The organism is Mycobacterium hippophais (genome assembly GCF_027529605.1).
Classification (GTDB): Bacteria; Actinomycetota; Actinomycetes; order Mycobacteriales; family Mycobacteriaceae; genus Mycobacterium; species Mycobacterium arseniciresistens.
In genome coordinates this window covers 55,936-111,265 of the sequence record NZ_JAPZPY010000009.1, presented here as the reverse complement: position 1 = coordinate 111,265, position 55,330 = coordinate 55,936, and the positions used below count along the sequence as shown (strand labels likewise).

The following is a 55,330-nucleotide window of genomic DNA, read 5'->3' as shown; positions in this document are numbered from 1 at the left end:
GGGCCCGATGCGCACCCCACCCACCGAGACCGCCTCGGCGCCGCTCACCCACAGCGAGTTGACCACCAGCTGCAGGTCGCGGTCGAGGATCACCTGCCTGCTGCCGGCCACGCGCTGCTTCGACACGTCGCTGAGGTCCTCGGCCACGCCCGGATCGGTCACGGTCACCGTCAGCCCCGGACCGGTCACCGCGGTGGCGGCGGCGGCGAACGTGGCACCGTCCAGGTTGTCCAGCAGCCGACGGCCCAGTGCGTCGCCCTCGAGCCGGCTGCGCCTGTCGGCGTCCACCTGTGCGGCGAGCGCGTCGCGCTCGGCCGCGAGGCCGTCGTCGGTGGCCTCGGCCGAACGGACGCTGCCGGCCAGCACCTGCTGGGTCTCCCGTGCGGCCGGCGCAGCGGTCTGGGCCTGCGCCGCCGCGATGGCGAACACCGCCGCCACCGCGGCGGCCGCGAGCACCTGCCAGGTCCATTCCGGCAGCCTGCCGCGCGGTCCTTCGGCGGCCCGGCGCGCGGCGGCCGCCGCATATCCGGGGTCGAGATGGTCTGAGAGCAAGGACCGCAGCAACGAGGGCACCGGGATCAGCGTCGGCGCATCCGCTTCGTGCACGTTGCGCCCGGCCTCCGGGTCGTACCCGCCGAGCGCCCGGCTGCGGTCAGCCACCGGAGTGCACCCTCGGCATCCGGCGCAGCACCATCGCGAACTGGATCAGGTAGAGCACGGCCGACCACAGGTAGAGCGCGAGGCCCCAGATCAGGAACGCCCACCCGATCGCCAGGACCACCCTGCTCCACAGGGCCGGGTCCGGGCCGACCGGCTGCCCGAGCAGCACCAGCGGGAATCCCGACATGAGTGCGAACGTCGCGGCCTTGCCCAGGTAGGTCACCGGCAGCGCGGTCAGCCCGCGGGGACGCAGCAGCGGCAGCGTCGCCGCGAGCACGGCGTCGCGCCCGATCAGGGTGAGCACCACCCACCACGGCACGCTGCCGTGCACCGCCAGCGCGATCGGCACGGTCACCATGTAGATCCGGTCGACCAGTGGATCGAGCAGTTCGCCCAGCCGCGACGACTGGTTGTCCACCAAACGGGCGATCTTGCCGTCGGCCCAGTCGGAGAAGCCGCTGAACATCAACAGCGCGACCGCCCACGCGTTGGCGTGCACCACCAGCAGCAGCCACAGGAACACCGGCACCAGCAGCAACCGCAGCACGGACAGTGCGTTGGGGATCGTCAGCACCCGGTCGCGCGGCGCCGGATTCGCTGCGCCTCTGCCCGCGTCACCCCCGGATGCCTGGGACATGGGCCTAAACCTAGCGGAAAACCCCTGGCAGGCTGAGCGCTGCCATCGTGTCGTCGTTCAGCGGGTTGTCGTGCACCATGTACGTCCACGTCGACGTCGGCCGCGCCAGCTTGGAGAGGTCCACACCTGGTTCGTCCTCGATGGACGGCGCAGTCTCGAAGGTCTGCTGAGCAGCCTCGATCGCGTCGGCGGCCAGCGACGCGAAGGCGTCCACCGCCATCCGGTGGAACTCGTCGAGCGGGTTCTGCCTGCCGAGCGCGCGCAGGTGGATGCTCTCCCTGATGTCCGCGAGGTAAGCCAGGTGCTCACACCAGCCGCGGTCCAGGTGGTACAGCATGATCAGCCGGCAGATCTCCTCGAGGCGCTCCTCGGAGAGTTGCTCCAGCAAGTCCTCGTAGCGCTTGGGCGCCAGCTCGGCGAGCTCGTCGCGCGCGGCGGCGGTGCGCAGCAACGTGTCTCGGCGGTCGACGATGATCGCCCGCTGCTGGGCGATCAGCTGGTTGTAGCGCCAGGTGTTGGCGTGCACGTCGAGCAGCCTGCCCTCGGCGACGCGCTGGGCGTGGTCGAGCAGACCCGCCGCCCTCGGCGACACGATGCGGCCGTCCTCGTCGGTCTCGGTCGGCAGCTTGTTCGGCTCCAGGTGGGAGCCCACCAGGTCGTCCTCCCAGCTGGAGAAGAACACCGACGTGCCGGGGTCGCCCTGGCGCCCCGCCCGGCCGCGGAGCTGGTTGTCCAGCCGTTCGGTGTGGTGGCGGCCGGTGCCGACGACGTGCAGGCCACCGAGTTCGGCGACCTCGTCGTGGCCGGCTTCGTCGGAGCCGCCCAGCCGGATGTCGGTGCCGCGGCCGGCCATCTGGGTCGACACCGTCACCGCGCGCAGCCGGCCCGCCTCGGCGATGACGCGGGCCTCCTCCTCGTCGTTCTTGGCGTTCAGCACCACCGCGGGCACCCCGTGCTTGACCAGCTTCTCGTGCAGCTCCTCGGATTCCGCGACGTCGTGGGTGCCGACGAGCACCGGCTGACCCGTGGCGTGCACCTCGGCGATGTGCTCGACGATCGCGTCGGTCTTGGCGGCCGCGGTGATATACACCCGGTCGGTCTCGTCCTCGCGGACGTTCGGGGTGTTCGGCGGGATCGGTGAGACGCCCAGCTTGTAGAACTGGCGCAGCTGCTCGCCGGCGGCCAGCGCCGTGCCGGTCATCCCGCACACCGTGGGATAGCGGTTGATCAGCGCCTGCACCGTGATCGTGTCGAGCACCTCGCCGGTCTCGGTGGTCTCGATGCCCTCCTTGGCCTCGACCGCCGCCTGCAGGCCGTCCGGCCAGCGCTGCAGCGACGCGATGCGGCCGCGCGAGGCGTTGATCAGGTGCACCGCGTCGTCGCGGACGATGTAGTGCACGTCGCGCTGCAGCAGTATGTGCGCGTGCAGGGCGACGTTCACCTCGGTCAGCGTGGTGCCGACGTGTTCCTCGGAGTACAGGTCGATGCCGCCGAGGCGGGCCTCCAGCCTTCGGGCTCCCTCGTCGGTGAGGTGGACGTTGCGGCTGTCGTTGTCCGTGGAGTAGTACCGCTCGGCGTTGCGGTCGGCGATGAGGTCACCGACCAGGCGGATCACCTCGACCCGCGGTGTCTCGCGGTGGCTGGTGCCTGCGAGCACCAGCGGCACCAGCGCCTCGTCGACGAGCACGGAGTCGGCCTCGTCGATGAGCGCGACGTCGGGCCGCGGCGAGACGAGGTCGTCGACGGTGGTCACCAGCTGGTCGCGCAGCACGTCGAAGCCGACCTCGTTGACCGAGGCGTAGGTGACGTCGCACTGGTAGGCGGCGCGCCGTTCGGCGGCGGTGGAGTCCGCGGTGATCCAGCCGACGGTCAGGCCGAGCGCCTCCAGCAGCGGGCCCATCCACTCGGCGTCACGGCGGGCGAGATAGTCGTTGATGGTGATGACGTGCACGTTGCGCCCGCCGATGGCGTAGCCGGCCGCCGCGATCGCGCCCGAGAGCGTCTTGCCCTCACCGGTGGCCATCTCGACGACGTCGCCGGCCAGCATCCGCAGCGCGCCGAGAAGCTGGACGTCGAAGGGCCGCAGTCCGGTCGCGCGTTCGGCGGCCTCGCGGGCGACGGCGAGGAACTGCGGGATGTCGGCGGACTCGGAGAGGTTCTCGAGTTCGAGCAGTTGTGCGGCCTTGCGCAGCTGGTCGTCATCGAGGTCGGCGGCCTTCTTGTCGAAGTCCGCCGACGTCTCGACCTGGGTGAGGGACCGACTCTGGTCCTTCTCGGTGGTGGCGCCGAGCAGCTTCCAGAACCTGCTGCTCAGGCGGCCTTGACTGCGCGTGGTCGTCTTGGGCACGTGTTCACGGTACGCGTTCGCTTCCCCCGCGAGTGTGCGTGTCCGCACGTCGACACGCCGCCCGCGCCGGCGATGCAGGCATGGGTCAGCCCAGGTTGGAGCGGCGTGGATAGGCGACGCTCGGGTCGGTCAGCGCATTGACCACCGCGGGCAGGCCGGCTGCGAACGCCCGCTCCAGCGCCGGGCGGAGCTGGTCGGGCGTGCTGACCAATTCGCCGTGCCCGCCGAGTACGCGCACCACCTCGTCGTAGCGGGTGCCGGGCCGCAGTTCGGCGACCACCGAGTAGCCGTACAGCGCCTCCATCGGGTGCTTCTCGAGCGCCCACACGCCGTTGTTGCCGATCACCGACACCACGTTGACGCCGTGCCGAACCAGGGTGTCCCACTCCATCCCGGAGAAGCCGAACGCACCGTCGCCCTGCAGCAGCACCACCTGCCGCTCGGGCCGGGCCAGCTTCGCGGCCAGCGCATAACCGGGCCCGGAGCCCAGGCAGCCGAAGGGTCCGCTGTCCAGCCACGCCCCCGGCACGTAGCTCTCGATCATCCGGCCCGCGTACGAGCCGAAGTCGCCGGCGTCGATCACCACGATCGCGTCGCGATCGAGCAGTGGCGCCAGTTCGGCGTACACCCGCATCGGGTGCAGCGGCGTGCGCATGTCGTCGAGGTCGGCCTGTTCCTGCGCCCGCACCGAATTCTCGTTCTCATGCAGATCCGCCACCCAGGCCTCGTGGTCGCGGCCGCCCGCACCGGCCAGCGCGGTCAAGGTGGTGGTGAGGTCGCCGTAGAGCGCCGCGGCGACGGGGCGCGGGTGCGGCCGCGCGGGCGCCGCGCGGTCGGCCACGATCACCGCGGTGTCCTCGCCGAACACCGCGCCGAAGCCGAGGCGGAAGTCCATCGGCACCCCGATCACCAGCGCGACGTCGGCCTCCCGCAAGGCCTTCGACCGCGCGCGGGAGAACGCCAGCGGGTGATCGGCGGGCACCACGCCGCGCGCCATCCCGTTCATCAGCACGGGGATCCGCAACGCCTCGGCCAGCTGCAGCAGCGCCCGTTCGCCGTGGCCCCACCACACGTTGGTGCCCGCCATGACGACCGGCCGCGCCGCCGACGCCAGCAGCGCCACCGCCGTGTCCAGCGCGGCGCCGTCCGGCGGCGTGGCCGCAGGCGGCGCCGTCAGCGCGCCCGGCTCCGCGGTGTCCGGTGCCGCGCCGAAGACGTGATCCATAGGGAAGTCGACGAACGACACCCCCGAGGGCGCGCCGACCGCCGCCCGCAGGGCATCGTCGACCAGACCCGCTGCCGCGCCCGCCGACTGCGCGGTCGCCGCGAATCGGCACAGCGGCGCGACGAACGGCACGTGGTCGATCTCCTGCAGCGAGCCCTGGCCCCAGCGCATCGCCGGTGCCCGCCCGCCGAGGATCACCAGCGGCGACTGGTTCTGCTGCGCGGCGGCCATCGCGCTCATCCCGTTGGTGATTCCCGGACCGGCCGTCAGCGCAGCGACACCCGGCACCCGCGTCACCTTCGACCAGCCCTCGGCGGCGAACGCCGCGGTCTGCTCGTGCCGGGTGTCGATCAGCCGGATCCCTTCGGCCCGACAGCCGTCGTAGATCGGGAAGATGTGTCCGCCCGACAGCGTGAACATCGTGTCGATGCCGCTGGCGCGCAACCGCCGTGCGATCAGATGCCCGGCGTTCACGCCCTGTTCGGCAGGAGCCTCATTGCTCATGGCGGCAGCATATCGGCGGCATACGCTCTGACTGTGCACACCGCGATGGACTCGTGCACGTCGTGGCGGCGCCCACCGCAGATGTCAACTCCACCATGCTGGCGTACCTGGGCAACACCTGCGGCTGACGGTGCGCCACCTCCCCGTTACCGGCGCCGGTCTGCGGTAGCTTCGCGCTGACCGGCCTGCGGCCGAGGGAGGTACCGCCGGATGGACACCGCGACGTTCAGCCCGTCGATCGACTGGAGCGTCGAGCCCGTCCACTCGGCCGTGTGGGTGCTGGCCGTCTTCCTGGTCACCGTGGCGGTGCTGGTCGTGGTTGCCGCCGTGATCGGTCGGACCACGGCGTGGGGGCGTCAGTTCGTCCGCATCACCGGGCGGTACTTCACCGGCAGGCAGAGTCTTCCGGCGTGGGGCCTGCTGGCCGTGCTGCTGCTGCTGACGATCGTGTCCGTCCGCATCAGCATCCTGCTCACCTACTACGCCAGGGACCTGTTCACCGCACTGCAGGTGGCCTTCCAGACCGGTTCGGGAGCCGGCGCGGGCGCCACGGGCGTGCAGGGTTTCTGGTCGACGATGCTGGTGTTCGCGGTGCTGGCGGTCTGCTACGTCATCCGGCTGCTCGCCGATCTGTACGTGACGCAGCGGTTCATCATGCGGTGGCGAATTTGGTTGAGCCGCCGTTTTATTCACCGCTGGCTCGACGGAAATGCCTACTTTCGAATGCAATTCGGGCGTCAACCGGTCGACAATCCCGACCAGCGCATCCAGGCCGACATCGACATCTTCACCACCGGCGCAGGCGCCGAGCCGAACAATCCGGCCTACTCCTCGAGCCACGTGCTGGTCTTCGGTGCAGTGGAGGCGGTGCTGTCGGCGCTGTTCTTCGGGATCATCCTGTGGGAACTGTCCGGGCCGCTGAGCTGGCTGGGCGTCACCGTGCCGAGGGCGCTGTTCTGGATCGTGCTGGCGTACGTGCTGGCGGTGACGGTGGTCGCGTTCGTCATCGGCCGGCCGATGATCCGGTACAGCTACGTCAACGAACTGCGCAACGCCAGCTTCCGCTACGCGCTCGTGCGGATGCGCGACGCCGGCGCGGCCGTGGGCATGTACCGCGGGGAGCACGTCGAACGGCGACTGCTCGACGGACGGCTGTCGGCGGTGATGGACAACTACCGGCACTGGCTCAACCGGATGATGCTGTTCATCGGCTGGAACACCTCAGCCAGCCAGGCGATCAACCCGCTGCCCTACATCGTTCAGGCGCAACGGCTGTTCGCACAGCAGATCACCTTCGGTGAGGTCATCCAGTCGGCCCAGGCGTTCGGCGCCATCCACGACTCGCTGTCGTTCTTCCGCAACGCCTACGACAACTTCGCCAGTTACCGCGCGGCCACCATCCGGCTCGACGGACTGGCCCGGGAGAACCGCAACGCCGCGGCAGGCGGGCGGGTGGAGGTGGCCGCCGCCGGTGACGGCGCGCTCGCGGTCGACGAGGTCGAGGTGCGCACCCCGGAGGGGACGGCGCTGATCCGCGACCTGTCGCTGCAGCTGGCCCCCGGCGACTCACTGCTGGTCAGCGGACCGTCCGGCATCGGGAAGACGGTGCTGCTGCAGAGCCTGGCGGGCATGTGGCCGTTCGCGTCGGGAACGGTCGAGCTTCCGGGCGGCCGCGACGGGGCGATGTTCCTCCCTCAGTTGCCCTACCTCCCCCTCGGCGACCTGCGGGCGGTCGCGTCGTACCCGACCGACGTCGCCGACGACCGCGACATCCAGTCCGCGCTGCTGCGGGTCGCGCTGTCCCACCTCGTGATCCGCCTCAACGAGGTGCGGGACTGGTCCAAGGTGCTCTCCCCGGGAGAGCAGCAGCGCGTCGCCTTCGCCCGGGTGCTGCTGACCCGGCCCCGTGTGGTGTTCCTCGACGAGTCGACCGCGGCCATGGACGAGGGTCTGGAACTGATGCTCTACGACTTGCTGCGCGCGGAGCTACCCGAGGCGATCCTGGTCAGCGTCAGCCACCGCGCCACGGTCGCGCAGATGCATCGCCGGAGGCTGCAGCTGGTCGGCGACGGCCGCTGGCACCTGGGCCCCGCCACGCCCGGTTGACGCGTCCGGGACCACTCCGCACAGCCGCTCGCGGTACCTTGCCCGGATGGACGGAATGTTCGTGCCCAGCCTCGACTGGAGCAGTGAGCTGCTGGAGTCGCTGGAATGGATCGCCAGGGGCTGGCTGTACGCCGCGGTGGCCACTCTGGTCATCCTGGTGTTGATCGCCAAGACCACCACCTGGGGCCGGCAGTTCTGGCGCGTCACCAGCGGCTACTTCACCGGGCCGGACAGCGTCATCGTGTGGGCCTGGTTGGCGGGCCTACTGCTGCTCGTCATGGCGAGCGTGCGGCTGTCGGTGCTGTTCTCGTTCCAGGGCAACGACATGATGACGAGCTTCCAGGTGATCGCCGCCGGGGTCGGTGCGGGCGACGAGGCGGTCAAGCAGTCCGGCGCGGACGGCTTCTGGATGTCGCTGACCATCTTCGCGATCCTCGCCGTGCTGAACATCGTGTTCATCGTGCTCGACCTGTTCGCCGCGCAACGGTTCATGCTGCGCTGGCGCACCTGGCTGACCGATCAGCTCACCGGCGACTGGCTGGACGGCAAGGCGTACTACCGCTCCCGGTTCATCGACGACACCATCGACAACCCGGATCAGCGCATCCAGGCCGACATCGACATCTTCACCACCGGCGTGAATTCGCAGCCCAACACGCCGGGCAACACGTCGACCTCCACCCTGCTCTTCGGCGCCGTCTCCGCCATCGCGTCGATGTTCGCTTTCACCAAGATCCTGTGGGACCTGTCGGGGCCGATCACCCTGCCGGTGATCCAGTACGAGCTGCCCCGGGCGATCTTCTGGATCGGCATCGTCTACATCGTCGTCGCCACCGTCGTCGCGTTCGCGATCGGCCGGCCGATCATCCGGCTGTCGTTCAACAACGAGAAGTTCAACGCCGTCTTCCGCTATGCGCTGGTGCGGCTGCGCGACGCGTCCGAGGCCGTCGCGTTCTACCGCGGTGAGCTCGCCGAGCGCAGCGGTCTGCGACGGCGGTTCGTCCCGATCGTGGAGAACTACAAGAAGTACGTGAACCGGATGGCCGGCTTCCTCGGCTTCAACTTCGCGATCACCCAGAGCCAGGAGGTCATCCCGTACCTGGTGCAGTTCTCCCGGTTCTACAACGGTGAACTCACGCTGGGTCAGCTCACCCAGACCGCGGGCGCGTTCCGCGAACTGCTGACCGGACTGTCCTTCTTCCGCAACGCCTACGACAACTTCGCCGGCTACCGCGCCGCCATCATCCGTCTGCACGGACTGGTGATCGCCAACGAGGAGGGCCGGGCGCTGCCCGAACTCGACCGGTCGGACAGCGGCGACGGCACCGTGCAACTCGACGACGTCGAGGTCCGCACCCCGGACGGCCGGCAGCTGGTCAACCCACTGGACCTGCACCTCGAGCCCGGCGACACACTGGTCGTCACCGGCGAGTCGGGCAGCGGAAAGACCACGCTGCTGCGCAGCCTCGCCCAGCTGTGGCCCTTCGCCTCCGGATCGATCGCATACCCCGACGACGAGAACGCGACGATGTTCCTGTCGCAGCTGCCCTACGTGCCGCTGGGTGACCTGCGGACCGTCGTCTCCTACCCCAGCCAGGCGGGCTCGCTCGACGACGCGGACCTGCGGCGGGTGCTGGCGCAGGTCGCGCTGCCGCACCTGGCCGACCGCCTCGACGAGGTGCAGGACTGGGCCAAGGTGCTCTCACCCGGCGAGCAGCAGCGCATCGCGTTCGCCCGGATCCTGCTGACCGCCCCGAAGGCGGTGTTCCTCGACGAGACAACCTCGGCGCTCGACGAGGGGCTCGAGCTGATGCTCTACCAGCTGGTGCGCCGCGAGCTGCCCGACACGATCGTCGTCAGCGTCAGCCACCGCAGCACGGTCGAACAGCACCACGCCAGGCAACTGCAACTGCTCGGCGAGGGCGAGTGGCGGATCAACGACATCGAGCGGGACCCCGCCCCGGCCTAGTGGCGGGCGGCGTGCTCGCCGGCGCGCCGGCCGAAGAACGAACCCTCGCCCAGCTGCGTGCCGCTGGAGTAGCCCCTGCCGTCCTGGGCGATGTTCGACGCGCACGCCCCGGCGGCGTACAGGCCCGCGACCGGCGAGCCGTCCTCCCGCAGCACCTCTCCGTCGATGGAGACCGCGAGCCCGCCCATGGTGAACCCGGAGTACATGGCCCGGCCGAGCGACAGGTCGAACGCCGCCCACGGTCCCTCGGTCTGCGGCGCGACGTAGTCGGGGTGCTTGTGGAAGTCGGGATCCTCACCGCGCGCGGCGTTCTCGTTGTAGCGCTGCAGCGTCGCGGCGAGGCGGCCGGCCGGGATCTCGAGCGCCTGCTCCATCTCCTCGACGGTCTCCCAGCCGTCGATGAACTTGATCAGCGGCATCGCAGGCATCTCCATGTGCGCCTCGTCGACGATCAGGTAGGCGATCTGCTCGGGCTGCTCGAGGACGTAGGCCGACGTGCGCGAGTGATAGGAGTCCTCGGCGACGAACCGCTCACCGTCCTTGTTGACGATGACGCCGGTGAGCAGGATCTCCGGCGGATAGGCGGCGGCGGTGATGAACAGCTGGTCGAGATTCTCGGCGACTCCCCCGGCGGACACGCCGAGCCGGATGCCGAGGCCGTCGTCGTTGGGGTTGCCCAGGATGTAGGGCTCCACCAGCCCATGGTGCTTGGTCTTGCGCTTGTGGCCCAGCGCCGGAGTGTGCTCGGCGACCATGTCGGGGTTCATCGCGAAGCCACCCGCGGCGATCACCACGGACCTCGCCTTGCTCGCCCCCGTCTCGGTGAAGTGCTTCCACGTCGCGCCGATCACGGCCCCGTCGGCCGTCACGAGGTTCGTCGCCCCGGTCTCGTAACGGATCTCGACGCCGAGTTCGTCCGCGCGCTTGAGCAGCAGGTCGATCACCATCGCGGCGCCGCCGAGCTCACCGGGGACGGGCACCGAGTGGCCCCGCGGGGAGGGCACGGCCTTCTCGGTGAACGGCCACACCTTCTCGTTGCCGGTGTAGGACAGGCCCTCGGTGCCGGGCGGGACGACGACCTTGCCGGGGTAGAAGCTGCGCTCGAATTGGAAGCCCAGGTCCTCGAGCCAGGTGAAGTGCTCGACGCTGCCCTCGCAGTAGGCGCGGATCTTGTCGTGGTCGGGCTCGCGCGACACCGCGACGAGGTACTTGTACATCTCCTCGGCGCTGTCGTCGTGGCCGGTGGCCTGCTGCACCGCGGTGCCGCCGCCGAGGTAGAAGTGACCGCCCGCCATCGACGTGGTGCCGCCGGCCGCGGCGGCCCGCTCGAGCACCAGCACCCTGGCGCCGGCGGCGGCGGCGCTGACCGCCGCGCATCCGCCCGCGATGCCGAAGCCGATCACCAGGACGTCGACGTCGTCGGCCCAGTCCGGCACGTCCGCGGCGTCGACGGTCTGGGGAATCTCGGTTGTCACTGCTGCTCCTGTTTCACTGCTGTTGTTGTCGGACGTAGTCGAAGAATTGGCGGATCTCGTCCGGGATGTGTGCGATCTCGATGTAGGGCACCCCGGACCGCTCGTCGGAGACGTAGGCGAAGCGCATTCCGCCGGGCATGACGCCCTGCGCGGCGACGGTCGCGCCGCCGTCGGCGGCGGCCGCCACCGCGGCGTCGAACGCGGCCTCGTCGGTGACCTCGACGCAGACGTGGTGCAGGCCGGGTCCGGACCGGTCGAGGAACTCGGAGTACACGCTGTCACCGGAGCCGGGGGCGATCAGCTCGAGCTGCAGGTCCCCCGCGTAGCTCAGGGAGATGTCCGCGGTGTAGTCCGCCGGCTGCCCGCGGTGCGTGCAGGTGTCGGGACCGAAGTGCACGCCGGGCATCCGCACCCAGTTCCGCGCGCCGAGCAGCGCCGACAGGCTGCGCTCGGTCGCGGCGAGGTCGTCGGTGACCCACGCGAGCTGGACAGGTGTCTGATTGGGCATCGGGTCGAGAATATCGCCGGTCGCCCCCCGTGGCTAGAACGTGTTCTAGTTTCGTCCGGTCATCTCGTCGACCAGCAGCCCGAACAGCGCGTCGAACAACAGGGCCGGCCGGGTGAACGTGTCGGAACCGTACTGACCGAACACCTCGAGGTTGATCGCCCCGACCAGTCCCGCCCACAGCGCGATGCACCGGACCACCAGCGTGTCGCCGCCGTCGAATCCGAACTCTGCGCGGAGTCCGTCGAAGTCCGACGACAGTGGTTGCCCGGCAACACCTTCCGGCACGCGGATCTCCCCCGCGGCGACGCCCTCGGCGACGGTGTCGAACAGCGCCTGCACCACCCGGGTGCCGGGCAGGACGGTGCGTTCGGCCGGGGCGTGGTAACCGGGCACCGGACTGCCGTAGAGCAGCGCCCACCGCGCCGGCTGGTCGACCGCCCACTGCCGGGCCGCGCCGCCCATGCCGAGCAGGCGGTCGCGGGAGGACGCGACCGGGACGGCGCGTGCCCGGTCGACGGCATCGGCGAGTTCGGAGTACGCATCGACCAGCAGCAGCGTGAGCAACTCGTCGCGGCTCGCGACGTAGCGGTACACGGCGGACGACACCATCCCCAGGTCGCGGGCGATGGCGCGCAATGACAGGCCGGCCGGGCCCTCGGTCTCCAGGTGCTTGCGCCCGAGCGTGACGATCTGCGCCTCGATGCGGTCGCGTGACTCCTGCCGTTTGCCCACGGGGCCAGTGTGACACAAAGCGAGAACACCGCTCTTGCTTTATCACTGATCCGGTGGCACTGTGAAAACGAGAGCGATGCTCTTGTCATCGAGTCGAAGGAGTCCGCGCAATGACCGCACGCTATGACCCACCGGACCGCGCCGCCAGAATCGTCAACCACGTGTTCCGCTGGCTGGCCGAGGCCGGCGTCAGCATCGCAGGCACCCGGGCGCTGCGCGTCCGCGGCCGCAAGTCCGGGGAACTGCGCACCGTGGTGATCAACCTGCTCACCGTCGAGGGCCGCGACTACGTCGTGTCACCACGGGGCAACACGCAGTGGGCCCGCAACGCCCGCGCCGCCGGTGAGGTGGAGACCGGCCCGCGCTGGCGCCGTCGCCGCGTCCGCGTCGTCGAGGTGGCGGACGGTGACAAGCCGAACCTGCTCGAGCGCTACCTCGACCGGTGGTTCTGGGAGGTCAAGGGCCACACCGCGGGTCTGACACCGGATTCCACGATCGAACAGCTGCGGGCGGCGGCGCCGTCGATCCCGGTGTTCGAACTCGTCGGTTAGGGAGGCGGCGGCGGTGCGGTGCCACCGGTGACGGTGAGCACGTCCTCGCGGGCCTGCTGGCTGGCCACCTGCCATGACACCGCTGCCGGGAACCGCCCCCAGGTGCTGTTGAACATCCCGATGATCACCGCCCGGCCGTCCGGCGTCACCGAGTACACCGGTCCCCCGGAGTCGCCCTTCTGGCTGACCACTCCGTTGCCCATGGTGAACCAACCGTTGTAGACCGCCTCGACGGTGCCGCAGCTCTCACCGGTGATCACCCCGAAGTGGCAGATCGGCATACCGGGCTGCGGCACGACGGCCGGGTCGGTCACCAGTTGGCGGCCGCCGGGCAGGATGTTGTTGACCGGGACGTTGACGGCCAGGCCGATCGCCTCCCAGTCGGAGATCTGGTGATTCGTGTCGATGGTCGCGCCGTCGGGGGTGTTGTCCCGGTACAGGGCCTGGGTGCCGATGAAGTTGCCGCCGCGGTCGAACACCGGCCCACTGCCACGGCAGTGCCCCGCGGTGAACGCCACCCTGAGTTGGGGATCGACGAAACCCAGGGTGCACACGTTGGCGTCCTGGTGGATCTCCATGCCGGGATAGACCAGGACACCGGGCTGGGCCTGGGCGGACGGGACAGCCGTTGCGGCGCCGGCGAGGCCGACGGCCATCGCGGCAACCACGCGAAACCAGCGTCGGCGCACGGAGGCCTCCGATCGGTCAGGGTGTGCTGGCGGTCAAGCGTAACCGGCACGGTGGCCGGTACGTCGTGAGAGCGAGCAACCTCCCCCGAGGGCGCCCGGCGTGCGGTCAGAGTTCCCTTCCACCATGGACGGGCTGAGCCTAACGATCTTGACCGTCGCCGTGGCCGGTTCGGCGTCAGGAGTCGAATCCCAGGCCCACCCTGTCGAGCCCGCGCAGCAACATGTTGCGCCGGCCCGCCGCATGGTCGGCCCGGTCCAGTGACCAGCGGGTGGCGTTGATCCCCATGGCCGCCAACGGCTCTGGCGGGAACGGCACGGGGCGGCGCCGGACCATCTCGAGTTCGGTGCGCTCGGTGCGGCGGCCGTCGAGCAGGTCAAGGCAGGTGTCGGCGGCGAACCGGGCCGCGCCGACGCCGAGTCCGGTGAACCCGTTGACGTAGGCGACACGGCCGCGGCGTGCCAGCCCCCAGTGCGCACAGAACCGGGTGTTGGTGTCGATGGCCCCGGCCCAGCGGTGGCTGAACCGGACGTCGTCGAGTTGCGGGAACGTGATGAAGAAATGCGCCGCGAGGCGCCGGTAGCTGCCCGGCCGGTCCTCGTACGCCGGATCGACCCGGCGCCCGAAGTGGTACACCGCGTCGTAGCCGCCCCACACGATGCGGTGATCGGCGGTCAGCCGGTAGTAGTGGAACTGGTTGGCGGAGTCGCCGATGGCCTGCCGGTTGCGCCAGCCGATCCGGTCCAGCTGCTCGTCGGTCAGCGGTTCGGTGGCCAGCACGTAGTCGTAGACCGGAACAGTGTGAAACCGGTTGCGCCGCAATAGGCTCGGGAACACATTGGTTGCCAGCACCGCGCGGGTGGCGGTGACCGTCCCTGCGCCGGCGTCCACACGGAGGCGCGGGCCGCTCGAATCGATCGCCGTGGCCCGGGAGTCCTCGAAGATCTCGACACCGGCGGCCGTGCAGGCGCGGGCCAGTTCGAACGCCAACTTCGCCGGATGGACGATGGCGCAGTCGTCCGCGCTGAACAGGCCGGCCCGGAAGGTCGGCGAGTCCACCTCCGCGGTGACCTCCTGCCGGCACAGCAGACGGCCCGCGCCCTCGGCCGACGCGCGGGCCAGCCAGGCGTCCTGATGCGGCTCGGTGGACACCTGCAGCATCCCGGTCCGCTCCCACTCGACGTCGAGACCGAGCCGCTCGACGTCGGCCTGCATCCCGTCGAGGTTCTCCATCCCGAGCCGCTCGAGATGCTCGTACTCATGCGGCCAGCGCGACTTCCCGTTCTGCACACCGTGAGTGAGGCTGGCGTCGACGAATCCGCCGTTGCGTCCCGACGCCGCCCAGCCCACCCGGTCGGACTCGACCACCACCACCCGCTGTCCAGGCCGGCGTTCCGCGGCGTGCAGCGCCGCCCACAGCCCGGTGTAGCCGGCGCCGACGACCAGCAGGTCGCAGTCGAGCGTCGACGTCAGCCGGGGATGACGCGGCCGGGGGACGTCGAGCCACATCGGCGAGAAGGTACTCGGCGCCAGCGCGCGATCGATCAGCGCCGCATCGACGTGGCCGTCGAACACTGTCCGCATCCTGCGGAGGCTACGGCCGCCGCGCCGGATCAGATGGGTACTTCCGCGGATGGGCCGACCGGCACGCGCCGGTCGGCGGGCTGCCATCCGGGCGGCCCGAAGACGTACCCGAGCCGGTCGCGCCACCGAGTCGCGGTCCGGACGTCGGCGGCGATTGCCACATACTCGCGGGTCTGCAGCTTCCAGATGTTGAAGGTGTCGACCGGTTTCGTGAGGCCGTAGTGCGGGCGGAACAGCTCGGACTGGAACGTGCCGAACATCCGGTCCCACAGGATGAAGATGCCACCGTAGTTCTTGTCGAGGTACTCGGCGTCCATGCCGTGGTGCACCCGGTGGTGTGACGGGGTGTTGAACACGAATTCGAAGGGCCGCCAGAGCTTCCCGATGCGCTCCGTGTGCACCCAGAACTGGTAGATGAGGTTGAGCGAGAAACTCGCGAACACCATCCACGGCGGAACACCCAACAGCGGCAACGGGATCCAGATGAGGATCTCGCCGCTGTTGTTCCATTTCTGCCGCAGTGCGGTCGCGAAGTTGAAGTACTCGCTGGAATGGTGGGCCTGGTGGGTGGCCCAGATCAACCGCACCCGATGTGCGATCCGGTGGTAGGCGTAGAACAGCACGTCGACACCGACGATCGCGATGACCCAGGTGTACCACTGGGTGGACGGCAGGTGCCAGGGTGCGACGTAGGTGTACAGCGCCACATATCCCAGCAGTGCAACGAACTTCCACGCGCCGGTGGTGGCGATCGACACCAGCCCCATCGAAATGCTCGCCCACGCGTCCCGGGAGTGGAACGCCCCGGCGGGCGCGCGCCCGTCCCGCGCATCCTCGAGCTTGCGGGCAGCCGTCCATTCGACGATCAGCAGCAACAGGAAGAACGGGATGGCGAACAGCACCGGATCGCGCATCTGCGGCGGCAGCACGTCGAGCGCCGACCGCACCGCGTCCCAGCTGGGATTCATCGTCACACCTCCCGGCCCAGTTTAGGTCACCGGAAGTTCAGCACCTGGTCACCCCATGCGCTACGGAGGTGCTCGTCCAGGTCGGTGACCAGCCGGTCTTCCTTGTCGATGACCAGGGTGCTGTGGTCACCCCGCCGGTAGGGCCGCCACGCCGGGTCACCCGTCGACGGGTCGCCGTCGACCGCGAAATCCAGCCAGCGCCGCCGCATGCGCCGCGACACCTCGCGCCCGGTCTTGAGCCCACCGAGTTTGAACGTCGGATCCTTCGAGCCGGCGACCAGATTGCCCCAGACGTAGGGCAGTTCGGTGGCGTGCGCGGCGCCAAGGCGCAGCAGCCGCAGCATCGGGGTGGACCAGTCGAACCGGTACACGAACACCGGCGCCACCGCGCTGTGGCCGTCGGCGAACCACAGCGACGGCATCCGGAACCCGATGTCCCGCGCGACACCGAGGCCGCGCGCCTTGCCGCGGGCGCGCGGGTACGCACTGCCGATCTGGGCGTCCGACGGAATCTGCAGACCGGGCTGCTCGGATTCGATCTCGGCGAACATCGCCTTGATGGCCTGCGGGGTGATCGGCATCAGCGGCGAACGCATCCAGCGGAACAGGGCCGCCTCGTCCCGGTTGGTACCGATGATCAGCGGCACCGGGTGCGTCCGCCCGTCGCGCGCCACGTCGATCGGATGCTCGGGCACCAGGTCCCCGTCGACGATCGGCGCGAAGGCCAGGGTGCCCGGGGTGCGCACCGGCACCTCGTCGAACAGCCGTTTCGACGCCGCCAGTACGGCATCGAGGGGAAGGTCGAGCAGCCGGCCGATCTCGCCGGCCTGCAGGCCGAGATGGCCGAGGAACCGCTCGGCGACCCGGCGGCCGCGGCCTGCGTCGTAGACGGAGGTCACCGGCGAACTCTGGGCGATCGCGCGGGCGAACAGCCCCTCGGCGGCTGGACTGGTCATCAGGGTGGTCACGATCCCGCCACCGGCCGACTCGCCGAACAGGGTGACCCGGTCGGGGTCCCCGCCGAACGCGGCGATGTTGTCCCGCACCCAGTGCAGGGCGAACACCACGTCGCGCAGACCGCAATTCGACTCGAAGCGGCTGTCGCCGAACGAGGACAGGTCGAGGAAGCCGAAGGCGCCGAGCCGGTAGTTGATGGTCACGACCACCACGTCGCCGTCGGCGGCAAGCGCCCGGCCGTGATAGAGCGGCTGGTTGGCCGATCCCAGAACGTACGCGCCGCCGTGCACCCACACCATCACCGGCTTGCCGTCTCCCGCAGCGGTGTCGGACGAGGCCCACACGTTGAGGCGCAGGCTGTCCTCGGCCTGCGGCGCACCGAGGTCGATGGGGATGCGGGCGTCGGTGGCCTGCGGACACACCGGCCCCACCCGGGTGGCGTCGGCGACCTCTGACCAGCGCTGCGGCGGTCGCGGCGCCCGCCAGCGCAGCTCGCCGGAGGGGGCGGCGGCGTACCTGACCCCCTTCCACACCTTCACTGTTCCGTCGTCGACGCCGCGCACCGGCCCGTAGCCGGTCTCGACGACCGGTCCGGCTTCCGCCGTGCTGCGGTATTCGTCGGTGGTCATGCGGCTCCTTTGGGCAGACAACTTCTCCAGGGTACTCAGCAACGCCGGCATACCCGCTGATCCGGCCGTTGCACGGCGAGAGGGCGACGACTCCCGTCGCCGCGGGCTCCGCCGGCGAGGCGGGTCGGCCGCGGCCACTAGGTTGGGTGCGTGCGCCCGTTCCCGCTGCTGGCCGCGGCCATCGTCAGCGAGGTGGCCGCCACGCTGGCTTTGCGTGCCTCGCAGGATCATTCGGTCTGGCTCGCGGTGGTGGCCGTGGGCTACCTCGGCGCATTCGTGCTGCTCACACTGGTGCTGCGGACAGGGATGGCGGTCGGCGTCGCGTACGGCATCTGGGGCGCCTGCGGCACTGCGGCGACGGCGGTGCTCGCGGCGGCGGTCTTCGGCGACCCGCTGACGTGGCCGATCGCCGCGGGCATCGGTCTCATCATCGCCGGCGTGCTGCTGATCGAGTTCGGCTCACATCCGCGCGTGGACGGGCCGCCGTCGTGATGTGGCTGACGCTGGCGGTCGCGATCGCCACCGAGGTGGTGGCGACGCTGTCGCTGCGCGCATCGGACGGGTTCCGCCGACGGGTGTGGATCGTGCCCGTCGTGCTGGGCTACGCGGTGTCGTTCACGCTGCTGTGGGTCACCCTGTCGCTGGGCATGCCGGTCGGCATCGCGTACGGGATCTGGACGGCGTGCGGGGTCGCCGCCGTCGCGGTGATCGCGCGGTTCCTGTTCGGCGAGCCGCTGACCGCGACGATGGCGCTCGGCATCGCGCTGATCGTCGGCGGCGTCCTCATGATCGAGACGGTCGGTCTCGCCCACTGAGCGCGCCGGCGAGCAGCACCGTCACTACGCCGGCCAGCGGCACGATGAGCAGACCCACCCGCAGCCCGGCCGCATCGGCGACCAGTCCCACCACCGGCGGCGAGGCCAGGAACCCGATCCGCAGCAGCCAGGTGACCAGCGCAAGGCCGGTGCCCGGGCGCAAGCCGGGCAGCCGGTCGGCGGCGTGCATGGCCGCCGGGATCAGGGTGGCGATCCCCAGCCCCGCGGCGGCGAAGCCGGCGATGGCCGACGGCACGCTGGGGAATGCCAGCGAGGCGCCCATTCCTGCGGCGGCGACGGCGCCGCCGGCCCGCGCGACGGCCGCCTCGCCGAACCGGTCCACCAGCCGGTCGCCGAACAGCCGGCCGACGAACATGCACGCCACCAGCGCGATGTAGCCGAACGGGGCGACCGCCGCCGCCGCGTCCAGGCTGTCGCGCAGATAGAGCGTCGCCCACGTGCTGCCCGCGTCCTCGACCGCGGCGCCGGCGATGGCGATCGTCGCGAGTGCGCCGATCAGGGCGTAGACACGCAGTCCTGCCCGCTGCCCGCCGGTCCAGGCCGCGGCGGGGTGGTCGTCGTGGTCGGAGCCGGTCAGCATGAAGCGGTAGGCGATCAGCACGGTGGCGCTGAACACCACGGCCGAGCAGCTCAGTTGAACCGTGCGAGGCACGGCCAGGGCGATCGCCGCAGCGCCGAGGAGTCCGCCGGTGATGGCGCCGGACGCCCACACCGCGTGGAACGAGTTGATGATCGAACGGCCGTAATTGCGCTGTACCCGCAGCGCGTGTGCGTTCTGGGCCACGTCGGTCACCGCGTCGGAGGCGCCTGCGACGAACAGCGCAGCGGCGAACAGCGCGCCCGAGGGCGCGAGACCGGCGAGGAGCACGAACACGGCGATGCCCAGGGTGCCTGCCACGCCGACGCGGGCCGAGGTGAACCGCCGGATCAGTGCGCCCGCCGCGATTCCGGCGACGAACGCGCCGCCGGAGAACGCCGCCACCGCCAGCCCGAACACGGTGTTGGACAGCGCGAGATCGGCTTTGATCTCCGGGAAGCGCGGCAACAGCGAGGCGAACAGCGCGCCGTTGGTGAAGAACAGGGCCGCCGTCGCGACCCGGGCCCGCCGGTCGCGCACCGCAGCCGCGCCGAGCTCTGCGGACACCATGGCCGCCAACCCTACCGGGCGTTAAATGGCAAGGGTGAGAAGGCGTTCGCTGGTCTCCCAGAGATCGCGGGACCGGTCGGTGTCGTAGCTGTCGGCCGAGGAGCGGATCGGCCGCCGCCCGGAGAAGTACCGCCCGGTGACGTCGTCGAAGCGCGGGTCGGCGGCCAGCGCCGCCAGGTGACGGCCGGAGGTTCGGGTGCTGCGCACCCCCGGGAGCACGCGCAGGGCGGGAAACAGGTGGCGCCACGGGAATCGTTGTGCGGTCGAGTAGTCGCGCGCCAGACCGGAGCCGGGCATCAGGCCGGGGTCGAAGGCGTTCACCGTGACGCCGCGGCGTCCCCGGTCCAGGCGCCGGTCGAGTTCGTAGGCGTACAGCACGTTGCACAGCTTCGACGTGGTGTAGCGACGCCGGCCGTCCGCGGCGCTCGACGCCCCGTCGGCGGGGTGGGCTAGTTCCTCGGCCGAGGTGTACTGCGGTTTCGGCATGCCGGAGAACTTGGCAGGATCGTGGGTTCCGCTGCTGACGATCACGATGCGGGCCGGCGGCGCGAGCTGGTCGAGCAGCCCGTCGACCAACGCGAAATGGCCCAGGTGGTTGACGCCGAACGTCAGTTCCACCCCGGCGGGGGTCCGTTCCAGACCCGAGACGACCTGCAGCCCCGCGTTGCACACCAGCGCCCGCAACGGCGGCAGCTCCCGCTCCGCGAGACGCGTCGGGAAGTCCCGCGCCGAGGTCAGCGACGCGAGGTCGAGGGGCAGCACCGTGCACCGCGCAGCGCCGCCGAGCCGGTTCACCGCCTCGGCTCCGCGGTGTGCGTCGCGCACCGCCAGCACGATGTGCCATGAGGGGTCGGTGTCGAGCAGCGCCCGCGCGCACTCGAGACCGAGTCCGCTGTTGGCGCCGGTGATGACGGCGGTCCGGTCGGTGGTCACTGTTCCTCCAGGAGTACGGGGATGAGCGCGGTGATGGCCTGGTAGAGGCGGCGGTACATGCGTTGGACGTCGGTGTGGCCGGGTTCGAGGTGGTCGGCGAGGAACACGCCGTCGGACTGGGCGACCGCGAATGTGGTCAGCTCGTCGGCGACCCGCGCGGCCACCTCAGGCGCGGTGTCCGGCGGCAACATCGCACCGATGGCCGACCGGAAACCCGCGATCGCGGTGTCGCGCACCCGGCGAACCACCGTGGCCACCGTCGTGTCGTCGTGGCGTTCGAGCGACAGCAGGTAGAACAGCCGCAGGAAATCCGGGTGCTGGGCGAGCAGCCGGGCGGTGGCCTCGAGCTGTTCGGGCGGGGTGGCCGCGCCTGCGTCGGGGATCGCGGCGAAGAAGCGCTCGGCGCCGCGTTCCATGACGGCGGCCAGCACCCCTTCCTTGGACCCGAAGTGCCAGTAGATGGAACTCGGCGGAAGTCCGCAGGCCCGCTGGATGTCGCTGATCGACGTCGCGGCGTAGCCGCGGGTGGCCATCAGGCGCTCGGTGACGTCGAGGATGTGCGCCCGCGAGGTCTGTCCCTGCTGTTGCTTCTTCGTCAGCGTCATCGGACACCTCCTCTGTAGGGATCGCTACAGTCACAACATAGCAGAAGGCGGACCCCGCCGTCCCGGACGGCGGATTAGGTTCGTGCAGAACGGGAATGCCCGGCCCGACAGATTCAGCAGGTCCTGAGGGGAGTCTTCGATCCGCGATGCCGACCGACTACGGGCAAGATTGGCTGCCATGACCGAACTGCCCGCGTCGCTCGTCGAACTCGCCGGGCGCTACGGCGTCGCCACCCGATTCGAGGACTGGACCGGTCGACAGGTGACGGTCGCAGAATCCACCCTGACCGCCGTACTCGCCGCACTCGGCGTGGCCGCGGACACCGAGGACGACCGCGCCGCCGCCCTGGCGGGCCACGAACGGGAGTACTGGCAGCGTCCGCTGCCGCCGATCGTGCTCGCCCGCTCCGGCGCTGTCTCGTCGTTCTGGGTGCACGTCACGCACGGCGAGCCCGTCGAGGTGTCGCTGCGGTTGGAGGACGGCACCGAGCGCACGGGTCTGCGGCAGCTGGAGAACAACCGCGACCCCTATGACGTCGACGGCCGCAGGATCGGTGAGGCGAGCTTCGAGGTGCCCGACGACCTGCCGCTCGGCTATCACCGGGTGCTGATGCACTCGGGCGCCACGCACGCCGACACACCGCTGGTGGTCTCCCCCTCCACGCTGGCACTGCCCGCGCGGCTCGGCGCCCGGCGCAGCTGGGGGCTGGCCACCCAGCTCTACAGCGTCCGGTCGCGGAACTCCTGGGGCATCGGCGACCTCACCGACCTGACCGACCTCGCCGTCTGGTCGGCGGCCCGGCACCAGGCCGGCTTCATCCTGGTCAATCCCCTGCACGCGGCGGCGCCCGCACCTCCGATGGAACCGTCGCCGTACCTGCCCACCTCGCGCCGCTACGTCAATCCGGTGTACCTGCGGGTGGAGGCAATCCCCGAGTTCGCCTACGTCCGCGGCCGCAACCGGATCCGCCGGGCCCGCGCCGGCGTGCAGGACAAGGCCGACAGATCCGACCTGATCGACCGGGACGCGGTGTGGCGGGCCACGCGCGCCGCACTCGCGAAGGTCTACGAGGTGCCGTGGTCGGCCGGCCGCCAGCTGGCCTACGAGGCCTACTGCACCCGCGAAGGCGCCAGCCTCGATGCGTTCGCCACCTGGTGCGCTCTGGCCGAGCGGCACGGCAACGACTGGCATCAATGGCCCGAGGAGTTCCGGCGCCCCGACAGCGCGGCGGTCGCGCAGTTCGCCCGCGACCACGCCGCCACCGTCGACTTCCACCGCTGGTTGCAGTTCGCGCTCGACGAGCAGCTCACGGTCGCCCAGGCGACCGCCCTGCAGGCCGGGATGGACCTCGGCATCATGACCGACCTCGCCGTCGGGGTCGACCCCAACGGCGCCGACGCCTGGGCGCTGCAGGACGTCCTCGCACTCGGGGTGACCGCGGGTGCGCCGCCGGATGAGTTCAATCAGCTCGGCCAGGACTGGTCGCAGCCGCCATGGCGGCCCGACGAACTGGTCGCGCGGGCCTACGAGCCGTTCCGGGCGCTGGTCAACGCGGTGCTGCGGCATGCCGGTGGTGTCCGCATCGACCACATCATCGGCCTGTTCCGGCTGTGGTGGATCCCCCGCGGCGCGCCCCCGACCGAGGGCACCTATGTCCGGTACGACCACGAGGCGATGATCGGCATCGTCGCGCTCGAGGCGCACCGTGCCGGCGCCGTCGTGGTAGGTGAGGATCTCGGCACCGTCGAGCCGTGGGTCCGCGACTACCTGGGCGAACGGGGCGTGTTCGGCACGTCGATCCTGTGGTTCGAGCTGGACCGCGACGGGAACGGCAACGGCGAGGACCGGCCGGGACCACTGCCGGCCGAACGGTGGCGGGAGTGCTGCCTGTCCTCGGTCACCACCCACGACCTGCCGCCGACCGCCGGCTATCTGGCCGGCGAACACGTCCGGCTGCGCGAGGAGCTCGGGTTGCTGACCCGTCCCGCCGCGGAGGAACTCGCCGACGACCGCGCCCAGCAGGCGGCGTGGCGGGCCGAACTGCGCCGCGTCGGGCTCCTCGACGAGGACGCCGGCGTAGAGGAGACGGTGCTCGCACTGCACCGCTATCTCGGGCGCACCCCGTCGAAGCTGCTGGCGCTGTCACTGGTCGACGCCGTCGGCGACGTCCGCACCCAGAATCAGCCCGGGACGTCGGACGAGTATCCGAACTGGCAGATCCCGCTGAGCGGCCCGGACGGTCGCCCGGTGCTGCTCGAAGACGTGTTCACCGACTCCCGGGCCGCTCGGCTGGCAGAGGCGATGGCCCAGCAGGTCAATCCGCCGCTGTAACGCCGCAGGACTCTCCTCCGGTTTCACAATCGTCACAGCTGCGATATGTTCGCACCGCACTCGATCCGACGGAGGCCACGTGAACAAGCTCGTCCTGCTCGGCGCCGGAGTCGTCGCCACCGGCGCGGCCGCCCTGATCACCGCGGGAGCGGCCGGGTCTCAGCCCGCCGACGCCAGCTCGATCAACGTCGTCGGCGAGCCCTACCTGAAGGCGCAGCAGATCCTGAAGAGCCAGGGCATCAAGGCCACCTTCAGCGGTTCGGTCGGCAGCGCGCTGCCGCAGGCGCAGTGCCTCGTGGACTCCCAGAAGGTCAACTCCGTGGGCAAGATGTTGCTCACGCTGGACTGCTCGGCCAAAGCCGAGGAGCAGCTCAAGGCGATGGGCCCCGCGGGCGGACCGAGGGTCGGCAGCAACGGCGTCACGACGGTGACCCCGACCCCGATGGTGCCGATCGCGGGCGCGCCCGGCGCCGGTGCCGGACCCATCCCGGCGCGCTGAGCTCGTCTCAGCTCGCTACACCTAGGTCTCCGACATCGCCTTCAGGTTGTCGAGCGTCCGATTCATGGTTCGGCCGACCTGCCGCGCGGCGACCCGGTCGGCGATCAGTCCGAGCAGGCCGCCGGGAGCCTCGTAGGCCAGCCGGAAATTCACCTTGGTCTTGCCGTCGCCGCAGTCACGCAGCCGGAACCGGCCACGCATGGTGATCCCGGTGATGCCGATCCAGGCCAGATCCCGCCGTTCGTCGAACTCGACCACCTCGATCACCCCACCCACCGGCACCGAACCGATCTTCCAGTGCGCGGTGTAGCGCGCTCCGATGCCGGCGTCGCCCTCGGTCACGGTCTCCCACCGCTCCAGGTTGGCCATGAATTCCGGGTAGCAGTCCGGATCGCTCACGTGCTTCCACACCGCGTCGCGATCGGCGTCGACGACGATGCTCCGTTGTAGCCTCATCAGCCGATCACCGGGAACCGTCGCCGCGCCGCCAGTCGGTCCACGCCGGCCTGCAGGCTGCTCAGCACCTTGTCGTTGATGACGTCGTCGTCGCTGGCCGCGATGTCGTCGGCGCCGATCGGGTCCTGCACCTCGATGGCGATCTTCGTCGGCAGCGGCAGCCGCGGCACCATGTCGGTGACCACCAGTCCCCACGGCGGGGCAAGGGCGATCGGCACGCTCTTGAGCCGCAGCGTCTTGTCGACCCGCAACAGCCGGGCCAGCCACTGACCGCGATCGAGGAACAGTGCGGCCTCCTGTCCGCCGACGCTGGCCACGGGAACGATCGGCACCCCGGCCTCGCGGGCGAGCTTCACGTACCCCTTGCGGCCGCCGAAGTCGACGTCGTGACGTTTCCAGGACGGCCGGAACACCTCGTAGTCGCCGCCCGGGTACACCAGTAGGGCGGCACCGGATTCGAGCGCCATCACCGCGTTGTCGTGATTGGCCGCGACGGTGCCGAACTTGCGCAGCGATCCCAGGCCGGGCATCGACACCACCAGGTTGTGTGCGAGCTGGTAGAACGGCCGCTCGACCCCGAAGTACGAGCAGAACGCCAGCGTGAACACGAAGGTGTCGGGCGGCAGATTTCCGCCGCTGTGATTGCCGACCAGCAGCACTGGGCCGTCGGCGGGAATGCGGTCCAGACCCTTGACGTCTGCGCGGAAGTACAGCGAGGCCAGCAGCCACAGCCCCGGCAATTGCTCCCGGATGTAGTCCGCATCGCGCTGATCGAGGTCGGCGGTGGGCACCCGCGCCGACACCTGCTTCTTGGCCCACTCGAGCGCGTCGCCGATCCCTGCCATGCCCCCTGTTATTGACATCACACAACTAGCCGAAACCTGCGTTCCCACGTACCGGTCGTAGACTGCGGTTGATCGGCACCGCGCCCCGGGAGGTCAGCCATGTTGCGTCCGCGCCGCTTCGAACGGGAGATCGATCCGGGCCCGGTTCAGATCCAGGCCCGCAAAGTGCACTTCGACGTCACCGATGTCCCCCTGCACTGGATCCCCGACCACCCCGTCGCGTCCAATGTGATCAGCTTTCTGAACCTGATCCTGCCCGCGGCCGAGCGGTGGTTCGTCGCCACCTACAACGAGGCGCTGCCGTACGTGAAGGATCCGCGGCTGGCTGAGGACATGCGCGGCTTCATCGGCCAGGAGGGCGCGCACGCCGAGGTGCACGAGCGGTTGCTGCACGACTTCATGGAGCAGCGCGGTATCGACCCGACCCCGATGGTCGATCAGGTGGAGTACGTCTTCACCAGAGTGCTCGCGCCGTCGAAGTCCGATGACCCCAGGCGCCGGATGAACCACCTGTGCGACCGGCTCTGGTTCATCGCGGCGATTGAGCACTACACCGCAGTGATGGGCGACTTCGCACTCAACTGCACATGGGACCATCACGGCGCCGACCCGGTCATGGCCGATGTATTCCGTTGGCACGGCAGCGAAGAGGTCGAGCACCGCAACGTCGCCCACGACGTCGCCATCTACTTCCATGACAGCTACATCGACCGCATCGGCGCCATGGTGATGGCGATGATCGGCATCTACACCTTCTTCCAGCGCGGGGCCACGTTCCTGATGAAGGCCGATCCGCAGGTGGACATGGGTTGGTGGGAAACGCAACGGCTGCGCGCCCGCGACTCCAAGCTGGGTCTGCTGCCCAAGTACCGCAAACTTTTCGGCAGCAATACCCTGGCGTATTTCCGACCCGGGTTCACTCCGGAGCAGATGGGTTCCACAGCCCAGGCGGTCGCCTATCTGGCCCGGTCCTCCGCCGCCCGCGCGGCCCACATGTGATGTTCGATCGGTTCCGCGACGTTCCTCCGAGCGTTTCCGGGCGAGCCCGTCACGACCCGTTCGTCGGCATGCTCGACGGTGTCGTGTCCGGGGTGTGGCGGATGACGGGCAAGGTCCGCAACATGGCGCCGCCGCGCGAGGTCGACCGGGCGATCGGGCTGCGGGTCTCCGGGCGCCGCGTCGTGGCCCAAGACGAAGACGTCATCGCCGTGACATTGACCGCAAGTGACGACGCACCGCTTCCGCGGTGGCATCCGGGCGCTCACATCGATCTCCGACTCCCCAGCGGTCTACTCCGGCAGTACTCGCTGTGCGGCGACCCCGGGGCACCCGACCGCTACCGGATCGCCGTGCGGCGGATCCCCGGCGGTGGCGGCGGCTCCATCGAGGTGCACGAGGCGCTGCGGATCGGCGCGACCGTTCGCACGCTGGGCCCGCGCAACGCCTTCCCGCTCACCGTGCCGGGTTACGGGTCACCGGCGCACCGGTTCCGCTTCGTCGCCGGCGGCATCGGGATCACCCCGATCCTGCCGATGCTCGAGCAGGCACATCGCCTCGGTGTCGACTGGTCGATGCTCTACACCGGCCGCAGCCGCGACAGCCTGCCGTTCCTCGACGAGCTGGTCCGGTTCGGCGACCGCATCACCGTGCGCACCGACGACGTCGACGGACTGCCGACAGCGCGCGACCTGCTCGGCGACGATCCTGCCGGGGCATCGGTCTACGCCTGCGGTCCCGCCCCCATGCTCGACGTGATCCGCACCGCGCTGGCAGGCCGCGGCGACGTCGAGCTGCACTACGAGCGGTTCGCCGCGCCGCCGGTGGTCGACGGCGCCGAGTTCGTCGCCGCCGCGGCGGCCTCCGGCGTGACCGTCCGGGTGGGCGCCGACGAGAGCCTGCTCGCCGCGTTGAGGCGGGCCGGCGTGCAGGCGCCGTACTCCTGCCGCCAGGGTTTCTGCGGCACCTGCCGCACGCGTGTGCTCGACGGCGAGGTCGACCATCGCGACACGCTGCTCACCGGCCCGGAGCGAGCCGCAGGCATGATGCTGACCTGCGTGTCACGGGCGCCCGAGGGTCACGTGCTCACCGTCGACCTGTAGCGGCCTCAGACGTGCTCGGCGAACGGCCACCACACGCCGTCGCTGCCGCGTACCCCGTTCGGCTGGTCCATCGCCGCGGTGAGCGCCTCGATCTCCTTGTGGTCCAACGCCACCGGCGCCACCTTGGCGCCGTCCTCGCCGGAGACGTCGTAGCTGAAGGCCAGCGGGGTGCCCGGGTGCAGCCAGTGACTGGTGGTGACCTCCGCGCCGCCCTCACCCTGGCCCGTCGTGGTCAGGAAGAAACCCTTGCCGGTGGCGAACCGGGCAGCCACCGCGGCCTGCAGATGGGCCACGAAGTGGTTGGTGAACGTGCCGGGTATCGGCTGCCCGCCAGAATGAACCGTTGCCACAGAGGTCGTCCCTTCGGTCGTCGACGCTGAACTGTCACCGTCTACTTTCTCTGACTCGGGACGTCGCTGCCGTACTATTCGCCCATGCCGTTGGCCGATGGGGCGACGTTCGCGGGTTACACCATCGTCCGCTTGCTCGGTTGGGGCGGCATGGGTGAGGTGTATCTGGCCCAGCACCCACGACTCCCGCGCCAGGACGCGCTCAAGGTGCTGCCCGCGACGGTGTCCGCCGACGAGGAGTACCGGCAGCGATTCCACCGCGAGGCCGACATCGCGGCCACCCTGTGGCACCCCCACATCGTGGGCGTGCACGACCGCGGCGAGTACGACGGCCAGATCTGGATCTCGATGGATTACGTCGAGGGCACCGACGCCGGCCGGTTGATGCGCGACCGCCATCCCGACGGTCTGCCCCAGCGCGAGGTGCTCGACATCGTCTCCGCCGTGGCCGACGCCCTCGACTACGCCCATGCGCGCAACCTGCTGCACCGCGACGTCAAACCGGCCAACATCCTGCTCGGGCATCCGGAGTCCGGCGAGCAACGGATCCTGCTCGCGGACTTCGGCATCGCCAGGTGGACCGACGACATCAGCGGGCTGACGGCCACCAACATGACCGTCGGCACCGTGTCCTACGCCGCGCCCGAGCAGCTGATGGGCGAGCGGCTCGACGGTCGCGCCGACCAGTATGCGTTGGCCGCCACCGCCTTTCATCTGCTGACCGGCACACCGCCGTTCCAGCACAGCAACCCGGCGGTGGTGATCAGCCAGCACCTCACCTCGACACCGCCGGCCCTGGCCACCCAGCGTCCCGAGCTCGCGGCACTGGATCCGGTCCTGGCGAAGGCACTGGCCAAGAAACCGGCCGACCGCTACGAGCGGTGCGCCGACTTCGCCCGTGCGCTCGCCCACCAGTTGGGTGTCGGCGCCGCGGGCGACACCCGGCTCGCGACGGCGGCCACGCCCGCCCCGGTCCGCAGGACGGCGCTGCGCCCCGCCGTCGTGGTGCCCGCGGTGCTCGCCGTGCTGCTGATCGTCGCCATCGCCGTGGCCGCACTGGAATTCCGCAGGGCCGACGATCGCCCGTCGGATCCGGTGGCGGCGCCCATGTCGTCGAGCGCTGTCCGGTCCTCGAGCGCGTCGCCCGCGGCACCGCCCGCCCCGCCGCCGCCCAGCCCCACGGACACGGTGACCGGGTCGCCGCCACCGACCACGGCGGCCGCACCCGCGGCAGCGGTGGTCGGCGCCGACTGCTCGCCGGCCGGCAGCACCTCCACCACCGCCGACGGTTCCACCGCCTACTGCGAAACGCTGCAGGGCACCGACTCGACCATCTGGTCGCTGACCCAGGGCGACATCCCGAGCCCCACCGTCACCACGGCGCCGACCGACGAGCCGCTACCCGCGGAGGAGGAGCCGCCAGTGCGGGTCTGCATGCAGCAGACCGACATGACCCGCCGCGAATGCCGCCGGTCCATCCGCGAGAGCAACGGCCTACCGCCGCTGTGAAATTCGCCGTCGTCGCACCGGTAGCCGCCGGGGTCACCGCCGATCCGAAGTGGATGGCGGATTTCGCCCGCCACGTCGAGGACTGCGGGTTCGAGTCCGTCGTCGTCGTCGAGCACACCGTGCTGATGACCGAGTACGACAGCGTCTACCCCTATGACGACTCGGGCCGCGTCGAACTCGCCGCGGACTGCCCGGTGCCCGACCCACTGGACCTGCTGGCGTTCCTTGCGGGACAGACCGAACGCCTGGTGCTGGCCACCGGTGTGCTGGTGCTGCCCAACCACCACCCCGTCGTGCTGGCCAAACGCGCGGCGACCGTGGACGTCCTCTCGGGCGGGCGGCTTCGGCTGGCGGTCGGCACCGGGTGGCTGAAGGAGGAGGTGGAGGCCTGCGGCGCGCCGTTCCACGCCCGTGGCCGGCGCGCCGACGAACAACTCCAGGTGCTGCGCACGCTGTGGGAGCACCGGCCGCAGGGCGCGGACTTCACCGGCGAGTTCTTCACCTTCGCCAACGCGATGAGCTATCCGAAACCGTTGTCGCACATCCCCGTGCACATCGGCGGTCACAGCCGCGCCGCGGCCCGGCGGGCAGGCCGATTCGGGGACGGCTTCCAGCCCCTCGGCGTGGCCGGCGCGGAGCTGACCGGCTTGCTCACCGAAATGCGCGAGAGTGCACAGGCCGCGGGCCGCGACCCGGCCGTGCTTGAGGTGTCGCTGGGGCATCTGGTCACCCGGGTGGACGCGGCCCGTGCGGAGAAGCTCGCGGCACTCGGCGCGGACCGGCTCGTGCTGGCGATGCCGCCCGTCCGGGACATCGCCGACGCACGCGAGCTGCTCTCCGACTGTGCCCGCAGACTGGGGCTGCGGCCGTGACGCTCGACGTGCCCGACCGGCTCGCCATCACCGACCTCGTGCACCTGTACGCCGCGGCGGTCGACGACCGCCGGTTCGATGACGTGGTCGCCCTGTTCACCGACACCGCGGAGCTGTGGCTGCCCGACCCGCCGCGGGCGCTGGAACCGGTGCGCCGCCATCACGGGCAGGACGGGGTGCGGACGGCGCTTTCCGCCGTCGCCGGCGTGCAGCGCACCGAGCACGCGATCCTCGGCGAGGTGTATGCCGAAGGGCCGCATCATGATTACGCCCTCGGACGGATCACCTGCATCGCGCACCACTGGACCGTCGAGGACGGCCGCGTCACCGACGTGGTGTGGCATCTGCGCTACGACGACGAGTACCAGCGCACAGCATCGGGGTGGCGGATCCACGGCCGCGCACTGACCATCAACGCGATCGAGATCCGCCCGGCCCGGGTGGTCAGGCCGCACCCTCCGCGCAGCCGGCCAGATCGGGCTGGCGCATCAGACGGTCCAGCAGGGGCCGCTGGCCCTTCAGCAGCTTCTCCCGGGCCGCCGCCACGGGGAACCAGGCCACCCGGTCGATCTCCGGGAACTCCCTGAGCGTTCCCGACCCTTTCGGCCACTCGATGGTGAACGTGTTGCTCACGCAGCCGCCGAGATCGAGGTCGCCCCGGACCGCGAAGACGGTGACCACCTTGCCGCCGGGTTGTCTGACCGGGTCGAAGCGCGTCGGCGCGCCCGCGGGCGGCTCCTTGCCGAGCTCCTCGCCGAACTCCCGCCGCGCGACCGTCCACGGGTCCTCGCCGTCGGCGTACTCCCCCTTGGGCACCGACCAGGCGCCGTCGTCTCTGCGCGCCCAGAACGGGCCTCCGGGATGACCGAGCAGCACCTCGACGACGTCACCGGTCACCCGGTAGAGAAGCAGGCCCGCACTGAGTTTCGGCACCGCGCCATTCTCCCCTCAGCGGAACAACCGTGCCGCACCGAGTACGGCGTCCGGCAGCATCCGCGCCAGGTCCACGGTGGCGTTCCGCCCGGCACCGAACACGGCTCCCAACGACCGCTCCACCCGCCACCGCACGGCGTCGAGGTCGCGAAGGGGACGCAGCGACTCCGGTTCGTGAAGGGGGTGGATCGTGCAGCGCGCCGCGCCGGAGCCGTCGGCGTCGAGGATGCCGTTCACCGCGGCGCGGGCGGCCTCGTTGGCGGCCTCCATGGTCGCCAGATCGGTGTTGGTACGTACGAAGTCGGCGGCCAGGAACAGGTTGGGGATCGCGGTGGCGGCCGGTGGTCGGTCCGGCAGTGATCCGGCGGTGTTGATCAGCAGCGGTTCGGCGTTGGTCACCACCGCCGGATCGGGGAAGCCGATCGCGGGGTCGAGGAACCAGTCGACGATGTTGGCGCGGTCGAGCGATCCGTCGTCGATGTGGTCGAGGATCTGCCCCCACACCTCTTCTCGGATCTCGCGTTCGGTGCACTGGATCGCCGGTTTGCCGGTGCGCCTGCCGGGCGTGTACCAATCCGACACGTCGACGGACAGGATGCCGCGCACGGTGCCGTCGCCGCGGGCAGACAGGTCGACGTCGGGCCAGAACTGCTTCTGCGAGATCGCGGTCAGCGCCCATTCGGAGTCGACGAACAGCGCATGGCCGTGGGCCAGAGGCACGTCACGGTCGAGGAAGAAGATCACCCCGTTCATCCACCGGGTGATCAGTCGTTTGAGCCCGGCCAGTCTTGGCTCGGCGGCCTTGAGTTCAGGGGTGATCAGGACGTCGAGGCGCTCCACCGGCATCGCCGAGACGAAGTGGTCGGCGGTGATCTCGACGACTCCGCCCGTCGACCCGTCGCCGTCCGCCGCGGTGAGCACGACGGTGGAGACCCGACCGTCCGAGCACCGGATCCCGGTGACCTCGTGCCGCCGGTGGAATCGCACCCCCCGCTGCTCCAGGTGGCGGACCCACGGTTCGATCCACACCTCGCTCGTCGGCCCGTCGAGCACGCGGTCCACCGGTCGGCTGCGGTCGACCATGTCGAACAGGATCTGCCACAGGATCATCCCACCGGTGCGCGCCGACATGTGTCTGGCCTGCGCGGCGACGAGCGAGCGGGTCAGGCCGTCGACGAGGAACCTGCGGTACTTCTCCGACCGCGCGTCGGCGTCGGTGAAGGCCCACCAGCTCATGTGCTCCCACTGCTGCTCACGGCGCTCGTCGCACGACAGCAGGAAGGTGAGCATGCGGCGCAGGAAGAAAGTCAGGTCGGTCGGCGGAATGCGCAGTTGGACCCGCGAAATCCCACAGGAAACGCATCAGGGCCGTGAGCTCGTCGGGCGTCGTCGGCAGGTCGGTGGGCGCGATCAACTCGTTGCGGCGGCCGGACTGGGCCAGCAGGATCTGCGTCGCCGGCGTGAGGTGCTCGACGGCGAACCCGGAATCGGTGGGAATCCGGCTCATCGTGTCGGTGAGGTGGCGGTAGAAGCCGGGAAAGAACCGGAAGCCGTGTTCGGCGGGAAGGTCCGCCCGGCCACCGACCCCTGAGCCCGCCACCGGTATCGAGCGCGCCTTGCCGCCGAGTTCGGCGTTGCGCTCGTAGACGTCGACCTCGTAATCGCGTTCGATCAGCTCGTGCGCGGCGCTCAGTCCACCGACCCCGCCCCCCAGAATCGCCACAGTGGCCATTGCCCGACCCTACGGTGCTGTCGGCCGCCGCACCCTGCGACCACGCCCGGCGGGCCGCGAAACCCGTTGCCGGATCACCTCATCGATGGGTCAGTAGGAGCGGTCGCCCTCGCTGTCGTCGATGAAGTCCCACCGCCCGTCGTCGACCTGGACCTCCATCCGCCAGCCCAGCTCGTTGCCCTCGACCTGGTCGACGAACCAGGCGTGCGCGTCGTCGGCGCTCTCGATGTCCTTGGTCTCGACGACATCGCCCTTCGGATTCAGCACACGGTAGGTAGCCATGCTGGTTCTGTTCCCCCTCGGCGGGTTTTGAATCAGTCCACCTTCGGCATCGGGATGCCCTCGCTGGCCGAGAACTGCGCGTCGTCGGCCGATGACAACCCGATCGACACCACCGACCGGGCGAAGAACACGTCGGTGAGGTAGGCCAGCGACACCGCCCACCGGTTCACCAGCCGCGGGATCGCGTACAGGTGGTAGGCGCGGGTGACGACCTTGGCGGGGAAGCCGGACAGCCGGACGTTGAGCGGGTTGGCCACCGCGTAGCGCGGGCCGAGGTCGACGACGAGGCCCATGTTGCGGTGCTTGTACTGCTTCGGGGTGCCGACGCCGAGGCTGGCCGCGACGTTGCGGGCCAGCACCTTGCCCTGCCGGGTGGCGTGCTGCGCGGTGGGCGGGGTGATCTTGCCGGGCTGCGTGAGGTCGGGAACCGCCGCGGCGTCGCCTGCGGCGAACACGTCGGGATGGCCGGGCACCTGCAGATCGGTCTGCACCTTGAGCCTGCCCTTCTCGGTCGGCAGGCCGAGGTTCTCGATCAGCGGCGCCCCGGTCACACCGGTGACCCAGGCGACGGTGTGCGTGTCGATGCGTGAATCATCGGTCAGCACAACGTGGTCGGCGTGCACCTCCTTGAGTGAGATACCCAGCCGCACGTCGATGCCGCGGCCCCGCAGCACCCGCATCGCGGCGGCGCCGAGCTTCTCCCCCACCTCGGGCATCACCTGCTCGGCGAGGTCGAGCAGCACGAAGCGCACCGCCTGGGGATCGAAACCCATCGAGTCGGCGGCGGCGTCGGCGAGCGCCCGCAGCTGAACTGCGAGCTCGGTGCCCGAGTACGAGGCGCCGACCACGACGACAGTGCGTCGGGCGGCGGCCTTCGCCGGATCGTCGTCGTTGTTGGCCAGCTCGAGTTGTTCGAGCACGTGGTCGCGCAGATACAGCGCCTCCGCGGTGGACTTGAGCCCGCGGGCGTGCTCGGCGAGGCCGGGCACGTCGAACAGCCGGGTGACCGAACCGGGGGTGAGCACCAGGCGGTCGTAGGACATGCTGCGCGAACGCTGCTCGGGATCGGTGAAGGTGACCGTGCGGCCGTCGAAGTCGACGCTGTCCACGCGGCCGCGCACCGCCTTCACCCCGCGCAGGGCGTTGGCGAGCGGAATCGTGACGAAGCGGGCGTCGACCAGTCCACCGGCCACGTCGGGCAGCAGCGGGGTGTACAGCATGTAGTCGACCGGCGAGATGATCGTGATGTCGACCGACGAACCGCCGTTCGACTCGTCGTGTTTGCGCAGGATCTTGGCGAGTTGGCGGGCGCATTCGAATCCGGTGAATCCGCTGCCCACGATCACGACGGACGTCATCGCGACCATTTTACGGTGCGGCCCCGCGCGGGGCGGTGCCATGCTGGAGCGGTGACGGGTCCGCGGTCGGAGCAGCGCGCGCGAACGCTGGATCGGCTGGGCTGGCTCTGGTCGTCCGCGGCGGTGGCACCGGTCGCCGGTGGCGCGTCGGCTGCGTACCGGACGCTGTTCATGACGCTGCGACGGATGATCGTCGGCAGGCGGATGGCGGTCAGGCTGGACGCGGGCGACCTTACGCTGACCGTGACCGAGTTCGATTCCCGCCTCGACATGCGGGCGCTGTCGGTCGGCCAGCTCGGCGAGGTGCGACTGGCCGCCCGCGACATCAGCTGGGCGGGAAGCAGATTCGATGCCGCCGCCGCGGTGTTCCACAACGTGGCGCTGCGGCCGTCGGCGCCGCCGGTGCTGGTGGCCGCGCCGGTGGAACTCACCCTCGATGTGCCCGAGGCGGCGCTCGACGAGCTGCTCCGCTGGGCGGCGCCGAGACTGTCGGGCGCCGTCGGCACCGACGGCGTGGCCCGGCTGCAGCTCGTCCGCAGGCCCGGCCTGGGCTGCGTGGAGGTCGACGCCCAGCTCGACGGCTCGACGCTGTGGCTGCGACCGCGCGGCGTCACCCTGCGGCGCAAGCGGTGGGCGCTGCCCGGACGCACGCCGGGATACCGGGTGCGGCTGCCGGAACTGCCACACGGTCTGGAACTCACCGGTGTCAGCTTCGCCCCGGGTGTGGTGCGGCTGTCGGGCGTCGTGCCCGAATGGCGGATGGCCATGCCACGCACCCGTCTGGAGTACCTGATCGGCCAGCTCAGCGCGGTCGGACGACCGCTCAACCTGACGCGCATCGTCAAGCTGCGGTAGCGGCTCACGTGTGGGCGGGCGTGTTGGCGAACCGGTCGACGATGGCCTGGCAGAACGCGGGCAGGTCGTCGGGTGAGCGACTGGTGATCAGGTTGCCGTCGATGCAGACCTGCTGGTCGACGACGGTCGCGCCGGCGTTGCGCAGGTCGGTGCGGATGCTCGCGTAGGACGTGAGCGTGCGGCCCGCGACGACGCCCGCCTCGACCAGGGTCCACGGTCCGTGGCAGATCGCGGCGACGGGTTTCCCCGAATTGACGAAGTCGCGAACGAAGTTCACGGCGGCCTCGTCCTTGCGCAGCTTGTCGGGATTGACGGTGCCGCCGGGCAGTACCAGCCCGTCGTAGTCGTCGACATTCGCATCGGCGACCGCCCGCTGCGCGGTGAGGGTGCCCGCCGGCTCCAGATCGTGGTTGCGGGCGTCGATGTCGCCGGCCTGCAACGAGAGCAGTTCGGTCTGCCCGCCCGCGTCGTGGATGGTGTCGCGGGGGCGTTCGAACTCGACCATCTCGACCCCGTCGGCGGCCAGGATCGCGATCTTCCTGCCCTCGAGTTCGTTCGGCATGGTGCTCCTCCTCTGCGGTCGTGGCTCTTCCGATGTCTCGGCTACCCGGGCCTCCGGCGCCTCAACCCGCCGGAGCCGCGCCGTCGCTAGAGTCTCGGTTCGTGTCCGGATACACCCGCTACGTCGCACTCGGCGACAGCCAGACCGAAGGACTGTGGGACGGCGATGACTCGAGCGGTCTGGCGGGCTTCGCGGACCGGCTGGCGGCCATCCTCGACGCGCAGCGACCGGGGCTCGAATACGCCAACCTGGCGGTGCGGGGCCGTCGCATCGCCGACGTCAAGCACGATCAACTGCCGCGGGCGCTCGCGATGGCGCCCGACCTCGTCACCCTCTGCATCGGCATGAATGACGTGACCAGGCCCGGCAATTCGTTCGACCGCGCGCTCGGCGACCTCGACGAGGTGTACGTTTCGCTGGCCCGGTCGGGCGCCACGGTCGTCACCACGACCTTTCCCGACATCGCACAGATCCTGCCGATCGGCCGGGTGCTGGCCGCACGCGTGCGCCGGATCAATTCCGTCATCCGCGACGCGAGCTCGCGACACGGCTTCCGCCTGGTCGACCTGTTCGGCGCGCCGTCGATGCGGGAACCGGACACCTGGAGCATCGATCGGGTGCACGGTTCGCCGAAGGGACACGCGTTGTTCGCGGCCGCCGCGGCCGAGGCGCTCGCCCTGCCGGGCAGCAGCCACGACTGGGCGCACAGCGGCGCCGACGTGGCCTGGCCGTCATGGCGCACCAGGTTGACCTCACAGGCCCTATGGACCCGCAACATGCTGATGCCGTATCTGTGGTGGCACCTGCGGGGGCACGCGGTGGGCGACGACCGCGGTCCAAGGCGGCCGGAACTGCGGCGGGTGCGGCCGGCGCCGGCGTGAGGCGGGGCGGGCGGCCTAGAAGCCCAGGAGCCCCAGCGGGATCTGCGGGATCTCGCCGTTGCCGAGGCGGCTCACCATCGCCGGGCAGAACATCGAGATCGCCAGGCCGGTGAACATGGTGGCGGCGCCCAGCGGCATGCCTGCGGTGTCGGCGACCTTGGCGGTGGCGTCGGCGGCGCCCTGACCGGGGTCGGCGAGCATCGGGCACACCTGCTGGCCGAGGGCCACCGTGTCGGCCGGGTTTCCGGTCGCCAGGCCGGCGTCGGCGAGCGAGCGCAGGAAGGCGTCGTCGGCGGGTTCCGCCTGCGCGGGGGCGGCGAGGAGAGTGGAACTCACGGCCAACGCGGCGGCGAGGGTCAGGGCTCGAATGCCCGGTCGTTGTCTGCGCTGCACCGGAGGAATCGTACGCTGTCGGGATGCCGGACATCCCCTCGAAGCCACCCTCGGACCGCGACGCCGTCACGGACGGTCTGACCCCACACTTCGAGGACGTGCAGGCGCACTACGACCTGTCCGACGACTTCTTCCGGTTGTTCCTGGACCCGACCCGGACCTACAGCTGCGCGTACTTCGAGCGTGACGACATGACGCTCGAGGAGGCGCAGTACGCCAAGATCGACCTCGCGCTGGGCAAGCTCGGCCTGCAGCCGGGCATGACGCTGCTCGACGTCGGCTGCGGGTGGGGCTCGACGATGCTGCGCGCGATCGAGAAGCACGATGTCAACGTGATCGGCCTGACGCTGTCGGAGAACCAGAAGGCGCACGTCGAGACGTTGTTCGCGGCGCTGGACAGCCCGCGCAGCCGGGAGGTCCGGCTGCAGGGCTGGGAGGAGTTCGACCAGCCGGTCGACCGCATCGTGTCGATCGGCGCGTTCGAGCACTTCGGCTTCGACCGTTACGACGACTACTTCGCGATGGCGTACGACGCGCTGCCCGACGACGGCGTGATGCTCCTGCACACCATCACCGGGCTACATCCGAAGGAGATGGCCGAGCGGGGCATGCCGCTGTCGTTCCAGTTCGCCCGGTTCGTGAAGTTCATCGTCACCGAGATCTTCCCCGGCGGCCGGCTGCCGTCGATCCCGATGGTGGAGGAGCACGGCACCAAGGCCGGGTTCACGGTGTCGCGGGTGCAGTCGTTGCAGCCGCACTACGCGCGCACCCTCGACCTGTGGGCCGCCGCGCTGGAGGCTCGCCGCGACGAGGCCATCGCCATCCAGTCCGAAGAGGTCTACGACCGGTACATGAAGTACCTGACCGGATGCGCGGACATGTTCCGGGTCGGCTACATCGACGTCAATCAGTTCACGATGGAGAAGTGAGCCGGCTCAGATACCCGTCCAGCTCTCGTCGATCATCTCGGCGACATTGATCACCTGGGCCTGTTGCGATGCCGGACTGTCGATCTCGCCGGCGACGTGGGCGGCGATGAACCGTTTCACCTCGGCGTCGATGCCGCCGATGATGCGGACCACCTCCGCGCGCAGCGTCTTGGACGTCACGTGGATGGTGATGTCCGACGGCCGCGGCTTCTTGACGTCGAGGATGAGCAGCAGGGGTTCGGCGGCGAGCGCCGACGCGCGCAGCGCGATCTCGCCGTAGACCACGAACCGCGGCTTGTCGATGCGCAGGTCGACGACCATGTCGATCTCCAGCGGGATCTTGATGGCGAACGTGATCATCTCGCCGACGTGGCGGGTCACCTTCGGTTCCTGGACCTGGACCTTGGCGGTGACCTTGGCGATCTTGCCCGGACCCTGTGCGATGGGACCGATCTCGAAGGCGTCGCCGGCGATCTCGGCGATCGCGCCACCGACGCGCTCGTCGGTGACCGCGAACTCGTAGAACTTCCGGCCGAATTCCTCGTAGGTCATGTACTCGTGGGCAGCCATGGTGCTGTTACGGTCTCACGTCCGCCGCCCCGAGTGAACGCAGCGTGGCCGAACCGCAACGTGCGCGGTCAGCTGTCACCACTTTGGCTGCGGGCTTCCGCACCGCTCACCTCGTCGTCGATCGCATCGTCGTTGAAGGTGCGGCCCACGTAGGAGCCGTCGCCCTCGTCGCCCTCTTTGCCGGCGCGAGAGCCCGCGACCTTGTTGTCGTCGTCGACGTCGGTCTCGCTCTTGTCTTCGTCCTTGGGGCTGGTCACCTGGACGGTCTACCCGGTTCGCCGCCCGCTAACCGCCGGCCCCGCCGTCGTCGGCGTAGTACTGCAGCGCACTCACCGTGTACCGCGGCGTGGTCAGCCCGGCGATCAGCACGCCGTGCCGGCCGTCACGGCTGACGGTGGCGACGACGTGCCGGCCCGCGGCGACGAGCTTGTCGGTCGAGGCGCCGGCCAGCAGGCTCGACAGGGCAGTCCGCGAGATCGGGCCCTGCGCGCCGTCGCGGATCGGCGCCGACCCCGGCAACCGGCGGCGCACGGCGATCTCGTCGCCGCCGGCCGCGTCGGCGAGGAACCGGGCGAAGCTGCGCTTCCCCCGCCGGCCCACGCCACGAAAACCGAGGAGGAACCCGGCGGTCCCATGCAGCCCCTGGTTGCGCAGCAGCGCCCCCGACAGCCGCACGCCCGCCGGTGCGGCGCCGACGCCGGCGCGCAGGAACTGCCCCACCATCGCGGGCAGCTCCCAGTACGCCTGCAGCCGGGTGATCCGCAGGTCCACCGGGTCGAGGTCGTACCGCAGGTAGGCGGGGATCAGCATGGTGACCGACGGGCTCATCACGACCTCGAGGGTGACGTCCCGGATGACGGTCGTGCCGGCGACGATGTCGCGGCGCGAGTGGGCGGTGATCTGCCGCGGCGCGATGAAGGTGCGGTAGAAGCGGTCCATCTGCTCGCGGCCCCGGTGTGCGCGCGAACCCACGGGATCCTCGATCAGGGCGGTCGCGGCGAACAGGTCGAGCCAGCCCGCGCGGTCGTGGGCGGCCGCCTTGAGCAGGGATTGCTGCGCGGTGGCGAGCGTGTCGGCACGCGAGAAGGCCATATGGCGGTTTACCACCCGGTCGGTGCGGACCGGCGGGCAGACTGGGTGAGTACCGTGGAAGTCCAGGCTGCTGCCACGAGGAGGACGGCGATGAGTAATGGACCTTTCAACGGCGGGGGACCGTTCGGGTTCGATCCCGACGACCTCGACCGGGTGGCGCGCGAGGCGCTCGAGGGCGTCAGCAGGTTGTTCAGCACCTCGGGTGAACGCGCCGGGTGGGGAGCCCTGGTGGACGAGCTCGGGCGGTTCTCCAGGCCCCGCACCGAACCGGAGACCACGGGTGAGGCCGGCGACGGGGTCTGGGCGATCTTCACCGTCGACGACAACGGCGGCGCGCGCATCGAGCAGGTCTACCCGACCGAACTCGACGCGCTGCGGGCCAACAAGAACAACACCGACCCGGCACGCCGGGTCCGGTTCCTGCCCTACGGCATCGCCGTCAGCGTCCTGGACGCCAGTTCCGAAGAGCGCACCGAAGAGTAAGCCCGGGAGTAACGGGGAAATCTCTCGTCGGCGCCACGGCAGCCGTTAGGATTTGCGGCGCGGGGCGACGTATGCAGTGCTGGGCTGGTCAGATCTGAGGGTGGACATGTTTCGCAGACTTCTCGTGAGCGCGGCCGCGGCCGGCGCGGTGATCGCACTGGCACCGGGCGCTGCGGCCGACCCGCAGACCGACTATCCGGACGATCCGGGGCGGTACTCGACCGACGTGCCCGGCATGAGCTACGACGCCCGGCTCAGCGCGCCGTGCTTCAGCTGGGAGCGCAACGTGTTCGGCCGCGGTCGCGGCGGCGAGCCGCTGCAGTGCAAGTACATCCCGAACCAGACGCAGCCTCCGGGCAGCGGCGGGTACTGGACCAGCTCGTATGCGCTGTACGGCGTCCAGCAGGTCGGCGCGCCGTGCCCCAGCCCGCAGTCGGCGGCGCAGTCACCCGACGGCAAGCCGATGCTGTGCCTCGGTGCCCGGGGCTGGCAGCCCGGAGTGAAGACGGGCGCCGGCTTCTTCCCGATGTGATCACCCGACCATACAGATGACGCAGCAATGTATGGTCTTGGCATGACCAGCGGCGACGTCGCCTTCGACCTGTCCACCGTCTTCGGCACCGTCGCACAGGCGATCCCGGACCACACCTTCCTGGTCTGGCGCGACCGACGGCTGAGTTACGGCCAGGTCGAGGCGCGGGCGACCGGCGTGGCCAACCATCTGGCCGGCCGCGGCCTCGGCTGCCACGTCGAACGCCCCGACCTCGGCGGGCACGAGTCCGGTCAGGACCATCTCGGCATCTACCTGCGCAACGGCAACGAGTACATCGAGACGATGGTCGGGGCGTTCCGCGCGCGGGTCGCGCCGTTCAACGTCAACTACCGCTACGTCGGCGAGGAACTGGTCTACCTGCTGACCGACGCCCGGGCCAGGGCGCTCGTGTACGCCGCCGAGTTCGCCCCACAGGTCGCGGCCATCCGTGACCAGCTGCCGCATCTCGAGGTGCTCATCCAGGTGGCCGACGATTCGGGCAACGACCTGCTGCCCGGCGCCGTCGACTACGAGTCGGTCACCGAGTCGCCCGCCCCCGCGGACGGACTGCCCACGCCGTCGGGCGACGATCTCTACGTCCTGTACACCGGCGGCACCACCGGCATGCCCAAGGGCGTGCTGTGGCGCCAGCACGACATCTTCATGTCGTCGATGGGCGGCCGCCCCTTCGGCAGCGACACGTTCCTGACCTCGTACGCCGAACTCGCCGAGCGCGCCACAGCGTCGGCCGGTGTGATGTCGATGCTGATGATCCCGCCGTTCATGCACGGCGCCGCGCAGTGGGCCACGTTCACCGGCGTGACGATGGGCGGAAAGATCGTCATCCCCGACCACGTCGACCGGCTGCGGCCCGAGGACGCGCTGCGGGTGGCCGAGCGGGAACGCGTGCTGAGCATCCCGATGGTCGGCGACGCCGTCGCACGCCCGCTCGTCGAGGAGATCGAGCGGGGCGATTACGACCTCTCGGGCCTGGTCACGATGACCAACGGCGGTGCGCCGCTGTCCCCCACGGTGCGTGACCGGATCCTGGCGGCCGTGCCGCATGTCATGGTGATGGACGCGGTGGGGTCCTCGGAGTCGGGCGCCCAGATGAGTGCCTACACCGCGGCGGGTGCCGCGGAATCGGGAGCAAGGCCGGCGGTCTTCGACCCGCAGGCCGACACGGCCGTGGTGTCCGCCGATCTGACCCGGGTGCTCGGCCCGGGCGAGGGTCAGGGCTGGCTGGCCCGGCGGGACCTGATCCCGCTGGGGTATCTGGGCGACGAGGCCAAGACCGCAAGGACGTTCCCGACGATCGACGGGGTCCGCTGGTCGGTGCCCGGCGACCGGGCCAACGTCCTCGACGACGGCCGGATCGAGCTGCTCGGCCGCGACTCGGTCACCATCAACTCCGGCGGCGAGAAGATCTTCGTCGAGGAGGTCGAGCGAGCCATCGCCGCGCACCCCGCCGTCTACGACGTCGTGGTGGTGGGGCGGCCGTCCGAACGCTGGGGCAGCGAGGTCGTCGCCGTCGTCCAGTTCGCCGACGGCAGCTCGGCCACCGACGACGAGCTCGTCGACGTGTGCACGAAAACCATTGCACGCTACAAGATCCCGAAGGCGTTCATCCGGACGACGAAGGTGGTGCGGTCGCCGGCGGGCAAGGCCGACTACCGGTGGGCCAAGGCGCTGGCGACGGATTCGGTGGCGGGCAGCACCGCCTGACAGCGCCGTCTCATGTAGCGGGAACGGCGCCCAGCACCCGCTGCAAATCGGGCTTCATCGCCTGCAGCTGCTGGCCCCAGTAGGCCCAGCTGTGGGTGCCGTCGGGGAAATCGAACACCCCGTTGCGGCCGCCCGCCGCGACGTAGCGGTCGCGGAAGGCGATGTTGGACTTGATCGCGAAGCCCTCGAGGAATCCAAGGCCCGCGACCGGTGCGGTGGACCCCGCGGCGTCGACGCCGGTCGGCGTGCCGTTGCCGCAGTAGATCCAGACCCGGGTGTTGTTGGCCACCAGCCTGTCGACGTTGACTGTGGGATCGTTGCGGGCCCACGCCGGGTCGCCCGGCGGCCCCCACATCGCATCGGGGTTGAACCCGCCGTTCCACATCATCGCGACGCGGACCTGGCCCGCCCATTCGGGCGCGGACAGGTTGAGGAAGCCCGACAGCGAACCGGCGTAGACGAACAACTGCGGATGGTAGGCGGCGAGCACGAGCGCCGACGATCCGCCCATCGAAAGACCGACCGCCGCATTGCCGCTCGCCGCGACATCGCGGTTGGCCGCCAGCCACGCCGGCAACTCCTGGGTCAGGAACGTCTCCCACTTGTAGGTGTAGGTGCCGCTGTTGCCGACCGCCGGCTGGTACCAGTCGCTGTAGAAGCTGGACTTGCCGCCGACCGGAAGCACCATCGACAGACCTGAGCCGTTGTACCAGTCGAACACCGCCGTGTTGATGTCCCACCCGTTGCGGTCGTCGCCCGCCTCCATGCTGTCGAGGAGGTACACCGCGTGCGAACCCGGACCGCCGCTGAGGAATTCGACGCGGATCGGGCGGCCCATCGCCGCTGAGGGAACCTCGAGTTGTTCGACGGGCAGGTCCGGGCTGGAGTACGCGTCGGCGGTGACCGTTCCGGCGGTGCCCGCGATCAGCGCGGAGAGCACCGCGACGGCGGTGAGCCGTCCCAGCCGTCGTGACCATCGCATATCAATGAATGCCATCACTGACCCCCACCTTCGTCCGATCCAGGCTGGGGCGGACGATACGCGCGAGCCCGGTTCAGCGGCCGGTTTTCGACATTCCCCGCGCGGACGGTGGCAGCGCCCGAAACACGCTGTGGTGCGCCACATCCAATCTAGGTGCACACTCACTCAACGGTTGCGCACCGGCGGTGACGATGTCGGCTGCGGCACAGACAGTTTGGATGAAGGCGCCGCCGGCCGGCGGGCAACGCACCACCGGCTAGCGGTGCCTCGGCCAGGCCGGGGCACTACCATCAGCCGGTGCCTGCACAGACAGGGCGATGGCAATCGCTGCACACCCGGCTGCTGAGGCTGGTGGTGCGCCCGACGGCGCCACCGCTGTGGGTCGGGGTCGTGGTCGCGGTCGGGTTCATCGTCGCCGAGACGCTGCTGGTGCTGCAGCTCAAGCGGGTGGCCCCGGAGAACGCGTTCGGCGCGGTGTTCCTGCTCGGTGTGCTCGTGGTGTCGGCTGCCTGGGGGCTCGGGCTGGCGGTCGCCACCTCGGTGGTCAGCGCCGCGGTCTACATGTACTTCCACCTGGAGGGCACCGACAGTGTGGCGCCCGCGCTGTTCGTCTTCCTGCCGCTGGCGCTGCTGGCCAATCTGCTCGCCGGGCAGGCGCGACTGCGGGCCGCCGAGGCCGAGCAGCGCCGCATCGAGGCCGACCTCTCCGCCGAACTGGCCCGTTCCACGCTGCGGGCGGGTGACCTGCGCGACGCGCTCGACAGTGCGGGCCGGCGGGTGGCCGAGGTGCTCGGCCTGCCCGCGGCGCACCTCGACCTCGACACCCTCGCCGGCGACGACGATCAGACCGCGATCGCGCTGGAAGACGACGGCGAGCCGGTCGGCACGCTGCTGGTCCCCGCCGGCCTGCCCAAACCGGCGCAGCAGCGGGTGCTCCGGATGATCCCCGCGCTGGAGGGCCTGCTGGCCGCCACCCGCGACCGCTGGGCGATCAACGAGGCGCTGGCCGCCAGCCACGCCGAGGTCAGCGCGCTGGCAGCTCAACAGGCGGCGCTGCGCAGGGTCGCGACGCTGGTGGCGCGCGGCGCCGATCCGGCCGAGGTCCATCCCGCCGCGGTGGCCGAACTCGCCGCGGGTCTGCAGGTCCAGCACGTCACGCTGGTCCGGTACGAGGCCGACGACCACTGCGTGGTGCTCGCCACCCATGACAGCAGGGACGACGCGACACTCACTGCGGGCGAACGCTTCCCACTCACCGGCGACAGCCTGAGCTCCCAGATCCGCCGAACCGCCGAGACCGCCCGCATCGACGACTACGCGGAGGCGCACGGGCCGATCGCCGTGCGGATGCGGGCCCTCGGCCTGCGCTCCGGGGTGGGCGCCCCGGTCATCGTCGACGGGCAGGTCCGCGGCGCGCTGCTCGTCGGCTCCGCCGGCCCGCAACCGATGCCGCCCGAATGCGAGGCGCGGGTCGGCGACTTCGCCGATCTGGTCGCCACCGCGATCCACAACGACGAGAACCGCGCCGAGCTCAGAGCGTCGCGGGCGCGCATCATCACCGCCGCCGACCAGGCCCGGCGTGGCATCGAACGCGACCTCCACGACGGCGCCCAGCAGCGGATCGTGGCGCTGGGCATGGATCTGCGCGCGGTCGAGGCCGCCGTGCCGGCTGACCGGCCCGACATCCGCGACCAGCTCGACCGGGCGGTCACCGGACTCACCGAACTGCACCGCGACCTGCAGGAACTGTCCCGCGGAATCCACCCGGCCATCCTGTCGCGCGGTGGCCTCGGCCCCGCGGTGAAGTCCCTGGCGCGCCGCTCGCCGGTGCCGGTCGCCCTTGACCTCGACCTGGATCCGGCGACCGACCGCGCGCTGCCAGAACAGGTCAAGGTGGCCGCGTACTACGTCGTCGCGGAGTCATTGACTAACGCCGCCAAACACGCGCACGCCGGCGAGGTGACGGTGCGGCTGCGGGCCGGCGGTGACGCGCTGCGCCTGTCGGTCACCGACGACGGGGTCGGCGGCGCCGGCACCGGTGGCGGATCCGGGCTGATCGGGCTCAGCGACCGGGTGGCCGCGGTGTCCGGCCGGTTGGAGATCAGCAGCCCGCCCGGCGCCGGAACGGCGCTGGTCGCGACAATCCCGTTGCAGGCGGGCTGAGCGACAACCGCCGGGTTCCGCCCTGCACTCGTCGCCGCGGATGCGAAAATGACGTCGATGGATGTGCGCGCGAGGAACAACGTGCAGGTCGTCGGCAACGCCGATGGACCAACCGTGGTGCTCGCGCACGGATTCGGCTGCGACCAGAACATGTGGTGGCGGGTCACCGACCTGCTGTCGGCGGAGTTCCAGGTGGTGCTGTTCGACCACGTCGGTTGCGGCGCGTCGGATCTCTCGGCATGGGACCAGCAGCGCTACGGTTCGCTGCAGGCCTACGCCGAGGACATCCTCGAGGTCCTCGCCGCCCTCGACCTGCGCGAAGCGGTTTTCGTCGGCCACTCGGTGGCCGCCATGATGGGCGTGCTCGCGGTCGGCGCCGACGCGGGCCGCGTCCGGAAGCTCGTCCTTCTGACACCCTCGCCGCGCTACATCGACGACGAGGGCTACCGCGGCGGCTTCGCGCGCAGTGACATCGACGAACTGCTCGAGTCGCTCGAGGACAACTACCTGGGCTGGTCCTACGCGATCGCGCCGACCATCGTCGGGCGGCCCGACCGCCCCGACCTGTCCGAAGAACTGGCGGACAGCTTCTGCCGCACCGACCCGTCGGTCGCGCGGGTGTTCGCCCGCACGACGTTCCTGTCCGACAACCGTTCCGACCTGTCCCGGGTGAGTGTGCCGACGCTGGTGATCGAATGCGCACAGGATGCGCTCGCACCGCGCGAGGTCGGCGCGTACGTCTCGGCTCACATCGAGGGCAGCGAGCTGGTCACCCTCGACACCACCGGCCACTGCCCACAACTGAGCGCGCCCGACATCACCGCCGAGGCGATCGCGGCATTCGCCCGGACGCCGTGACGGGCCCCGAACCCGCTGCGGCGCAGCCGGACTGGAACATCGAAGACCTGTACGACAACGCTCCGTGCGGAATTCTGCTCGCCACGGCGGACCGGCGCATCCTCGCGGTCAACGCCACCCTGGCGAATTGGCTCGGCCACTCCCCCGACGGCCTGGTCGGCGTCCCGTTCACCGACCTGTTCACCGCCGGCGGACGGATCCACTTCGAGACCCACTTCGCTCCCCTGCTGCACGCGGCGGGTCACCTGGCCGGGGTGACCCTCGACCTGGTGGCGGCGGACGGCACCCGGCTGCCCATGCTGGTCACCGCCAATGCCGACAGCGGCACCGACGGCCGTCTCGGCCTGTTGCGCATCGCCGTTCAGGACGCCCACGACCGGCGCAGCTACGAACGCGAACTGCTGGCCGAACGCAGGCGCGCCGAGCAGGAGCGCGTGCGGGCGCAACAGCTGGCACGGACGCTGCAGCGCTCGTTGCTGCCGCCGGCGTTGACCCCACCGCGGGGACTGGCCGCCGCCGCCTACTACCATCCGGCGTCCGAGGAGGTGAGCGGCGACTTCTACGACCTGTTCCCGCTCAGTCAGGACCGGTGGGCGTTCTTCCTCGGCGACGTCTGCGGCAAGGGTGCCGAGGCGGCGAGCGTCACGTCGCTGACCCGCTACACACTGCGGGCGGCCGCGGTGATCGACGGCGATCCGGTGGCGGTGCTGCACAATCTCGACACGGTCCTCAAGCAGGAACGCGAAGGCGGCACAACGCCGTTCTGCACGGTGCTCTTCGGAATACTGGAGCGCCGTGCCGGCGGATTCGACGTCCACCTCGCCGGCGGTGGTCACCCGCCGGCGGTGCTGATCTCCGCCGACGGTGGGGTGTACGAGGCGGAGTCCGTCGGCGGGATGCCCGCAGGCATCGTGACCGCGGCCCGATTCGTCTCGACGCGAATGCATCTGAGTGCCGGGGACACGCTCGTGCTGTACACCGACGGCCTCTCCGAGGCCCGTACCGGCGTGGGCGTCGAACGCTTCAACGACGACGGAGCGCTGCTGCGGTTCGCCGCCGCGCATGCCCCGACCACACCCGCCGACTTCATCGCCGCGACCCGAACGTTGTTGCAGGGGCTCGGTTCCGGAGTCGAGGACGACGCCGCGGTGCTGGCACTGGGCGTCCCGAGGTGAGCGCACAGCTGTTGCACCACCTGATCGCGGCCGCGGCGGCAGTGGCGCCCGAGCGGCCCGCGGTGCTCACGGAGAACGCCTCGGCCACCTTCGCGGAGCTGGACCGGCAGGCCGCCGCGGTGGCGGGCTGGGTCGCCGACCGGTGCGCGCCGGGTGACCGCGTCGCGGTCATCGCCGACAACAGCCTGGGCTACGCGCAGCTGTACTACGGGGTCCCGCGGAGCCGGCGGGTGCTCGCACTGATCAACCAGCGGCTGTCGGCCGCCGAGCAGACCGGCCAGTTGGTGACGGCCTCGCCGGTGGTGCTCGCCGCGGACCGCCGACACCTGGCGGCGCTCGGAGACGTCGCCGAGCTGGTGCCGTCGATCCGGCACGTCGTCGATCTGGACTCCGCACAGTGGCGGCAGGTCATCGCCGGGCCTGCCGCGGGTCCGAGCCCGGCGCGGCCCGGCGACCCCGCCTGGCTGCTGTTCACCAGTGGGTCGACCGGAACCCCGAAGGGCGTGCTGCACACCCACCGCTCGGTGCTGGCCGCGGTGCGCGGCACCATCGTGGGGCGGGCGGTGACCCGGGGTGTGTACCTGTTGCCGTTCCCGATGTGTCACATCGCCGGCTACAACATGCTGGTCCACCACGGCGCCGGGTCCAGTGTGGTGCTGCTGGCGAAGTTCTCGCCCACGGCGTTCGCCGACGCCGTGGCGACCCACGGGGTGACGTCGTGCTCGCTGGCGCCGACGATGCTGCACGGCCTGCTCGACCACCTGGACCGCACCGGGACGGCGCTGCCGACGCTGCAGTCGATCGCCTACGGATCGGCCGCGATCCCCGCCGACCTGCTGCGCCGGGCGATCGCCGTGCTGCGGGTCGACTTCCACCAGGGCTACGGGATGACCGAGACGGCGGGCAACGTCACCTTCCTCGGTCCCGACGAGCACCGCGCCGGTGCGTCCGCGCCGTCGGTGCTGGCCACCGCGGGCCGTCCGCACCCCGGCGTCGAGGTCGCGGTCGTCGACGACGGCGGCCGTCCGGTGCCTGCCGGCGCAACCGGTGAGATCGTGGTCCGCGGTGAGCAGGTCACCCCCGGGTACTGGCCGGACTCGACACCGGCCACCGCGGACGGGTGGCTGCGCACCGGCGACGTCGGCCGCCTCGACGATGCCGGCCGGCTGATGGTGGTCGACCGCCGCAAGGACGTGATCGTCACCGGCGGTGAGAACGTGTCCTCACGCGAGGTGGAGGACGTGTTGTCGACCCATCCCGACGTCGCCGCCGTGGCGGTGGTGGGCGTTCCGGACGCCTACTGGGGCGAGGCGATCTGCGCGGTGGTGGTGCCGCGCGCGGGGAGCCAGCCGACAGCCGACGATCTGATCGCCCACGTGCGGGCCCGGCTGGCGCCGTTCAAGCGGCCGCGGCACGTCGTCCTGGTCGACGAGCTGCCGCTGACGTCGAACGGCAAGGTCGCCAAACCTGTTCTGCGGCAACGCGTGTTGCTTGAACTCACGAGCGGTCAGCCGACGGGGTCGAACCGCACCCGGTAGCTGGCCGGCCAGTTCTTCCCGGTCAGCAGGTACTCGCCGCCGCCGGTGTGGGCGATGCCGTTGAGCACCTGCGCGGCGGGTTCGCCGTCGCGCAGGACGGCGCCGTCGGCGCTCGCGGCGACCGTCGCCGAGGGGAGGTCGATGCGGACGATCTCGTCGGTGGGCCAGACGTTGGCCCACACCTGGCCGTCGACACATTCGAGCTCGTTGAGTCCGGTGGCGGGCGCGCCGCCGGGGCGGGTGATCTGCACCGAGCCGGTCTCGGTGAAATCGCGCGGGTCGATGAACCGCAGCCGGTCGCTGCCGTCGCTGAGCACGAGCCGGTCGCCGTCGCGGCACAGGCCCCACCCCTCGCCCGTGAGCGGCACTTCCCGCCGCGGGGTCAGTGAGGCGCGGTCCCACTCGATCGCCACCCCGTCGCGGTAGGTGACCTGCCAGACGCGGTCGCCGACGACCGTGATGCCCTCCCCGAAGTATCCGCCGGGCAGCGGCGCGGCGCGGCGGACGGCTCCGGTGGCGGGGTCGAGTTCGCGCAGTTCGGACTGCCCGGACAGGCCGGTGCTCTCGTAGAGCGCCGACCCGTCGGCGCCGGAGGCGATCTCGAGGCCTTCGGTGTAGGCCGAGGTGTCGTGCGGGAGCTCGCCCAGCACGGTGACGGTCAGGTCGGCCGGCGGCGGGACGGCGTGTGCGTCGGAACAGCCGGCGGCCGAGGCGACCACGGCCGCGCAGAGCGTGGCGAGGAGGCGGCGTGGTGTGGACATCACCGTCATGATGCCCGAATCGGGGCGGTTCGACACCCGGTCAGTGCATCGAGGACGGTGACGCCATCGTCGAGTCGGGTGCCCGCCAGTCGGTGGACACGAACCGGCGCCGGATGAGCCACTCACCGCCGTGCGGTGTCAGGGTGTCGCGGTAGCGTCCGCAGTGATCCAGCCCGATCTCGGTGATGACGGTGAAATACGATGCGACGAGCGCGCTTTCGGGCGTCAGCTGGAGGAACTGGGTGTTGGACAGGTTGTGCCGGACGATGCGTCGCAGGTCCGGTGCCGATCCAGGGTGGGCGGGGGCGGTGACACCGCCGAGGAAGGCGGCGATCTCGCTGCGGCCGGACATCGTGGCGACGTTCCGCACCTCGAGGGTGCCGTCCGGGCAGAAGGTTCGGGTCAGGTCGTCGATCCGGCCGGCGTCACCGGCCCAGTGGTAGCGGGCGAGGGTGTCGCGAATCTGCTCGCGCGCCACCAGTTCCCAGTGATCCACCACCGAGTCAGACGGCCATCACCACTTCGTAGGACACGGCGTAGCGGCAGACGCCCTGTTGCGGCCGGAACAGGCATCCGCCGTTCTGCGACCACGCCACGATGCGGCGCAACTTCTTGTGGGAGGGCAGGCGTTTGGTGATCGTGTCGGCGAGCGCGGCACGAAGTTGTTCGTAGTGGCGGGATTCCAGGTCGCGTGAGACCAGAACGTCCCAGGCTGTTTCCTCTACGGGCATCGTCTCAGTGTGGGCTTCCTGCAGGTGAGTCCGCGTATTTGACCGCCGTGTCGGCTGTTGTTATCGAAATGTGTCCTGCTCACTCTGCGGCGCGTCGCGTGCTCCATTTCGCCACCAGGTGCAGGACGGCGCCGACGGCCAACAGGATTCCGGCGTACATCCACACCTGTCCGCTCTGCTGGGTCAGCAGCAGCACACACGACGCGACGCCGAGTACGGGCACGGCGGTCCATACCCGAAAGTGGTCGTGTTCCACGGTATCCCGGCGCAACACCAGGACCGAGACGTTCGTGGAGATGAAGACGAACAGCAGTAGCAGCACCACGGTCTCGGCCAGCGTCTGCAGTTCACCGACCAGCGTGAGCATCATGGCCACCACGGTGGTCGCCACGATCGCGGCCCACGGTGTGCGCCGGTTGGGCAGCACCTTGGCCAGCGCGCCGGGCAGCAGGCCTTCCTGCGCCATGCCGTACGTCAGCCGGCTGGCCATGATCATGGTGAGCAGTGCGCCGTTGGCGACCGCGACGAGCGCGATGGCGCTGAAGAGCCAGTCCGGCACGCCCACGCCGGTGGCGGACACGACCGCGAGCAGCGGGCCCGAGGACTCCGCCAACTCGCTGTCCGGCAGCGCGATGGCGCTCGCGAGACCGACGAGCGCGTAGACGACGCCCGCGGCCACCAGCGCGCCGAACAACGCCCGCGGATACACGCGGCTGGGGTCGCGGATCTCCTCGACGACGTTCGCCGACGTCTCGAAACCGACGAACGAGTAGTAGGCGATGATGGCGCCGCCCAGGATGGCCAGCGCCGGATTGGCGCCGTCGGGGAACTGGCCGATGCGCGACACGTCGCCGCCGCCGCGACCGAGCATGACGGCCACCGTGACGACGACGATCACCAGGCCGGTCACCTCGATACACGTCATCACGACGTTGCTCTTGAGCGATTCGCTGATCCCCCGCGCGTTGAGGCAGCCGATCAGCACGAGGAACACGAGTGCGGCGGGCACCGCGGGCACCGGCACGAACGTCGTCAGGTAGTCGCCGGAGAACGCCAGCGCCAGACCCGCGGCACTCGTCACGCCCGCCGCCAGCATGCTGAAGCCCACCAGGAAGGACACCAGGGGCTGCTTGAACGCCCGCTCGGCGAACACCGCCGCGCCGCCCGCCTTCGGATACTTCGTCACGAGTTCGGCGTAGGAACCGGCGGTCAGCAGTGCCAGCAGCAGCGCCAGCACCAACGGCGCCCACAGCACCCCGCCGACCTCGCCGGACAGCTTGCCCATCAGGGCGTAGATGCCGGCGCCGAGCACGTCGCCGAGAATGAACATGAACAGCAGCGGCCCGGTGATGCGGCGTTTGAGCGCCTGTGGCTGGTCGGTCTGCTGCGGCGCTTCGGCTGTCATCGGATGCTCCCCCTTGCGGCGTATGGCCGTGGGGGTATTGCCCTCAGGGCGACGAAGTATGCCTACCCAGCAGCCATGCGTGTCCGTCGGCTTCGCCGGCGACCAGGATGTCGAGGGCGCCGAACGCCTCGGTCAGCTCGCCACGGGCCGCGCGGAACGGCCCCGGCGACGCACCCACCTCGCTGAGTGCGGTGACCGCCAGCAGGCCACCGGGCGCCAGCCGGGCCAGTATCGGCCGGTCGAGGCGGCGGTCGCGGAAGCGGTGACAGACGATCACGTCGGCGGGCGGGCCGGGCGGCAGTCCGTCGTCGAGATCGGCGACGTCGAAACGGGTGCGGCTTCCGACGCCGCACCGCAGCGCCAGGTCGCGGGCCTGGGCGATCGCCACCGCAGAGACGTCGACACCGAGGACGTCCATGCCGCGGCGCGCCAGCCACACCGCGGTCCGGCCCTGACCGCAGGCCAGATCGAGGGCCCGCCCGGTGTGCGGGAACGCCGATTCGTGCGCCGCGAATTCGTCCGGCGCGGACACCGCGCCGGCGTCCACCGCCGGCCGCGTGGCGTAGCGCTCGTCCCAGCGGGCCCGGTCGCGTGCGGTCATCCGGGCAAACCTACCCAGCGGGGGCTGCCGCAACTTACTACCGGCCGGTAAGGTTGGGTGGCGCCGCGACCGACCGAGGAGGTCCAAGGTGGAGCTCGAGTACATGGAACTGCACGGCGAGCGGGTGGCCTACCGTGACGCCGGCGAGGGCGAGACGCTCCTGCTGATTCACGGGATGGCGGGCAGCTCACAGACCTGGCGCGAGGTGATGCCCCGACTGTCGCGGCACTACCGGGTCATCGCGCCCGACATGCTCGGACACGGGCAGAGCGGGAAGCCCCGCACCGATTACTCGCTCGGCGCGTTCGCGGTCTGGTTGCGCGACTTCCTCGACGAGCTGGGCGTGGAGAGCGTCACCATCGTCGGGCACTCGCTGGGCGGCGGGATCGCGATGCAGTTCCTCTATCAGCATCCCGAGTACTGCAACCGGTTGGTGCTGATCAGCAGCGGCGGCCTCGGCCAGGACGTGGGCTGGATCCTGCGGCTGTTGTCCGCCCCGGGCGCTGAACTCGTGATGCCCGTGATCGCGCCGTCACCGGTGCTGGCCGCGGGGAACAAGGTGCGGTCCTGGCTGAGCTCGGCCGGGCTGCGGTCACCGCGCGGCGCCGAGATCTGGAACGCGTACTCGTCCTTCGCCGACCGCCAGACCAGGGACGCCTTCCTGAAGACTCTGCGCTCGGTGGTCGACTACCGCGGACAGGCGGTCAGCGCACTGAGCCGGCTGCAGTTGCGCACCGAACTGCCGTCGCTGGCCATCTGGGGTGAACGCGACGACATAATCCCGGTGCAGCACGCCCACGATGCTCAGGCGGTGCGGCCGGGCAACCGCCTCGAGGTGTTGCCCGACGTCGGGCACTTCGCACACGTAGAGGCGCCCAATCAGGTCATCGACCTGATAGAGGACTTCATCGCCACGACCACACCGGCCCTGCGGACCGCCGGTCGCTGAGTACTACCAGCGGTTGACCTTGCCCGGATTGACCGGCCAGTGTCCCGGAGGACCCTTGAACGGCCACGGCCCGTCCTTGAGATGACCCGGCGGCGGCAGACACCCCGGCCCCGGCGGATCGATCCACGGCGCGAAGCAACCGCGGGGGTCCGCACCTGCGGGGGCGACCGGGTTCACCACCGCCCCGGCGGCGAGCAGCCCGGCCATCATGGCGCCGGCGGCAATTTTCTTGATCACAATGCACCTCCTCGAGCAGACGCTCGTTGAGTCGGCTCCCGACCCCTGCGAATACCCACATCACCGCGTTGCCACGCCGCCGGTGGACCGGCAGTTCAGATAAGTGTTCTTACAACTGCCGATTCCCCATCCGGCCCAGAACCCGGGCTGATACTCGAAATGGCGGCGAGTGGTCTGACTGATCCGAGAGCCCGACATTGCGACTCCCTAGACGGCCACGGCCAGTTGCGGCTCAGACCGTCCGCGGCCAGGTGCGGCCGGCGATCGCAGGAAGGGAGTCGGGAGATGTCGGACGAGACGGAACGCAATATCGAGGTGATCAAGAGGGGTTACGAGGCTTTCGCGGCCGGTGATGTCGACACGGTGATGAGCCTGTTCGACGACGATCTCGAATGGGTCCAGCCGGGCAACAGCGCGGTCAGCGGCACCTATCACGGGAAGGCCGAGCTCGGGGAACTGCTCGGCCGGATGGCGGAGAAGCAGACCACGGTGAAGGTGAACCGCCTGCTGGGCGACGGGGACACGGTGGTCGCACTCACCGAGGTCACCTCCGACGGCCAACTCAGCCACGACGCGGACGTGTTCACGCTGCGGGACGGGAAGACCGTGCGGGCCGAGGTCTACGCCGACACGGCGGTGATGGAGCGCGTCTACGGCACCAAGGAGGTGTCGGCGACCGGGTAGCCGCCCGTGGGGACGCGCTAGTCCCGGGCGCCCGTGCCGGTGGTAGGGACCGGCCGGCTGATCGCGGGTCCTCGACGCGCGGCCCCCCACAGCCCCACCCCGATGCCGACGACCGCACCGCCGAGTCCGATGATCTGCTGGCCGCGCTTGAGGTCGTCGTGCACGCTCATGCCACCGAGCAGGTCGGCGGCATCGGCGCCACCGGAGGCGAGGAACCAGCCCCGGGTGTCGCGTCCCCGCAGGCCCGCAGCCAGGAGCAGGCCGCCGATCAGGGCGTCGCGATAGCCCATGGACCGCAACAGGAGTCGCGCCGAGGGCCCCGGATCGTCGGGCTCTCCCCACAGCCGGTTGGCCCGCAGCGGGTCGGCGAGGAACGACACGCCGGATGCCAGCCGGATGCTGCCTGCGACGACAGCGGCTCGGTCGATGATCATGAGGGGCAGCCTATGACCAACGACCCGCCGGATGCTCAGAACGCGCTCACCTGCCGAAACCGGCGTCGCGCAGCGCCTGCGCCATCGACCCGGCGGGCCGGGCCGGCTCGCGGCGACCGGACTCCTTGCCGCGAGCCGGGTTCCGGCGCTCCTGACCATTCCGGCTGCCGGCATCGCGGCGCGGCGCCGCAGTGTTCCCGCGCGGGCTGCGCCCGCCCCGGCCCTGCTCCGGCGCGTCCTTCAGCCGCATCGTCAGTGCGATGCGCTGGCGGTCGAGGTCGATGTCGACCACCTTCACCCGGACCACCTGCCCCGACCGCACCACCTCGTGCGGGTCGGACACGAAGCGGTCGGCCAACGCGGAGACGTGTACCAGGCCGTCCTGGTGGACGCCCACGTCTACGAAGGCACCGAACGCCGCGACATTGGTCACCACACCTTCGAGCACCATGCCGGCCTTCAG

59 protein-coding genes and 1 pseudogene (2 of these 60 running past the window's edge) are annotated in these 55,330 nt (G+C 70.4%); 24 read left to right on the top strand and 36 right to left on the bottom strand.

The window, feature by feature from the left end:
- From O6P37_RS19100 to O6P37_RS19085, 4 genes are all read right to left on the bottom strand, one after another.
- Positions 1–660: the 5' portion of a DUF881 domain-containing protein gene (locus O6P37_RS19100; protein WP_269895552.1), read on the bottom strand. The gene continues 252 nt to the left of window position 1, outside the view; the window shows 660 of its 912 coding nt (coding positions 1–660); it begins with the start codon at positions 658–660; the stop codon falls past the left edge of the window.
- On the bottom strand, positions 653–1,297 hold the full coding sequence (locus O6P37_RS19095) for a CDP-alcohol phosphatidyltransferase family protein (protein ID WP_269895551.1): 645 nt from the start codon (positions 1,295–1,297) through the stop codon (positions 653–655). The genes O6P37_RS19100 and O6P37_RS19095 overlap by 8 nt, the downstream gene beginning before the upstream one ends.
- A 10-nt stretch (positions 1,298–1,307) precedes the next feature.
- Entirely contained in the window at positions 1,308–3,644 is a 2,337-nt protein-coding gene (gene secA2, locus O6P37_RS19090) for an accessory Sec system translocase SecA2 (protein WP_269895550.1), read from the bottom strand.
- An 85-nt stretch (positions 3,645–3,729) separates the two neighbouring features.
- Positions 3,730–5,373, bottom strand: coding sequence for an acetolactate synthase (locus tag O6P37_RS19085; RefSeq protein ID WP_269895549.1), 1,644 nt, complete (start codon positions 5,371–5,373; stop codon positions 3,730–3,732).
- A 210-nt stretch (positions 5,374–5,583) separates the two neighbouring features.
- Here O6P37_RS19085 and O6P37_RS19080 point away from each other — a divergent pair, with 210 nt between their 5' ends.
- Positions 5,584–7,479: an ABC transporter ATP-binding protein/permease gene (locus O6P37_RS19080; protein ID WP_269895548.1), complete on the top strand. Its 1,896-nt coding sequence runs from the start codon at positions 5,584–5,586 to the stop codon at positions 7,477–7,479.
- Between the two features lie 55 nt (positions 7,480–7,534).
- Complete coding sequence (locus O6P37_RS19075) at positions 7,535–9,448, top strand: ABC transporter ATP-binding protein/permease (RefSeq protein ID WP_408633211.1); 1,914 nt, start codon at positions 7,535–7,537, stop codon at positions 9,446–9,448.
- On the opposite strand, the gene O6P37_RS19070 is transcribed toward O6P37_RS19075, so the two are convergent.
- The 3 genes from O6P37_RS19070 to O6P37_RS19060 are packed head-to-tail and all read right to left on the bottom strand — an operon-like array spanning position 9,445 to position 12,163.
- On the bottom strand, positions 9,445–10,923 hold the full coding sequence (locus O6P37_RS19070; protein ID WP_269895546.1) for an FAD-binding protein: 1,479 nt from the start codon (positions 10,921–10,923) through the stop codon (positions 9,445–9,447). The genes O6P37_RS19075 and O6P37_RS19070 overlap by 4 nt on opposite strands.
- 13 nt (positions 10,924–10,936) lie before the next feature.
- The gene (locus tag O6P37_RS19065; RefSeq protein ID WP_269895545.1) at positions 10,937–11,431 is read right to left on the bottom strand and encodes a VOC family protein; all 495 of its coding nucleotides are present in this window, start codon (positions 11,429–11,431) and stop codon (positions 10,937–10,939) included.
- Positions 11,432–11,476: 45 nt separating this feature from the next.
- Positions 11,477–12,163, bottom strand: coding sequence for a TetR/AcrR family transcriptional regulator (locus tag O6P37_RS19060; RefSeq protein ID WP_269895544.1), 687 nt, complete (start codon positions 12,161–12,163; stop codon positions 11,477–11,479).
- A 110-nt stretch (positions 12,164–12,273) separates the two neighbouring features.
- Here O6P37_RS19060 and O6P37_RS19055 point away from each other — a divergent pair, with 110 nt between their 5' ends.
- Complete coding sequence (locus tag O6P37_RS19055) at positions 12,274–12,714, top strand: nitroreductase/quinone reductase family protein (protein WP_269895543.1); 441 nt, start codon at positions 12,274–12,276, stop codon at positions 12,712–12,714.
- Here the strand turns inward: O6P37_RS19055 and O6P37_RS19050 are convergent.
- The 4 genes from O6P37_RS19050 to O6P37_RS19035 all read right to left on the bottom strand — a co-directional run bounded on the left by O6P37_RS19050 (position 12,711) and on the right by O6P37_RS19035 (position 17,539).
- Positions 12,711–13,370: an Rv1815 family serine proteinase gene (locus tag O6P37_RS19050; RefSeq protein WP_269895667.1), complete on the bottom strand. Its 660-nt coding sequence runs from the start codon at positions 13,368–13,370 to the stop codon at positions 12,711–12,713. The genes O6P37_RS19055 and O6P37_RS19050 overlap by 4 nt on opposite strands.
- 208 nt (positions 13,371–13,578) lie before the next feature.
- Positions 13,579–14,985 carry an NAD(P)/FAD-dependent oxidoreductase gene (locus O6P37_RS19045; protein WP_269895542.1) on the bottom strand — a complete coding sequence of 469 codons (1,407 nt, stop codon included), beginning with the start codon at positions 14,983–14,985 and terminating at the stop codon, positions 13,579–13,581.
- Positions 14,986–15,014: 29 nt separating this feature from the next.
- Positions 15,015–15,953 (bottom strand): sterol desaturase family protein, encoded by a 939-nt coding sequence (locus O6P37_RS19040; protein ID WP_269895541.1) that lies wholly within the window; start codon positions 15,951–15,953, stop codon positions 15,015–15,017.
- Between the two features lie 26 nt (positions 15,954–15,979).
- Entirely contained in the window at positions 15,980–17,539 is a 1,560-nt protein-coding gene (locus O6P37_RS19035; protein WP_269895540.1) for a carboxylesterase/lipase family protein, read from the bottom strand.
- Positions 17,540–17,689: 150 nt separating this feature from the next.
- Here O6P37_RS19035 and O6P37_RS19030 point away from each other — a divergent pair, with 150 nt between their 5' ends.
- Entirely contained in the window at positions 17,690–18,031 is a 342-nt protein-coding gene (locus O6P37_RS19030; protein WP_269895539.1) for a DMT family transporter, read from the top strand.
- Positions 18,031–18,354 carry a DMT family transporter gene (locus O6P37_RS19025; protein ID WP_269895666.1) on the top strand — a complete coding sequence of 108 codons (324 nt, stop codon included), beginning with the start codon at positions 18,031–18,033 and terminating at the stop codon, positions 18,352–18,354. Before O6P37_RS19030 ends, O6P37_RS19025 begins: the two co-directional genes overlap by 1 nt.
- On the opposite strand, the gene O6P37_RS19020 is transcribed toward O6P37_RS19025, so the two are convergent.
- From O6P37_RS19020 to O6P37_RS19010, 3 genes are read right to left on the bottom strand one after another with little or no spacing between them, the layout of a single operon-like run.
- Complete coding sequence (locus O6P37_RS19020; protein ID WP_269895538.1) at positions 18,323–19,522, bottom strand: MFS transporter; 1,200 nt, start codon at positions 19,520–19,522, stop codon at positions 18,323–18,325. The genes O6P37_RS19025 and O6P37_RS19020 overlap by 32 nt on opposite strands.
- Before the next feature lie 21 nt (positions 19,523–19,543).
- Positions 19,544–20,455 (bottom strand): SDR family NAD(P)-dependent oxidoreductase, encoded by a 912-nt coding sequence (locus O6P37_RS19015; protein ID WP_269895537.1) that lies wholly within the window; start codon positions 20,453–20,455, stop codon positions 19,544–19,546.
- Positions 20,452–21,060, bottom strand: coding sequence for a TetR/AcrR family transcriptional regulator (locus O6P37_RS19010; RefSeq protein ID WP_269895536.1), 609 nt, complete (start codon positions 21,058–21,060; stop codon positions 20,452–20,454). The genes O6P37_RS19015 and O6P37_RS19010 overlap by 4 nt, the downstream gene beginning before the upstream one ends.
- Before the next feature lie 178 nt (positions 21,061–21,238).
- On the opposite strand from O6P37_RS19010, the gene malQ reads away from it, so the two are divergent.
- Together malQ and O6P37_RS19000 are read left to right on the top strand one after the other, a co-directional pair.
- Entirely contained in the window at positions 21,239–23,392 is a 2,154-nt protein-coding gene (gene malQ, locus O6P37_RS19005) for a 4-alpha-glucanotransferase (protein ID WP_269895535.1), read from the top strand.
- A 79-nt stretch (positions 23,393–23,471) separates the two neighbouring features.
- The gene (locus O6P37_RS19000; protein WP_269895534.1) at positions 23,472–23,891 is read left to right on the top strand and encodes a hypothetical protein; all 420 of its coding nucleotides are present in this window, start codon (positions 23,472–23,474) and stop codon (positions 23,889–23,891) included.
- Positions 23,892–23,912: 21 nt separating this feature from the next.
- Here O6P37_RS19000 and O6P37_RS18995 read toward each other — a convergent pair whose 3' ends face one another.
- The gene (locus O6P37_RS18995; RefSeq protein WP_269895533.1) at positions 23,913–24,347 is read right to left on the bottom strand and encodes an SRPBCC family protein; all 435 of its coding nucleotides are present in this window, start codon (positions 24,345–24,347) and stop codon (positions 23,913–23,915) included.
- Positions 24,347–25,192, bottom strand: coding sequence for a lysophospholipid acyltransferase family protein (locus tag O6P37_RS18990; RefSeq protein ID WP_269895532.1), 846 nt, complete (start codon positions 25,190–25,192; stop codon positions 24,347–24,349). Before O6P37_RS18990 ends, O6P37_RS18995 begins: the two co-directional genes overlap by 1 nt.
- 99 nt (positions 25,193–25,291) lie before the next feature.
- On the opposite strand from O6P37_RS18990, the gene O6P37_RS18985 reads away from it, so the two are divergent.
- Both O6P37_RS18985 and O6P37_RS18980 read left to right on the top strand, forming a co-directional pair.
- The gene (locus tag O6P37_RS18985; RefSeq protein WP_269895531.1) at positions 25,292–26,191 is read left to right on the top strand and encodes a metal-dependent hydrolase; all 900 of its coding nucleotides are present in this window, start codon (positions 25,292–25,294) and stop codon (positions 26,189–26,191) included.
- Between the two features lie 122 nt (positions 26,192–26,313).
- Positions 26,314–27,291 (top strand): PDR/VanB family oxidoreductase, encoded by a 978-nt coding sequence (locus tag O6P37_RS18980; protein ID WP_408633210.1) that lies wholly within the window; start codon positions 26,314–26,316, stop codon positions 27,289–27,291.
- A 5-nt stretch (positions 27,292–27,296) separates the two neighbouring features.
- Here the strand turns inward: O6P37_RS18980 and O6P37_RS18975 are convergent, their stop codons facing one another.
- Complete coding sequence (locus O6P37_RS18975) at positions 27,297–27,641, bottom strand: DUF7882 family protein (protein ID WP_269895529.1); 345 nt, start codon at positions 27,639–27,641, stop codon at positions 27,297–27,299.
- Positions 27,642–27,725: 84 nt separating this feature from the next.
- Between O6P37_RS18975 and O6P37_RS18970 the strand changes: the two genes are divergently transcribed.
- The 3 genes and pseudogenes from O6P37_RS18970 to O6P37_RS18960 all read left to right on the top strand — a co-directional run.
- Complete coding sequence (locus O6P37_RS18970; protein WP_269895528.1) at positions 27,726–29,150, top strand: serine/threonine-protein kinase; 1,425 nt, start codon at positions 27,726–27,728, stop codon at positions 29,148–29,150.
- Complete coding sequence (locus O6P37_RS18965; protein WP_269895527.1) at positions 29,147–30,022, top strand: LLM class F420-dependent oxidoreductase; 876 nt, start codon at positions 29,147–29,149, stop codon at positions 30,020–30,022. The genes O6P37_RS18970 and O6P37_RS18965 overlap by 4 nt, the downstream gene beginning before the upstream one ends.
- A pseudogene (locus O6P37_RS18960) lies at positions 30,019–30,411 on the top strand (nuclear transport factor 2 family protein); the annotation flags it as partial. The gene O6P37_RS18965 and the pseudogene O6P37_RS18960, both read left to right, overlap by 4 nt.
- 55 nt (positions 30,412–30,466) lie before the next feature.
- On the opposite strand, the gene O6P37_RS18955 reads toward O6P37_RS18960, so the two are convergent.
- The 5 genes from O6P37_RS18955 to O6P37_RS18935 form a co-directional block, all read right to left on the bottom strand.
- On the bottom strand, positions 30,467–30,955 hold the full coding sequence (locus O6P37_RS18955) for an NUDIX domain-containing protein (protein WP_269895526.1): 489 nt from the start codon (positions 30,953–30,955) through the stop codon (positions 30,467–30,469).
- Positions 30,956–30,970: 15 nt separating this feature from the next.
- Entirely contained in the window at positions 30,971–32,245 is a 1,275-nt protein-coding gene (locus O6P37_RS18950; RefSeq protein ID WP_269895525.1) for a hydroxysqualene dehydroxylase, read from the bottom strand.
- Positions 32,208–32,687 carry an NAD(P)-binding protein gene (locus O6P37_RS18945; RefSeq protein WP_269895524.1) on the bottom strand — a complete coding sequence of 160 codons (480 nt, stop codon included), beginning with the start codon at positions 32,685–32,687 and terminating at the stop codon, positions 32,208–32,210. Before O6P37_RS18945 ends, O6P37_RS18950 begins: the two co-directional genes overlap by 38 nt.
- Before the next feature lie 90 nt (positions 32,688–32,777).
- Complete coding sequence (locus O6P37_RS18940; RefSeq protein ID WP_264014502.1) at positions 32,778–32,969, bottom strand: hypothetical protein; 192 nt, start codon at positions 32,967–32,969, stop codon at positions 32,778–32,780.
- A gap of 32 nt (positions 32,970–33,001) precedes the next feature.
- Complete coding sequence (locus O6P37_RS18935) at positions 33,002–34,327, bottom strand: NAD(P)/FAD-dependent oxidoreductase (protein ID WP_264014503.1); 1,326 nt, start codon at positions 34,325–34,327, stop codon at positions 33,002–33,004.
- A 51-nt stretch (positions 34,328–34,378) separates the two neighbouring features.
- Between O6P37_RS18935 and O6P37_RS18930 the strand changes: the two genes are divergently transcribed.
- On the top strand, positions 34,379–35,182 hold the full coding sequence (locus O6P37_RS18930; protein ID WP_269895523.1) for a hypothetical protein: 804 nt from the start codon (positions 34,379–34,381) through the stop codon (positions 35,180–35,182).
- Between the two features lie 4 nt (positions 35,183–35,186).
- Here O6P37_RS18930 and O6P37_RS18925 read toward each other — a convergent pair whose 3' ends face one another.
- Positions 35,187–35,744: a type 1 glutamine amidotransferase domain-containing protein gene (locus tag O6P37_RS18925; protein WP_269895522.1), complete on the bottom strand. Its 558-nt coding sequence runs from the start codon at positions 35,742–35,744 to the stop codon at positions 35,187–35,189.
- Positions 35,745–35,845: 101 nt separating this feature from the next.
- On the opposite strand from O6P37_RS18925, the gene O6P37_RS18920 reads away from it, so the two are divergent.
- Positions 35,846–36,625 carry an SGNH/GDSL hydrolase family protein gene (locus tag O6P37_RS18920; protein WP_269895521.1) on the top strand — a complete coding sequence of 260 codons (780 nt, stop codon included), beginning with the start codon at positions 35,846–35,848 and terminating at the stop codon, positions 36,623–36,625.
- A gap of 15 nt (positions 36,626–36,640) precedes the next feature.
- Here the strand turns inward: O6P37_RS18920 and O6P37_RS18915 are convergent, their stop codons facing one another.
- Entirely contained in the window at positions 36,641–37,018 is a 378-nt protein-coding gene (locus O6P37_RS18915; RefSeq protein WP_269895520.1) for a DUF732 domain-containing protein, read from the bottom strand.
- Between the two features lie 23 nt (positions 37,019–37,041).
- On the opposite strand from O6P37_RS18915, the gene O6P37_RS18910 reads away from it, so the two are divergent.
- On the top strand, positions 37,042–37,947 hold the full coding sequence (locus tag O6P37_RS18910) for a cyclopropane mycolic acid synthase family methyltransferase (protein WP_269895519.1): 906 nt from the start codon (positions 37,042–37,044) through the stop codon (positions 37,945–37,947).
- A gap of 6 nt (positions 37,948–37,953) precedes the next feature.
- Here O6P37_RS18910 and O6P37_RS18905 read toward each other — a convergent pair whose 3' ends face one another.
- The 3 genes from O6P37_RS18905 to O6P37_RS18895 all read right to left on the bottom strand — a co-directional run bounded on the left by O6P37_RS18905 (position 37,954) and on the right by O6P37_RS18895 (position 39,609).
- Complete coding sequence (locus O6P37_RS18905) at positions 37,954–38,517, bottom strand: hypothetical protein (protein ID WP_269895518.1); 564 nt, start codon at positions 38,515–38,517, stop codon at positions 37,954–37,956.
- 68 nt (positions 38,518–38,585) lie between these two features.
- Positions 38,586–38,774 carry a hypothetical protein gene (locus O6P37_RS18900; RefSeq protein WP_269895517.1) on the bottom strand — a complete coding sequence of 63 codons (189 nt, stop codon included), beginning with the start codon at positions 38,772–38,774 and terminating at the stop codon, positions 38,586–38,588.
- A 28-nt stretch (positions 38,775–38,802) separates the two neighbouring features.
- On the bottom strand, positions 38,803–39,609 hold the full coding sequence (locus O6P37_RS18895) for a nuclear transport factor 2 family protein (protein WP_269895516.1): 807 nt from the start codon (positions 39,607–39,609) through the stop codon (positions 38,803–38,805).
- A 90-nt stretch (positions 39,610–39,699) separates the two neighbouring features.
- On the opposite strand from O6P37_RS18895, the gene O6P37_RS18890 reads away from it, so the two are divergent.
- The 3 genes from O6P37_RS18890 (at position 39,700) to O6P37_RS18880 (ending at position 42,349) form a co-directional block, all read left to right on the top strand.
- Positions 39,700–40,092, top strand: a complete 393-nt coding sequence (locus O6P37_RS18890) for a hypothetical protein (protein ID WP_269895515.1) — start codon at positions 39,700–39,702, stop codon at positions 40,090–40,092.
- A gap of 106 nt (positions 40,093–40,198) precedes the next feature.
- Positions 40,199–40,624 carry a hypothetical protein gene (locus O6P37_RS18885; protein ID WP_269895514.1) on the top strand — a complete coding sequence of 142 codons (426 nt, stop codon included), beginning with the start codon at positions 40,199–40,201 and terminating at the stop codon, positions 40,622–40,624.
- 42 nt (positions 40,625–40,666) lie between these two features.
- A complete protein-coding gene (locus O6P37_RS18880; RefSeq protein ID WP_269895513.1) occupies positions 40,667–42,349 on the top strand; it encodes an acyl-CoA synthetase in 1,683 nt (560 codons plus the stop codon).
- A gap of 10 nt (positions 42,350–42,359) precedes the next feature.
- Here O6P37_RS18880 and O6P37_RS18875 read toward each other — a convergent pair whose 3' ends face one another.
- Positions 42,360–43,346 (bottom strand): esterase family protein, encoded by a 987-nt coding sequence (locus O6P37_RS18875; protein WP_269895512.1) that lies wholly within the window; start codon positions 43,344–43,346, stop codon positions 42,360–42,362.
- Positions 43,347–43,628: 282 nt separating this feature from the next.
- On the opposite strand from O6P37_RS18875, the gene O6P37_RS18870 reads away from it, so the two are divergent.
- The 4 genes from O6P37_RS18870 to O6P37_RS18855 are packed head-to-tail and all read left to right on the top strand — an operon-like array spanning position 43,629 to position 49,065.
- Positions 43,629–45,494 (top strand): sensor histidine kinase, encoded by a 1,866-nt coding sequence (locus tag O6P37_RS18870; RefSeq protein WP_269895511.1) that lies wholly within the window; start codon positions 43,629–43,631, stop codon positions 45,492–45,494.
- A 57-nt stretch (positions 45,495–45,551) separates the two neighbouring features.
- Entirely contained in the window at positions 45,552–46,352 is an 801-nt protein-coding gene (locus tag O6P37_RS18865; protein WP_269895665.1) for an alpha/beta fold hydrolase, read from the top strand.
- Complete coding sequence (locus tag O6P37_RS18860) at positions 46,349–47,527, top strand: PP2C family protein-serine/threonine phosphatase (protein ID WP_269895510.1); 1,179 nt, start codon at positions 46,349–46,351, stop codon at positions 47,525–47,527. Before O6P37_RS18865 ends, O6P37_RS18860 begins: the two co-directional genes overlap by 4 nt.
- A complete protein-coding gene (locus O6P37_RS18855) occupies positions 47,524–49,065 on the top strand; it encodes an AMP-binding protein (RefSeq protein WP_269895509.1) in 1,542 nt (513 codons plus the stop codon). The genes O6P37_RS18860 and O6P37_RS18855 overlap by 4 nt, the downstream gene beginning before the upstream one ends.
- On the opposite strand, the gene O6P37_RS18850 is transcribed toward O6P37_RS18855, so the two are convergent.
- From O6P37_RS18850 to O6P37_RS18830, 5 genes are all read right to left on the bottom strand, one after another.
- Positions 49,035–49,835, bottom strand: a complete 801-nt coding sequence (locus O6P37_RS18850) for a glutaminyl-peptide cyclotransferase (RefSeq protein WP_269895664.1) — start codon at positions 49,833–49,835, stop codon at positions 49,035–49,037. The two genes, O6P37_RS18855 and O6P37_RS18850, sit on opposite strands and share 31 nt — an antisense overlap.
- Before the next feature lie 31 nt (positions 49,836–49,866).
- A complete protein-coding gene (locus O6P37_RS18845; protein ID WP_269895663.1) occupies positions 49,867–50,322 on the bottom strand; it encodes a nuclear transport factor 2 family protein in 456 nt (151 codons plus the stop codon).
- Positions 50,323–50,329: 7 nt separating this feature from the next.
- Entirely contained in the window at positions 50,330–50,557 is a 228-nt protein-coding gene (locus O6P37_RS18840; RefSeq protein WP_264014519.1) for a hypothetical protein, read from the bottom strand.
- Between the two features lie 79 nt (positions 50,558–50,636).
- Positions 50,637–51,962 (bottom strand): APC family permease, encoded by a 1,326-nt coding sequence (locus O6P37_RS18835; protein WP_269895508.1) that lies wholly within the window; start codon positions 51,960–51,962, stop codon positions 50,637–50,639.
- Positions 51,963–52,005: 43 nt separating this feature from the next.
- Positions 52,006–52,563 (bottom strand): class I SAM-dependent methyltransferase, encoded by a 558-nt coding sequence (locus O6P37_RS18830; RefSeq protein WP_269895507.1) that lies wholly within the window; start codon positions 52,561–52,563, stop codon positions 52,006–52,008.
- 103 nt (positions 52,564–52,666) lie between these two features.
- Between O6P37_RS18830 and O6P37_RS18825 the strand changes: the two genes are divergently transcribed.
- Positions 52,667–53,512 carry an alpha/beta fold hydrolase gene (locus tag O6P37_RS18825; RefSeq protein WP_269895662.1) on the top strand — a complete coding sequence of 282 codons (846 nt, stop codon included), beginning with the start codon at positions 52,667–52,669 and terminating at the stop codon, positions 53,510–53,512.
- Between the two features lie 3 nt (positions 53,513–53,515).
- Here the strand turns inward: O6P37_RS18825 and O6P37_RS18820 are convergent, their stop codons facing one another.
- Positions 53,516–53,749, bottom strand: coding sequence for a hypothetical protein (locus O6P37_RS18820; RefSeq protein WP_269895506.1), 234 nt, complete (start codon positions 53,747–53,749; stop codon positions 53,516–53,518).
- Between the two features lie 285 nt (positions 53,750–54,034).
- Here O6P37_RS18820 and O6P37_RS18815 point away from each other — a divergent pair, with 285 nt between their 5' ends.
- On the top strand, positions 54,035–54,433 hold the full coding sequence (locus O6P37_RS18815) for a nuclear transport factor 2 family protein (RefSeq protein ID WP_269895505.1): 399 nt from the start codon (positions 54,035–54,037) through the stop codon (positions 54,431–54,433).
- Between the two features lie 17 nt (positions 54,434–54,450).
- On the opposite strand, the gene O6P37_RS18810 is transcribed toward O6P37_RS18815, so the two are convergent.
- On the bottom strand, positions 54,451–54,867 hold the full coding sequence (locus O6P37_RS18810; RefSeq protein ID WP_269895504.1) for a DUF4267 domain-containing protein: 417 nt from the start codon (positions 54,865–54,867) through the stop codon (positions 54,451–54,453).
- 46 nt (positions 54,868–54,913) lie between these two features.
- Positions 54,914–55,330, bottom strand: the end of a protein-coding gene (locus O6P37_RS18805; RefSeq protein WP_269895503.1) for a Tex family protein. The gene runs 1,953 nt beyond the window's last position; only the last 417 of its 2,370 coding nucleotides appear in the window; its start codon lies off the right edge, out of view; its stop codon occupies positions 54,914–54,916.

Coding starts and splice junctions, on each gene's coding strand:
- O6P37_RS18980 (WP_408633210.1), top strand. CDS start 26,314: ATGGCGCCGCCGCGCGAGGTCGACCGGGCGATCGGGCTGCGGGTCTCC.
- O6P37_RS18910 (WP_269895519.1), top strand. CDS start 37,042: ATGCCGGACATCCCCTCGAAGCCACCCTCGGACCGCGACGCCGTCACG.
- O6P37_RS18940 (WP_264014502.1), bottom strand. CDS start 32,969: ATGGCTACCTACCGTGTGCTGAATCCGAAGGGCGATGTCGTCGAGACC.
- O6P37_RS18835 (WP_269895508.1), bottom strand. CDS start 51,962: ATGACAGCCGAAGCGCCGCAGCAGACCGACCAGCCACAGGCGCTCAAA.
- O6P37_RS18945 (WP_269895524.1), bottom strand. CDS start 32,687: ATGGCCACTGTGGCGATTCTGGGGGGCGGGGTCGGTGGACTGAGCGCC.
- O6P37_RS18865 (WP_269895665.1), top strand. CDS start 45,552: ATGGATGTGCGCGCGAGGAACAACGTGCAGGTCGTCGGCAACGCCGAT.
- O6P37_RS18970 (WP_269895528.1), top strand. CDS start 27,726: ATGCCGTTGGCCGATGGGGCGACGTTCGCGGGTTACACCATCGTCCGC.
- O6P37_RS18995 (WP_269895533.1), bottom strand. CDS start 24,347: ATGAGGCTACAACGGAGCATCGTCGTCGACGCCGATCGCGACGCGGTG.
- O6P37_RS18875 (WP_269895512.1), bottom strand. CDS start 43,346: ATGGCATTCATTGATATGCGATGGTCACGACGGCTGGGACGGCTCACC.
- O6P37_RS18825 (WP_269895662.1), top strand. CDS start 52,667: ATGGAACTGCACGGCGAGCGGGTGGCCTACCGTGACGCCGGCGAGGGC.
- O6P37_RS19045 (WP_269895542.1), bottom strand. CDS start 14,985: ATGCGGACAGTGTTCGACGGCCACGTCGATGCGGCGCTGATCGATCGC.
- O6P37_RS18830 (WP_269895507.1), bottom strand. CDS start 52,563: ATGACCGCACGCGACCGGGCCCGCTGGGACGAGCGCTACGCCACGCGG.
- O6P37_RS18985 (WP_269895531.1), top strand. CDS start 25,292: ATGTTGCGTCCGCGCCGCTTCGAACGGGAGATCGATCCGGGCCCGGTT.
- O6P37_RS19040 (WP_269895541.1), bottom strand. CDS start 15,953: ATGAATCCCAGCTGGGACGCGGTGCGGTCGGCGCTCGACGTGCTGCCG.
- malQ (WP_269895535.1), top strand. CDS start 21,239: ATGACCGAACTGCCCGCGTCGCTCGTCGAACTCGCCGGGCGCTACGGC.
- O6P37_RS19020 (WP_269895538.1), bottom strand. CDS start 19,522: ATGGTGTCCGCAGAGCTCGGCGCGGCTGCGGTGCGCGACCGGCGGGCC.
- O6P37_RS18925 (WP_269895522.1), bottom strand. CDS start 35,744: ATGCCGAACGAACTCGAGGGCAGGAAGATCGCGATCCTGGCCGCCGAC.
- O6P37_RS19025 (WP_269895666.1), top strand. CDS start 18,031: ATGTGGCTGACGCTGGCGGTCGCGATCGCCACCGAGGTGGTGGCGACG.
- O6P37_RS18935 (WP_264014503.1), bottom strand. CDS start 34,327: ATGACGTCCGTCGTGATCGTGGGCAGCGGATTCACCGGATTCGAATGC.
- O6P37_RS18810 (WP_269895504.1), bottom strand. CDS start 54,867: ATGATCATCGACCGAGCCGCTGTCGTCGCAGGCAGCATCCGGCTGGCA.
- O6P37_RS18905 (WP_269895518.1), bottom strand. CDS start 38,517: ATGGCTGCCCACGAGTACATGACCTACGAGGAATTCGGCCGGAAGTTC.
- O6P37_RS18880 (WP_269895513.1), top strand. CDS start 40,667: ATGACCAGCGGCGACGTCGCCTTCGACCTGTCCACCGTCTTCGGCACC.
- O6P37_RS19050 (WP_269895667.1), bottom strand. CDS start 13,370: ATGGCCGTCGGCCTCGCCGGCGCCGCAACGGCTGTCCCGTCCGCCCAG.
- O6P37_RS19075 (WP_408633211.1), top strand. CDS start 7,535: ATGTTCGTGCCCAGCCTCGACTGGAGCAGTGAGCTGCTGGAGTCGCTG.
- O6P37_RS19095 (WP_269895551.1), bottom strand. CDS start 1,297: ATGTCCCAGGCATCCGGGGGTGACGCGGGCAGAGGCGCAGCGAATCCG.
- O6P37_RS18990 (WP_269895532.1), bottom strand. CDS start 25,192: ATGGCAGGGATCGGCGACGCGCTCGAGTGGGCCAAGAAGCAGGTGTCG.
- O6P37_RS19055 (WP_269895543.1), top strand. CDS start 12,274: ATGACCGCACGCTATGACCCACCGGACCGCGCCGCCAGAATCGTCAAC.
- O6P37_RS19065 (WP_269895545.1), bottom strand. CDS start 11,431: ATGCCCAATCAGACACCTGTCCAGCTCGCGTGGGTCACCGACGACCTC.
- O6P37_RS18840 (WP_264014519.1), bottom strand. CDS start 50,557: ATGCCCGTAGAGGAAACAGCCTGGGACGTTCTGGTCTCACGCGACCTG.
- O6P37_RS18950 (WP_269895525.1), bottom strand. CDS start 32,245: ATGCTCACCTTCCTGCTGTCGTGCGACGAGCGCCGTGAGCAGCAGTGG.
- O6P37_RS19080 (WP_269895548.1), top strand. CDS start 5,584: ATGGACACCGCGACGTTCAGCCCGTCGATCGACTGGAGCGTCGAGCCC.
- O6P37_RS19085 (WP_269895549.1), bottom strand. CDS start 5,373: ATGAGCAATGAGGCTCCTGCCGAACAGGGCGTGAACGCCGGGCATCTG.
- O6P37_RS18890 (WP_269895515.1), top strand. CDS start 39,700: ATGAGTAATGGACCTTTCAACGGCGGGGGACCGTTCGGGTTCGATCCC.
- O6P37_RS18815 (WP_269895505.1), top strand. CDS start 54,035: ATGTCGGACGAGACGGAACGCAATATCGAGGTGATCAAGAGGGGTTAC.
- O6P37_RS18885 (WP_269895514.1), top strand. CDS start 40,199: ATGTTTCGCAGACTTCTCGTGAGCGCGGCCGCGGCCGGCGCGGTGATC.
- O6P37_RS18850 (WP_269895664.1), bottom strand. CDS start 49,835: ATGACGGTGATGTCCACACCACGCCGCCTCCTCGCCACGCTCTGCGCG.
- O6P37_RS18895 (WP_269895516.1), bottom strand. CDS start 39,609: ATGGCCTTCTCGCGTGCCGACACGCTCGCCACCGCGCAGCAATCCCTG.
- O6P37_RS19035 (WP_269895540.1), bottom strand. CDS start 17,539: ATGACCACCGACGAATACCGCAGCACGGCGGAAGCCGGACCGGTCGTC.
- O6P37_RS19010 (WP_269895536.1), bottom strand. CDS start 21,060: ATGACGCTGACGAAGAAGCAACAGCAGGGACAGACCTCGCGGGCGCAC.